Raw genomic sequence first — 55,611 nt, forward strand, 5'->3', positions numbered from 1 at the left:
CGCAAGGCGCGCTGCCGGGCCCAAAGCCGCTCAGGGGTGTCGGCGTCAGCCGATGGCCCGTGGCGGGTACGGGAGCATTTGGTCGAGATACCCATAGCAAGCTGGTCAGTCTTCTTCGAACGGGTCCCATTCGTCTTCAACCTCGGGCAGGGCTTCGGTTTCGACCTGAGCGGCGCGTTGTTCTGCGGTTTCGATGCTCTTGATCCGTGCTTTCGGGAAATGGGTCAGCACTGCTTGCACCAGAGGGTGCTGTTCCGCCTCGGCCTTCAGAGCCAGCTCAGCGGCATCTCGAATCTCCGCAATCGTCGGGGCGTCGCCTTCAGAGACAATAGAAACAGCCCATCGGTTGCCTGTCCAACGCCGAAGCGACGCGTCCAATCGTTGTGACAGGTCGGTCGGAGCGTTGTCGGTCGGAGCGAACTCGATCCTGCCCGGTTGATAGGAAACCAGACGCACGCCGTTTTCGACCTCTACCAACAGCTTCACATCCCGGTTGGCTCGGATCAGTTCGACCACATGTTCAAATGTTGGATAGCGTGCCAGCGCTGCCTGCACATCCTGGGCCAGCGCGGCTGTTGGTCCGCCTGCGCTGCCGCCAATCGCCGATGCGGCGTATGCCGGTCGGGCCACAGCCTGCGGCGCAGCAGGAGCACGCCCCGGCGCACCAATTCCCTTGCCGGGGCCACCATTCGGCGGCGGGGGTGAATCCTGCAGACGCTTGATCAGCTCCTCCGGGCTAGGCAAGTCGGCCACATGGGTCAGGCGGATCACGGCCATTTCAGCGGCCATCATGGCGTTGGGCGCGGCGGAAACCTCTTCGAGCGCCTTCAGCAGCATTTGCCACATGCGTGTCAGGACCCGCATAGGCAGAGCCTCGGCCATTTGTTGACCTCGGGCGCGTTCGTCGGGGGAAACTGTGGGATCTTCGGCGGCGTCCGGAGTGATCTTGACCACCGAAACCCAATGCGTGATTTCGGCCAGATCGCGTAAGACAGCAAGCGGATCAGCCCCTTCGGCATATTGCCCGCTCAGCTCGGTCAACGCGCCCGCAGCATCGCCGCGCAGGATCATATCCATCAGATCCAGCACCCGGCCCCGATCGGCCAGCCCCAGCATCGCGCGCACCTGATCCGCGCTGGTTTCACCGGCCCCGTGCGATATCGCCTGATCAAGCAGCGAGGTCGCATCCCGCGCCGATCCTTCGGCGGCCCGGGTGATCAACGATAACGCATCCTCGGCAATCTGCGCCCCTTCGGCATCTGCAATCTTGCGCAGCAGTCCGATCATATCCTCAGGCTCGATCCGACGCAGGTCGAAGCGCTGACAGCGGGACAGGACCGTGACCGGGACCTTACGAATCTCGGTGGTGGCAAAGATGAACTTCACGTGTTCGGGGGGTTCTTCCAGCGTCTTGAGCAGCGCGTTGAAAGCGCTGGTCGACAGCATGTGAACCTCGTCGATGATATAGATCTTGTAGCGCGCGGAGGCCGCGCGATAGCGGACGCTGTCGATGATCTCGCGGATGTCATTGACACCGGTGCGGCTGGCGGCGTCCATCTCCATCACGTCGACATGGCGGCCCTCCATGATAGCCACGCAATGTTCACATTGACCGCAGGGTTCGGTTGTAGGGCCGCCGCTGCCATCGGGACCGATGCAGTTCATACCCTTGGCTATGATCCGAGCGGTCGTCGTCTTGCCGGTACCGCGGATACCGGTCATGATGAAGGCCTGCGCGATCCGGTCCGCCTCGAAGGCGTTTTTCAGAGTGCGCACCATGGCGTCCTGACCGACCAGATCGGCAAAGGTTTCGGGGCGGTATTTGCGGGCAAGAACCTGGTAGGCGGGGCTGGGCGTCTCGGTCATGTCTGCTCTGTCGGATTCGCGTTACGCCGCAGCGTAGAGGCCCCCGCCGCCCGCGTCCACAGCCAGCCGGGACGATTTTCATTTTGGAATGCGTGGGTATGCGGCTAAAATCCACTCTATTCTATTTACTGGACCAGTATGTTGTTGGGTGAAGTTTGTTTGGGGGGAGATTATGTCGCAACTGGTGGTTTATGCGTTGCAGGTCGGCGGAGGCACCTTGGCCTTGTCCTCGATGCCTGGGCGTGGAGGAACGTATACAGAAGACCTTGATCTTATCGCAGACTGGAAGCCCGGGCTTGTGATCTCGATGACGACTGAGGTTGAGATGATTCAGGATGGTGCGCGGAATTTTGGCGCTGATATTCAGGGGCGTGCCAGCAGATGGGTGCATTTGCCGATCGAAGATTTTGGCACGCCACCCAAGGAGATTGTGGAGCGCTGGCCCCGCGTTGGCGCGACTGCCCGTCAGGCGTTGTCAGGTGGTGGCCGTGTGCTAGTGCATTGCCGTGGTGGCTGTGGCCGATCCGGGATGGTGGTTCTGCGTCTGATGGTTGAATGCGGTGAACGGCCTGAGGCGGCATTGAAGCGATTGCGTACGGTGCGTCCTTGCGCAGTCGAGACAAATGCCCAGATGCTTTGGGCCGTTGAACCGGCCCGTGTTCAAGCCGTTTGACGGCTTAGACACCAACATGTGGCGAGATTTCGCCACCGTTGTGCTGCACCAGAAGCGAAGCCTCAAGCATGGCGCAAGGAGGATTCCTTAGCAGGTCTGCGGGTAGGCTGCGGTACTCGGTTCCGAACATCATGTCTGCGTAGTCATCCAGCCGGCCGGTATCGATTTCAGGATCGGTTCCGCAGAATACACGTATCTGGTCGCATTGGGCGCGAAAGCGGGCGGTACATCCCTCTGGGCAGTGCGACAGGTCAATACTGCCTTCAATCTCAAACCCAGATTTTGTGACCGGTTTTGTGGTGGACATGGCCTGCGTCAGAGCCCGCGCCATTTGCGCCAGTGCGGGGCAGGTTGCCCCAGTACGTTGGCACACGGTCGCCGCGAATTCGTGCGTTTTAGTCTTCCAGATCATCAATGCGCCCTCCGCGCGCAGGGCGAGGGCGTGGCACAGGTTGGTCGGTGCAGAGCACGATCAAACCCGTCCCGGACACCCCGCCCGAGTTTCGGTTCTACATCTGATGGCAGGTCTCCTGACTTGCGGGTCATCGCTTTGCCGACCTTCCCAGCCTTCAAGGCCAGTGGTATCTCGGCATTGCTCTCCGCTTACAGTTGCGGGGGCAGTCTCGGACTAGGTTCTTTCCGGATTTATCCGGGCAGAACCGCACCGTGTTCCCTTTTCATCCCGGCCCGATTGGGCGCGAGAACCATCGCGACATGGCTAGCGGCTGCGCCGTGCCCGAGTCAAGAAGATTGCGTCAGGCAAGTGACGTACGGTCCAGCCACGTCAACCTTGACTTGAGGCGCTTCGGGTGAACTGATCAGTTCAGTCGGTATTGGAGGGCACCATGTTGGACACGCAGCAGGCGGTTGTGACCGAGGATTTTCAAATCCCGTCCGGCCCGGCAATGTTGTCGGCGCGGCTTTACCGTCCGGTTGCCGACCCCGAAAAGGTGGTCGTCATAAACGGTGCGACTGGGGTGCCGAGGGATTACTATCAGTACTTCGCCCGATGGCTCGCCGAAGAACAGGGCATGGCCTGCCTGACTTACGATTACCGGGATTTTGGTCACTCTTTGGTGGGTTCGCAAAAGCGGTCAAATGTCACCATGGCCGATTGGGCGTTGATCGACATTCCATCCGCCCGGGCCAAGATGCGCCGACGGTTTCCGCAGGCCAAGCTATGGAGCATCGGTCATTCCTTGGGCGGAATGTTTGGCCCGATCCAACCCGATATCGATCAGATCGACAGGATGATCTGTGTCTGTTCGGGTCTGGTAACGCTGGCGGATCACCCTTGGCCTTATCGCGCTTTGGCGGCGTTGTTCTGGTATGGTCACGCGCCGCTGGTGGTCAAGGCGCTTGGCTACCTGCCCGGGCGGTTGGTCGGGTTTGGATCGGACCTGCCTGCCCAAGTCTATTGGCAATGGCGCAAATGGTGCACCGCCCCCAAAAGCTATGTGCCAGAGATCGGCACGACACTGCCCGCCGCCCGCTGGAAAGACTTGGGCAAACGTGTCGATCTGTTTACCTTCGCAGATGATGAAATGGTGCCGCCGGATGCTGTCTGGCGTCTTGCCGATCTCTATGGACCCAAAGCCGGGCGCCATCTGCTTGCACCAAGCGAATTCGGAGTGTCCAAGATCGGCCATATCGGTGCATTCGCAAGACGGAATGCGGCAGTCTGGCCTAGACTGATCGCCTGATAGCGCTAGGCACCGGTAGGTCGGTGCCCAGCTTCGTTATAGCCCTTTACGGGATTTTTTCTCGTGCAACACGCTGCGCACCATCTTGCCGAAAGCCTTGTCACGGGCGCGGGCCTGCGCCACCGAAGCGGAATTGTGTTGGTCTTCGCGCCGCAGCTTGCGCCAGCGGTCCAGCCGCGCGGGATCAAGCGTACCAGCGTCGATTGCCGCCTGCACCGCACATCCGGGCTCAGTCTCGTGCTGACAATCCGAGAAGCGGCAATCCAGGCTGAGGTCTGAGATGTCCGAAAATACCTCATCCAACCCCTCCTGCGCATCCAGCAGACGCAACGCGCGCATGCCGGGCGTATCGATCAGCCAGCCGCCATTGCGCATGCGATGCAAGGCGCGTGCAGTTGTTGTGTGCCTGCCGCGCGCATCATCTTCACGGATACCTGCGGTGGCCTGATCCTGCCCCGTCATCCCGTTGGCGAGCGTCGTTTTCCCAACGCCGGATGATCCAAGCAAGGCGCTGGTTTGTCCTTTCGGACACCACGACAGAACTTGTTCGAGATCGCCGTGATCCAGCGCGTTGACCGCAAGTACCGCCAGAAACGGGGCGAGCGATTGGGCTTGATCTACATAAAGGCTCGGATCATCGCACATGTCCGATTTGGTCAGAACGACCACCGGATAGCAGCCTGCCTGATGCGCCAGCGCAAGATACCGCTCCAATCGTGGCAGATTAAAATCGGCGTTGCAGGAACTGACGATGAACAGCACGTCTACATTTGCAGCGATCAACTGCGCTGCAGCTCCGGTACCTGCCGCTCGGCGTTGAAGCAGGCTTCGCCGGTCCAGCATACGGCGTATTCGTTTGTTTTCATCCACCAGAACCCAATCTCCGACGGCATATGCACCGGTTGATTGATCCAGAGATAACAAAGGCGATTCACCTTCAGGGCTCAGCCCGATCAGTCGATCCCGGTGTACGGCCGAGATGCGATACGGAAGAAGTGACGGATCAGCCGTATGCTGAGCCGCGAAATGAGAGGACCATCCGAGGTCCGATAAGGAAAGTAACATTGGTCTGCCTGTGATCAGAAACAGCAATCCCGTCGAATGACAATCGCGCATCCGCCGGTGACGTGTTCAGGCAGTCAGTTGATCGGAAAGGATCAGAACCAGTCTGCCCGAAGGGTTTTTGCTACAATCATAAACGCCCTCCTGCGGCTGATAGGTTCTAAGTGAGAGGTTGGACATCGACCCAAGCGGGGCTCGTTGTGGCTGCTTCCTTCCGGACCTGACCAGGTTGGCGAGGCGCTCGCCCGCGCCAACCTCTCAAAGCCGATATAGGTGCATCCCCTGAAAATGGCAACCCGTCAGAAGGTCAGATGAATGCGCATGAAACCATCCGTATCGTCGGGCAGAATGCGTGGATGATACTCAGCAAGCTCTGTAACATGGTGTAGCGCGCGCGGCCCCGTTGTCAGGATCGCGCCCTGCCTTTGGTTTGGTACAAAAGAAAAGGGGCGCGGTGCATGCGCAAGTGGGTCGGCGGGCAATGTGCCCGCGACGTATTTGCATAGAATATCCTGTATGCTGATCTGAGGCAGGTCAATCATACGGGCTTGTCGCGCAATTGGAAAATGACCACCGCCATTGGCGCGGTAGTTATTGGTGGCGACAAGGAAACTCTGGTCAGGCGCAATCGGCTGCCCATCGAATTCCAGGTTGCGTATGCGGGAAAATGCCGGATCAATCACTCGACCGAGCGTATCGAACCGCGCCGGTTGCGAAAGATCGATCTGGTAGGTGACGCCATGCAGGACATCGAAGTTGAAGCCCGTGCGCTGAGGATCGGCAAGATCGATCGGGGCGACTGAGCCAAGTTGATGGAACAGCCCGGCTGACATCTCAAGCCAGTCCCGAATCTGAGAACCTGAGGCCAGCACCGCGCGCAATTCATTAGGAAAGACACTGAGATCGGCGATATGTCGAACTGAAATCTCGCCTGAGGGGATATCCGTGTAGTACTTGCTTCCTGCGCGCCCGCCGAACTTTGCCGGGGCGGCTGACGATATGATAGGCAAATCTGCCCAGTCGGTATCGACCAAATGCGGGCGTAGGGCAGCGGCCTGAGCCGCCGCAACCAAGGCCAGACCGCGATCCGGTACGCAATATGAGAAGTAGCTGTGCAGCGTGTGTGGGATTGTGCCCACTGGCCTGGTCACCCTTTTGCGCGTCGCAGCGTGGCCGGTCGCAAACAGCTCTGTGATCCTTTGGCATTCGGGTATTTCTGTGCCCGATTGAGCGATTGCCCGCGCTTCGACATGGCTGCCTGTAATGCGCCAATTGCCGGTGGTATCTTTTTGCAGTGTCAGATCAATGATCCCAAGATGAGACCCGGCCCAACCCTGCATGACAACCGGCGTTCCATGCACAAGCCCCCGCGTACTGTCGACGAATGGATAACCATCATGCGCCTTTCCAGGCAGTGTCAGATGGGTGTGGCCTGCGACGACGGCATCAATCAGCGGCATCTCGGCCAGCGGGATGATCGCGTTTTCCATATCCGGCTCGGCCATTGCCGATCCCAGTCCGGTATGCGCAAGGGCGACAATCAGGTCGCAACCTTGCACGCTGAGATCTTCAGCAGCGCGCCACGCAGCGGCCAGAATGTCTGTTACCACGACCCGGTCCGTTAGCAGATGTGCTTCCCACTGTGCGGTTTGAGTGGGCAAAACAGAAAGAACCCCGATGCGGATTGCGGTGCCCTGTCCATTTAGTCTGACAACTCGATGCAGAATCGTGTGTGCATCCCACCCTTGTTCGGTCTGAGTGGTTTGCATATTGCTGCAAATCATTGGGCAGGCGGTTTGGCGAGCGATGCGATTGACGAGTTCCAACCCAAATCCGAAATCGTGATTACCCAATCCGATCGCGTCATAGTTTAACGTGTTGAACGCGCGTGGCAGGGGATGGGCGTCTGGCACGTTTTCAGCTGCCCAGTTGCCAAATGGCGTTCCCTGCAGGCTATCACCATTGTCAAACAACAGCACAAGGGCTTCGTCGCGTTCAGCCTGTCTGCGCGCCTCGTGAATCAGGCTGGCGGTACGGGTCAAACCAATCGCAGGTTCGGGGCGATCCGAATAGTAATCATATGACGTCAGGTGCATGTGTAGATCGGATGTAGCAAGGATTCGAATCCGTGCGCCATCATCTGCATCTCTTCGTTGTCGCATTAAATACTTTGATTTCAATATCTTCAACTTTTAGCTGTCAGTGTGCCAACGTTTCCACCATGAGGCCGATTTAATGCAATTTCCGGGGCGATGCTGCGGTCATTCCGCGGCAGGGTCGAAAAATGTTTGGTCGATACCCGTTGCACGATCAGGTAAGACGTGGCAGCCCTTTGCGCGGCAGTCAGGAACGGCAGGCATGAAACGCGCAGAACAGGTGACATTTGGCGGCTCGGCACTGGATCGGGCGGGTTTGCTGCGCGGCGACGCGGACAAACTGGCACAGGTTTATCGTGACCCTTTGGCAACATGTGTGTTGCTGTGGCGTGGCAAACTGTTGGTTGAGGGTGAGGCACTGGACCGGCTCGCCCGGCTTCCGATGACGCACAAGATTCTCGAACAGGGCCCGGGCGGTGTGATCGAGCAACCGATTTTCCTTGGAAAATCCGAGGATGGATCGCCGCTTTTTGCCATGGACATCTCGGGCTGGGCGGCTGAAGGGCTGGATTTATCCGGTGTCGGAGATTTTGTCGACCGCAGCGAACAGCAGCACCCTGATCTGCCCGAGGGGTGTGTCTTTGCCGAGCTGCGCCGCATCATGACACGCCTCAACCCACGAGACGCAGAGATTGCGGCAACCGCCAAGGCGGTGATCGGCTGGCACGAAACGCATCAATTCTGTGCCCGATGTGGTGCCCGCAGCGAGATGTCTCAGGGTGGATGGCAGCGCAGTTGCCCGGCCTGCGGCGGCCAGCATTTCCCGCGCACCGATCCTGTGGTCATCATGTTGATTACCCATGGCAATTCGGTGCTGATGGGGCGCTCTCCGGGCTGGCCTGAAGGCATGTATTCGCTTTTGGCTGGTTTTGTTGAGCCCGGTGAAACGCTGGAAGCCGCTGTGCGGCGCGAAGTGATGGAAGAGGCCGGCGTGCCCGTGGGCGCGGTGAGCTATCTCGCAAGCCAACCCTGGCCATTTCCCGCATCCCTGATGTTTGGATGCGCAGGCGAGGCGTTATCGCGCGATATCCAGATCGATCCGGTCGAGATCGAGGATGCGATCTGGGTCACACGGACAGAGATGATGCAGGCTTTCGCTGGGGATCACCCTAAGCTGTTGCCTGCCCGAAAAGGTGCGATTGCGCACTTTTTGTTGCAACACTGGCTTGCAGACACGTTGGACTGACGAGAAACTGAACCCAATCTAGGGCAGAGAAAAGCAAACATGCAGTTTTCAGCGCAGGAAGATATCGATGTCCCAATCGAGACGGTCTTCACCATGGTCTCTGATTTTGAACGCTTCGAACGCAAAGCCTTGCGGCGCGGGGTTGATGTGCGTCGGGTCACGGGGTCGGTTGTGCCGCAGGCCGGAATAACCTGGGAGACCGAATTCAAGATACGTGGCAAGCCACGTCATATCATTATCGAGATGACTGAATGCGACCGCCCGTCCTTGATGCGGTTCCAGTCCAGCAGCAAGGGAATGAACGGCGACACGGTGATCGAGCTTTTGGCGCTTTCCCAACGTCGGACACGGCTGCGCGTTGAAACATCGCTGGGTGCGAAAACGCTGCCCGCCCGCCTATTGCTTCAATCCCTGAAGTTAGGGCAATCCCGATTCAGGCGGCAGTTCCAGACCCGTCTCAGCGAATTCGCGCGCGATATGGAGGAACGACACCTCCATGGTGTCTGACAACCGAGAAGTAGATGAGCACTTTAACGAGACCGATCATACGCGACGCTGTCGAAGCCGATGCGGATGGCTTGTCCGGTGTGCTAACAGCGCTTGTAGCGGCTGGAAAGCGGACCAAGCCCGCCGACAGCGCCTTTGCACTGACGCATTACATCTGCGACCCTGAGCGGATTCAGTGTAGCCTTGCCGTTGCGCCGGACGGACAGATACTGGGTTTCCAGTCGTTGAAGCTTGCCACCCGAAACAACCCGTATGGCGTTGCGGTCGGGTGGGGCATCATTGGGACGCATATCAAACCGTCCGCTGCGCGATGTGGTATCGGTCGGGCGTTGTTCAAACGTTCTCTTCAAGCCGCTCGGCAGCAGGGATTGCCCGCTATCGATGCTACGATCGGGGCCAATAATTCCGACGGCCTTGGCTATTATGAGGCGATGGGATTCAGAGAGTACCGGCAGATGGATGGCGCGATATGCAAGGTCTTTCGCATGGGGACCGGAGTGACCAACCCGTAGTCCGCCGCACTTTCAGGATGTCGCTCCGAAGGACTCTAGCTACCGTTCTAAGCTGCAAGCGTAGCTGCCCAGCCTATCCAGGCCGTTCCTTTGAAGGGGCGAGCCGATTGCCTGCACTAACCACGAGGTTGCGCCGCCGGATAAACGCCGAGGACCTCTACGTTGGTGGTAAAATGCTCAAGCTCATCCATCGCCAGTTGCACATTTCGATCGCCTGGATGACCCACGATATCGGCATAGAACTGGGTCGCGGTGAAGGACCCGTCGACCATATAGCTTTCCAGCTTGGTCATGTTGATTCCGTTGGTGGCAAATCCGCCCATCGCTTTGTACAGCGCTGCCGGGATGTTACGCACCTGAAAGACAAAACTTGTGATCATGCCGTGATCACCACGGCGCGATTCATCGGCCTCACGAGACATCACCAGAAAACGGGTCGTGTTGTCGCCCTGATCCTCAATGTGACGGGCCAAAACGTTGAGGCCGTAAATCTCACCTGCCAGCTCACTGGCTAACGCTGCGGAGTGTTGGTCGCCGATCTCGGCGACCTCGCGTGCGGCACGAGCATTATCGGGGCTGACCCTGCCACGAATTCCGTGCTGCTTCAGGAAACCTGCGCATTGTGGAAGTAAGACGAGGTGGGAATGCGCCTCAGTGATATCCTCCAGAGTCGCGCCCGGAACGCCCAACAGGTTGATGTGCACGCGCACAAATGCTTCGTCGATGATGTGCAGCCCGCTATGCGGAAGCAGGCGGTGAATATCGGCCACACGACCATAGGTGGTATTTTCCACCGGTAGCATGGCCAGATCAGCCTCACCTGAGCGCACTGATTCGATCACATCTTCGAAAGTGCGGCAGGGCAGGGCGTCCATATCCGGTCGCGCGTTCCGGCAGGCTTCGTGACTGTATGCGCCGGGTTCTCCCTGAAATGCTATGCGATTGGTCATTTGGTCGTTTCCGTGCAACAAGTTCTTGAATTGGGCGTTTAGTCGCGGTGTCTATACCTTGCGTCTTCTCAGGGGAAGCCTTAGACACCCCGCAGACAGCTGAAATGGACACGCGATCAAAATGTTCGACACGATGACAGTTACCAAAGCCGCAGCCGGCTTGTTTGGCACCTTCCTGGTGTTGCTTCTGGCAAAATGGGGGGCGGATGTCCTCTATAGCTCTGACAGCCATCTTGCCGAAGCTGCTTACATTATCGAAACCGAAAGCTCGGGCGAAAGCGCGGACGGCGAAGAAGTAGTCTTTGAAGATATGTTGGCTGCAGCCGATCCGGAAAAAGGCGCGCGCGTATTCCGCAAGTGCACCGCTTGCCACAAACTGGAAGACGGCGCCAATGGTACAGGTCCTTACCTTTACGGTGTCGTAGATCGCCCGGTTGCCTCAGCTAAAGGCTTTACCGGTTATTCGGCCTCGATGCAGGCGCATGGTGGCAACTGGACACCCGAAGCCCTGGACGCGTTCCTGGAACGCCCAAGCGCCTATATCTCGGGCACTTCGATGAGCTTTGCTGGCCTGAGAAAACCACAAGAACGCGCCGATCTGATTGCGTATCTGCAGACCATCGGCAACTGATCTGTTGATCAGATTTGCAGGATTTAAAGCCGCTGCCTTGCGCAGCGGCTTTATTTTTTGTCTGAGAAGAACTTCACAAAGCGTTCACGCATTCTAAACTTGCAACTGACAGTGCTGGACCTTTAGCTGGCGGGCACGACAATGAAGATGACAGAAATTCAGAGGACGAGCCTGATGAAACCCCTTCTGCCCCAGATGCGCTTTACCGGAATTCACGCTTGGGCTGCGGCTTTGGGGATTTCGGCGACACTGGTTCTGGGCAGCAGCGATCCTGCCCGTGCCAATGAAGAGGGCGTCACGCGCAGCCACGGGTATTCCTATTTCGGAAATCTGGATTATCCGGCCGACTATCCGTACTTGAACTACGTCAACCCAGACGCACCAAAGGGCGGAGAGCTGTCTTTATCGGGCTCAGGTACGTTTGATTCCCTGAACCCTTATTCGCGCAAGGGGCGGGCAGGCGCTTTGACCACGCTTCAATATGACCCGCTGATCGAAAGTACCGCGGACAGTGTCGGGCAGTATTATGGGGTTATTGCGGAAAGTATGGAATATGACGAAGGGCGCAATTATGTGATCTTCAATCTGCGCCCCGAAGCTATGTTCTGGGATGGCACCCCGGTGACTGCCGAAGACGTCGTCTATAGTCATCGTTTGTTCATTGAGCAGGGTTTGCCGTCTTATGCGCAAGCCGTCGGGCGCATGGTTACAGGGGCTGAAGCTCTGGACGACCACACTGTAAAATTTACTTTTAGTCCGGATGTCACCCGGCGCGGGTTGATCGAAACCGTCGGGTCTACTCCGGTATTTTCAAAAGCCTGGTTCGAGGCTGATGAAAGCCGTCGCCTCGACGAACCCCGGTTGGAGGTCGCGGTTGGCTCTGGCCCTTACAAACTGGACAGCTACGACATCAATCGTCGGATCGTCTACAAGCGTCGCGACGATTATTGGGGCAAGGATCTGCCGATCAACATAGGCCGCAACAATTACGACACTATCCGGATCGAGTATTTCGCGGATCAAACCGCAGCCTTCGAAGGGTTCAAGGCGGGCGAATACACGATGCGTATCGAAAGTGACCCCAAGCTCTGGGCCTCTAGTTACGATTTCCCGAAACTCAGCGAAGGGTTTGTCGTGCAGGACGAGATCGTGGATGGTAGCCCACCGACGCCGTCGGGTTTCGTTTTCAATCTGGGCAAGCCTCAATTTGCCGACAAGAATGTGCGTAAAGCGCTGGCGCTGGCGTTCAATTTCGAATGGGCAAATGAATCGCTGATGTTCGGTCTGAACGCACCGCGCAGTTCATTTGTGCAGGGGACACATCTTGAAGCGACAGGCGTGCCGGAGGGTGCCGAACTGGCGTTTCTGGAAACGCTGGGTGACGTGGTTCCGGCCGAGGTGTTCAGCGAGCCTGCGCTTGTCGTCCACGAATCCAATCCAGCTCGGTTGAACGACCGTCGCAATTTGCGGCAAGCCTCGAAACTGCTGGACGAGGCTGGTTGGCCCGTCGGCGACGGCAATCTGCGCCGCAATGCCGATGGGCAGACGCTGAAGGTCAATATTCCGTATGCGTCGAGCATTCCAACCTCGACCGCCACCATGATCGAGACCTATGTGCAGAACCTGCAGTCGATCGGTGTGGATGCTTCGGCCGAGAAGGTAGATCCTTCTCAATTCACCCTGCGGCGGCGTGAGCGTGATTATGATATGGTATATTCGAACCGCTACGGCTCGTTCCTGTCGACCGGCGGGGGTCTCAGTCAGATGTACGGATCGGAAGAAGCCGCGTTTAGCTTGTTCAACCCTGCCGGTCTTGCCAGCCCACTTGTTGACGCTGTGATCGAAGCGTCATTCGACACGACAAATCAGGCGGAACAGGATGCTGCGCTGATGGCGTTGGATCGTGTCTTGCGTTATGAGTTCTTCGTCATTCCCGATGGGTATGTGGCGGATTACTGGACGGCTTACTACGACATGTACGAATACCCTGAAAACCTGCCTCCATTCTCGCTTGGGTATCTCGATCTGTGGTGGATCAACCCCGAGAAAGAGGCTGACCTGAAAGCCAAAGGCGCGCTGCGATAACATGGGCGCCTATATCCTAAGACGCCTGTTGCTGGTCATTCCGACCCTTCTGGGCATCATGATCGTCAACTTCACGCTGGTGCAGTTCGTGCCCGGTGGTCCCATTGAACAGATCATCGCGCAGATCGAAGGGCAGGGCGACGTCTTTGCTGGGTTCGCTGGTGGTGGCGATGCCGGAGCCGGGGCCGAGCCCGCAGGTGGTGCCTTTGATGACAAATACGTCGGTGCACGTGGCCTTCCGCCCGAATTCATCGCTGAACTGGAAAAAGAGTTTGGCTTCGACAAACCGCCACTGGAACGCTTTCTAGGCATGATGGGCAACTACCTGACGCTGGATTTTGGCGAGAGCTATTTCCGCTCGATCAGTGTGATTGATCTGGTGCTGGAAAAGATGCCGGTGTCTATTTCGCTGGGTCTGTGGTCGACGCTGATCGCCTATCTGGTCTCGATCCCGCTAGGTATCCGCAAGGCGATCAAGGACGGGTCGAGCTTTGATACTTGGACCAGCGGTGCGATCATCGTGGCCTATGCTATCCCCGGTTTCCTGTTTGCCATTCTGCTGCTGGTGTTGTTCGCCGGTGGCTCTTACTGGCAGATTTTCCCGCTACGGGGTTTGACCTCGGACAATTGGGACAGCCTCAGCCTGTTTGGAAAGATTACTGACTATTTCTGGCACATCGCTTTGCCGATAATCGCGCTGACCATCTCGGCCTTTGCGACGCTGACGCTGCTGACCAAGAACTCGTTTCTGGATGAGATCAAGAAGCAGTACGTGATGACCGCTCGCGCCAAGGGTTTGAGTGAAAGCAAGGTGCTGTATGGTCATGTCTTCCGCAACGCGATGCTGATCGTGATTGCAGGTTTCCCTGCTGTATTCATTGGTGTGTTCTTCGGTGGATCGATCATCATCGAAACCATTTTCTCGCTCGATGGTCTTGGGCGTCTGGGCTTTGAGGCGGCAGTGGCGCGCGACTATCCGGTGATTTTTGGTACGCTTTTCATATTTGGCCTGATGGGGCTGGTCGTCGGCATTATCAGCGATCTGATGTATGTGCTCGTTGACCCGCGTATCGATTTCGAAAAGCGGGAGGGGTAAATGGCACTCTCCCCTCTCAATCAGCGCCGTTGGCGCAATTTCCGGCGCAATGGCAGGGCGTTCTGGTCGCTGATCATCTTCTCGGTGTTGTTCGGCCTATCGCTGTTTGCCGAGTTCATCGCCAACGACAAACCGATCCTGGTAAAGTACCGGGGTGAAATCTACACGCCTGTCTTCAACTTTTACGCTGAAACGGAATTCGGAGGCGATTTCCAGACCGAGGCGATCTATCGCGACCCCGAGGTCATGTGCCTGATCGATAGCGGCGGATTGGATCAGTGCTTCGACGACCCCGAAGGTATCATCGACGAAATCAAGGCGGGCACGTTCGAAGCGGATGGGTTTGAGCGAGGCTGGGCCATCTGGCCTCCAATCCCGTATTCCTTCAACACCAGCGTGGACCGCCCGGGCGCTGCACCGCTGCCGCCTAATGGTCAGAATCTGCTCGGCACTGACGACACCAAGCGAGATGTGCTAGCTCGTGTCATCTATGGCTTCCGCCTGTCGATCCTGTTCACTTTACTCGTCACCGGCGTGGCCAGTCTGATCGGCATTTTTGCTGGGGCCATTCAGGGGTTCTTTGGCGGTTGGCTGGATCTGATCTTCCAACGTATTATCGAGATCTGGTCGGCGACACCCTCGCTTTATGTCATTATCATCATGTTCGCGATTCTTGGGCGAAGTTTCTGGCTCTTGGTGATTCTGATGATCCTGTTCAGTTGGACCGGACTGGTGGGCGTCGTGCGCGCTGAATTCCTGCGGGCACGAAATTTGGAGTATGTCCGTGCCGCGCGGGCGCTGGGCGTGGGTAACATGACGATCATGTTTCGCCACATGCTGCCTAATGCGATGGTCGCCACGCTGACCTTCATGCCGTTCATCGTGACTGGAACCATCGGTGGGCTGGCTTCGCTGGACTTCCTTGGCTTCGGTTTGCCGTCTTCAGCCCCGTCGCTTGGAGAGTTGACTTTGCAGGCGAAACAGAACCTTCAGGCACCGTGGCTGGCCTTCACTGCCTTCTTCACCTTTGCCATCATGCTGTCGCTGTTGGTCTTCATTTTTGAAGGCGTCCGCGATGCGTTTGATCCCAGAAAGACCTTCTCATGAGCCTTTTGGATGTGAACAACCTCAAGGTCTCGTTCCGGCAGGACGGGCAGGTGAGTGCGGCAGTCAAAGGCGTGTCCTTTACCGTCGACCGGGGTGAAACGGTGGCTTTGGTGGGCGAATCCGGTTCGGGCAAATCCGTGACGGCGTTGAGCACTGTGTCGCTGCTGGGTGATAGCGCAATTGTCGAAGGCTCAGTCACCTATGGCGGTCAAGAGATGATTGGCGCGTCCGAAGACAGGTTGATGGACGTGCGCGGCAACGACATTAGTTTCATCTTTCAGGAGCCGATGACCTCGCTCAATCCATTGCACACGATCCAGAAACAGATGGCGGAATCGCTGGCTCTGCATCAGGGCGTTGCCGGCGATGAGGCACGGGAACGGATTGTAGAACTGCTGACCAAGGTCGGCATCCGAGATCCCGAGGAACGGCTGGACAGCTATCCGCACCAGTTGTCCGGCGGACAGCGGCAACGCGTGATGATCGCGATGGCGTTGGCGAACAAGCCGGACATTTTGATCGCGGATGAGCCGACAACGGCGCTGGACGTCACCATCCAGGCGCAGATTCTGGAGTTGCTGGCCGAACTGCAAAAGTCCGAGAACATGGGGATGTTGTTCATCACCCATGACCTTGGCATCGTCCGCCGCATCGCCGACCGGGTTTGCGTGATGAAGGATGGTGAAATTGTCGAAGCCGGAGTGACAACGGAGATTTTCGACAACCCGCAACACCCCTATACTCGCAAGCTTCTGGAGGCCGAGCCGTCCGGGCACCCCGACCCGGTGGCCCCGGATGCCGAAGAGGTAGCCCGCACCGATCACCTGAAAGTCTGGTTCCCGATCCAGCGCGGTTTCCTGAAACGGACCGTAGGCTATGTGAAGGCCGTCAACGACGCGACCCTCAGCGTCCGTGCCGGGGAAACGCTTGGGATCGTGGGGGAGAGCGGCTCGGGCAAGACGACGCTGGCGCTGGCGATCATGCGTCTGATCGCGTCCGAGGGCGGGATCACTTTCCGCGACCAGAATGTGCGCCGCTGGTCAACGCGCGAGTTGCGGCGATTGCGCAAGGACATGCAGATCGTATTTCAGGATCCGTTCGGCAGCCTCAGCCCGCGGATGACCTGCATGCAGATCATCGCCGAGGGGCTGGCCATCCATAAGGTCGATCCTCATCGCGCCCTGCGCGATCTGGTGGCCGAAGTGATGAACGAGGTCGGATTGGACCCCTCTGCGATGGACCGCTATCCGCATGAGTTTTCCGGCGGGCAACGCCAGCGGATCGCCATCGCCCGCGCCATGGTGTTGCGGCCCAAGCTGCTGGTTCTGGACGAGCCTACAAGTGCGCTGGACATGACCGTGCAGGTGCAGATCGTTGACCTGCTGCGTGACCTGCAAAGGAAATACGGGCTGGCCTATCTGTTCATCAGTCACGATCTGAAGGTCGTGCGCGCGATGTCCCACAACGTGATCGTCATGCGAAACGGCGATGTCGTCGAGATGGGCGCTGCCGAAGATTTGTTCGAACACGCTCAGACCGACTATACCCGCGAGCTGATTGCGGCGGCGGGCTGACACGCACCCCGCGCCTTTGATGTCAGGCTATTTCCTTGTTTTTGGCTGACGCGGGAACGGGGCCGCGCAGCTCTTCATAGTGATCGAATTGTAGTTTGACCCAACCGGTCCCGCGGGTAGCACTGGCAAGTGTGCGGTGCAGTTCATCCTCGGCCACGGCGGGGAGTGTCGCATTGAAGATTTCCCAGCCTGAGGCGTTGGGGTTGCCTTCAAACCCAAGAACCTGCCCCTGCAGCGAGCTGATCGTCGGGACAAGATCGCCGACGAAGGTTGAGGGCAGATGGATTTCGGCGTTCAGGATAGGTTGCAGGACGACGGGCTTCGCCTCTGGCAACGCTTCGCGCACGGCATTCTTGCCTGCAGTGCGGAAAGCATAATCCGAACTGTCCACGTTATGGTGTTTGCCGTCGCTGAGTGTCACCTTGACGTCCACAACTGGGAAGCCTTCAGGCCCTTCGATCAATGCGTCTTTGGCCCCGTGTTCAACCGAAGGAATGTAATTCCGGGGTACGGCCCCGCCTTTCACCACTTCCTCGAACTGGAACCCCGAGCCGCGCGGCAGCGGAGCGATGGATATGACCACATCGGCAAACTGCCCCGCACCGCCAGATTGCTTGCGGTGGCGATGGCGATGATCGACCTTTGTGCGAATGGTTTCGCGATAGGCGGTTCCGGCGGCCTCGGCCTCGATCTCGATGCTAAAATCCTCGGCGAGTTTGGCGGTCACGCGCCGCATATGCTGCGGACCTTGTGAGCCCAGAATGGAATGACCGCTCAGCTCGTCTTGCTCCAGATGCAGGCCGGGGTCGATCTCAACCAGCCGGGTCAACGCATTCGACAGGCGCACGTCGTCTCGCTCATGCGCAGGCGATACGACCTGACGATGCGCGGCAGGATGGGATGAGGCCCATTCCGGCAACGGCGTTGCCGCCGCGCTGTCATAGATGAAGCCAGGATTAAGGTGGTCGGATTTGACAGCAAGGCCAATATGTCCGGCTTCAAGCACGCTGATCTGGGTCTTGGCGTCCAAGGTTGTCAGGTTTCCAACAGTTTCGCCGCCAAGGGATTCATGTGCTTTCACGCCGTCGCCCAGACCGCGCAAAACGGTGATCTTGCCGATATGCTTCTTCACATCCGCAAAGCCGGCAATGGCACGGGCGTTTTCTTCGGCCTCATCCCGGTCAGCTGCAATGTTGAATTCCGGTGCTTCATGACGCAGCGCTTTCATCAAACGGGTCAGACCGTTGCCATGGCTCGCGGCACCGAGGCAGGCCGGGATAAGCTGATGGTTCTGCAAGACCTGTGCGGCCAGCTCGTAGACCTCGTCGCTTGGGGGCTGTTTGTCCTCAATCAGTTGCTCCAGCAGATTGTCATCGAAATCCGATAGGGTCTCCAACAACTCGGTGCGTGCTTCCTGTTCGCGGTCTTCCGCTGATTGCGGTAGCTCGATCAGGGCCGAGGGCTGCCCCTCCTGATACTTCCAGGCGCGCTCCGAGATCAGATCGACTGCGCCGATAATGGTGTCTCCGTCCCGGATCGGCACCTGCCGCAGAGCGATGTGGTGGGTGCAATAGGTCTGCAGCGCAGCAACGATGTCGCGGATGCGGCCATTGGGGCTGTCCATGCGGTTGATGAACAAGAAGCAGGGAATGCCCGCCTCTTCGACCAACCTTAGATACGGGGCACACAGAACGGCGGCATCCGGATCGGGTGGGACAACCACAACTGCTGCGTCCGAGATCGCCATGGCCGGGCCGACATAGGCTAGCGCATCGCCGCCTCCGTCCACGTCCACCGCGCACCACGGTTCGTTTAAATAAGAAAAACCGTGCAGATGCACGGTTCCGGCAACATCGAATGTGGTGGGCCGCCCGTCGAGGCGGCTGATCGCTTCGACCAAGGTGGATTTGCCCGATTGGCTGGGGCCGAGGACGGTGAAAACGCGCATGAGTGCTGTCCCTCTTTCAGGTTGCAGTATGGCTGCACGAAAAGGGCTGTCGAACGCATGCGCGTCGGCAAGAACTGTCTGCGTTTGCCTGCCTCAGGCTGTGAAGAGGTGGATCTCTCCACCCCTTGAGTGTGGAGAAAACCGAAGGCATGCGTCAAGCCCCCGTGCCGGTTTGTAAGGGAAGGTCGCGAAAAACGACCTGCCGAAGAGTGTTCAGATCGCGGAACTATGCCCAGCCTTACTCAGATCATACGTGTCAAAGCTGCGCGCGATCATGCGGGTCAGCGCACGTGCTTCGGGCGGTATGAACAATCCGTTTTCATCCACGCGTAGCAACCCGTCGAAGGCCGCGTTTGCTGTTGCGTACATTTGCTGCAGTTCCGCAGTTGAAATGTCATAATCGCGCAGAATCTCGGCCGAGTTGATTTGGAAATCGCACATCAATGCTTCGATCAGACGAGACCGTAGAACATCCTGATCTTTGAACAAATGCCCGCGCGACGTCGAGAACCGCCCTTCGCGTATGGCCTTCGTATGAGCCGAGGTTGCTGGTGCGTTTTGCGCATATCCTTGCGGGAAGCGTGAGATCGAGCTTGCACCCAAGCCAATCAGAATAGGAGCTTGATCGTCTGTATAGCCCTGGAAATTCCGTTTCAATCGACCAGCGCGCAGCGCATGGGTCAGCCCATCGTCCTGCGTCGCGAAATGGTCAATCCCGATCTCGGCATAATTGTCCCATAGGAACAGTCGCCGGGCGGTTTCAAAAAGTTCCAGTCGCTGTTCCGGTGTGGGCAGGGCATCCGATGGAATCAACTGCTGGCGCTTGGCCATCCACGGCACATGCGCGTAGCCATAGAGTGCGACCCGGTCAGGGTTCAGCGACAACAGCTTTTGCACACTTTCGGTCATGCGTGCCTTGGTCTGGTGGGGCAGGCCATAAAGGATGTCCGCATTCAGGCTGGATATACCACGCGCGCGGATCATCTCGGCAGCTTCGCGGGTGGTGTCATAGCTTTGAATGCGACCGATGGTTTTCTGGATTTCGTCGTCAAAATCCTGAACGCCGATCGATGCGCGATTCATCCCGGCTTCGGCCAGTGCATCCAGCCGGGCTTCGTCGATCTCATTCGGATCGATCTCGACGGAAAACTCGGCGTCTGGGCCTAAAGGCACAATCTCAAGGATTCGCGCGGCCAGATCCCGCATCAAGTCTGCATTCAACAGCGTCGGCGTACCGCCGCCCCAGTGTAGCCGCGACAATTTAACACCCTCTGGCAGGCGTGCCGCCAGCAGGTCCAGCTCGGCCTTTAGCACGTCGACATAGGCAATGACCGGGTTATCAGTCTGGGTGCCTTGTGTCCGGCAGGCGCAAAACCAGCACAGCCGACGGCAGAAGGGTACGTGGATGTAAAGCGAGATTGAACTGCCCGGAGCAATCCCGGAAATCCAGTCGCTAAACAGATCAGCCCCGACGTCATTGCTGAAGTGGGGTGCGGTGGGATAGCTTGTGTAACGCGGTACTTTCGCGTCAAAAAGTCCAAGCCGTGCCAGTTGAGGTTTCAGTGTCATAAAGATATGACTATAGCTGGAGGGCCCAGGGTACTTTGACCGAAATCAAATGGAAGCGCGAATGACACTCAAGGCCCAATTCGACCACACCAATTGCGCAGAATGCCCGATCCGGCATCGTGCGGTGTGCGCGCATTGCGAAAAGGACGAGCTGGAAGAGCTTGAGAACATCAAGTACTACCGCAGCTTTGAGGCGGGGCAGACGATCATCTGGTCCGGCGATCCGATGAATTTTGTCGGCTCGGTCGTGTCGGGAATCGCGTCTTTGACACAGACGATGGAGGATGGGCGCAGGCAAATGGTCGGCCTGCTGCTGCCTAGTGATTTCGTGGGTCGCCCTGGACGAGACAACGCGCCTTATGACGTGGTTGCAACCACCGATCTGATGATGTGCTGTTTCCGCAAAAAGCCGTTCGAAGACATGATGATCACAACGCCGCACATCTCGCAGCGTCTGCTGGAAATGACGCTGGACGAATTGGATGCGGCCCGTGAGTGGATGCTGGTGCTTGGGCGCAAGACGGCGCGGGAAAAGATTGCCAGCCTGCTTTCGATCATCGCGCGCCGGGACGCATCGATTCATCAAGCCGGAATGGTAGCTCCGATTGTCTTTGACCTGCCACTGACGCGCGAGGCGATGGCCGACTATCTTGGGCTGACCCTGGAAACTGTCAGCCGGCAGATTTCCGCCTTGAAGAAAGATCAGGTCATTACTCTGGAAGGTAAACGCCATGTAACAATCCCCGATATGGGGCGCCTAATGGAAGAGGCGGGCGACGATACCGATGGCGGATTTCTGGTCTGATGCCTCAGCCCGCCGCCCTCGAACAATTGGGAGTCCCTTATGGAATTTAGCGGTTTACTCGCCATGCTGTTCATCGGCGCGATTGCTGGCTGGCTTTCGGGAAAAATCATGGAAGGGCGTGGGTTCGGCCTGATCGGGAATGTTATAGTCGGGATTGTCGGTGCGTTTCTGGCGGGCACGATCTTTCCCGCCCTGGGCTTTGCGGTTGGCGGAGGGCTCATCTCTTCGATCTTCTTTGCCACTATCGGCGCGGTGATCCTGCTGTTCCTGATCGGCCTGATCCGCAAGACATAAAGCCGCACCAGAGACGGACGGCTTTTGCGTTTGTTGGCGTCGTTAGTGAGCCAGAAACACGGGGATTTCTGATTGCTCCAGCATATTACGGGTCGCACCGCCCAAAATGGCCTCGCGAAAGCGCGAATGGCCATAGGCCCCCATAACGATCATATCGGCCTCGGTATCGGCAGCGTGGCGATTGAGGATGTCCGAGACGCGCGTCATGGTCTTGCTGAGCACGTCGATTTCGCACTTCACCCCATGTCGCGCCAGCATCTGAGATAGCAGACCGCCCGGGTCCGATCGATCCGGCCCATGACGCGGTGGATCAATCACGACAATCCGTGTGAGTTCGGCCTGCTTCAAGAATGGCAACGCGCGACGGATGGCGCGCATCGCTTCGACGCTTTCGTTCCAGCCCACCATGACGGTTTTTGGGGCCGAAATCGGTTTGTTATCATCGGGCACTAACAGCACCGGCGAATGGCCTTCGAACATGGCGGCCTCGACGATGGGTTCAGCTTCTGCGTCGCGGTCTTTTCCATAAGGTCGCGGCAATACCACGAGATCCGAAAAGCGCGCGCGACGTGCGACATGTCGCCCGAGATCAGCGATCTGAGCTACCCCGTTTTCAGCGGACCAGCGCACGCCCGACTTACCCAGATAATCCTGAGCGTAGGCGAGTATCTCGTCCGCCTCGGCATTGGCACGGCTCAGGGTCTCCTGCAGGATCAAAGCGTTTGCACCGGCATAATAATAACCGGTCTGACTGCGATCGACGCCAAGACACAACGCTTCGACATGGGCGTCCTGCCCTTCTGCCAATGCCACCATTTGTGCCAGTGCGTTCTGAGAAAGCTTGGTTTCCGTCATGACCGTAAGAAGAGATTTAAATGCCATGTCGACCTCATGTTTCCGGCGCTGTCCGTTGCCAGCGCGTGTCTGTTTCTGCAAAATACCTCTCACAGAAAACAGGGGCTTGTCTTGATGCAGATCAAAGCGTCAAAGGCGACCTCGCTGCATTACAGCATGCAGTCAAAAAGGTTTCGCGTGACACGAAGAATCGCGCGAGGCATGGCAAAGGGACGCAATATGTCAAATTACATCAAGCTGATCGTGCTTGGGCTGGTGGTGCTGTTCGCAGCCATCGGTTCTAACTACGCACGGGATTTGGCGTATCAGGTGCACGCAATTCTGGTGATGTTGATCGCCGGCGGTCTGTTCATCTGGACGCTTAGAAACACGGAAGAGCCAGATATCCTCGTCGACCGCTCTGGTGAGTATATGGATGATGTGATCCGCTACGGCGTGATCGCAACCGCATTCTGGGGGGTAGTCGGGTTCCTGGCAGGGACTTTTATTGCGTTCCAGCTAGCCTTTCCGGCGCTGAACTTCGAATGGGCGCAGGGCTATCTTAATTTCGGGCGTCTGCGGCCTTTGCATACATCGGCGGTTATCTTTGCCTTTGGCGGTAACGCGTTGATCGCAACTTCGTTCTATGTCGTACAGCGCACCAGCGCTGCGCGACTTTGGGGTGGAAACCTGGCATGGTTCGTATTCTGGGGCTATCAGCTGTTCATCGTGCTTGCGGCAACCGGTTATATACTTGGTGGAACGCAGTCGAAAGAATATGCCGAACCTGAATGGTACGTTGACCTGTGGCTGACCGTTGTCTGGGTTGCCTATCTGGCTGTTTATCTGGGCACGATCATCAAGCGGAAAGAGCCGCACATCTACGTGGCAAACTGGTTCTATCTGGCCTTTATCGTGACTGTCGCCATGCTGCACCTGGTCAACAACATGACCATCCCGGTCAGCATCTGGGGATCGAAATCGGTCATCGTCTGGTCTGGTGTTCAGGATGCCATGATCCAGTGGTGGTATGGCCACAACGCCGTGGGCTTCTTCCTGACTGCCGGTTTCCTGGGTATGATGTACTACTTCATCCCGAAACAGGCTGAGCGTCCGGTGTTCAGCTACAAGCTGTCGATCATCCACTTCTGGGCGCTGATCTTCCTGTATATCTGGGCTGGCCCGCACCACCTGCACTATACCGCGCTGCCTGATTGGGCCTCGACCCTTGGCATGGTATTCTCGGTGATCCTATGGATGCCTTCGTGGGGTGGTATGATAAACGGTCTGATGACCCTGTCGGGTGCATGGGACAAACTACGCACTGACCCAGTGATCCGGATGATGGTGATTTCGGTCGGCTTTTACGGCATGTCCACGTTCGAGGGTCCGATGATGTCGATCCGCGCTGTGAACAGCCTCAGCCACTACACCGACTGGACTATCGGTCACGTACACTCGGGCGCGCTTGGCTGGAATGGAATGATCACCTTTGGTGCTCTTTACTTCCTAGTCCCTGTTCTGTGGAAGCGTGAGCGTCTGTACTCGCTGCAGCTGGTCAGCTGGCACTTCTGGCTCGCCACCATTGGCATCGTTCTCTACGCGGCGTCGATGTGGGTCACCGGTATCATGGAAGGCCTGATGTGGCGTGAAGTGGACGCCAATGGCTTCTTGGTGAATTCGTTCGCTGACACCGTTGCCGCGAAGTTCCCGATGTATGTGGTGCGTGCGCTGGGTGGCGTGATGTTCGTCGCTGGCTCGCTGATCATGTGCTACAACCTGTGGATGACTGTACGGAAAGCGCCGGCCAAAGAGGCCAGCCTGACCGTCGCGGTCCCGGCTGAATAGGGAGGGCCGGAGCAATGGCAATTCTCGACAAACACAAGATCCTCGAGACCAACGCGACCCTCCTGCTGATCTTCAGCTTTCTGGTCGTGACCATCGGTGGCATCGTACAGATCGCGCCCCTGTTCTATCTTGAGAACACCATCGAGAAGGTGGAGGGCATGCGCCCTTACACCCCTCTCGAACTGGCGGGGCGTGAGGTTTATCTGCGCGAAGGCTGCTATGTTTGCCACAGCCAGATGATCCGCCCGATGCGTGATGAGGTTGAACGCTATGGCCACTACTCGCTGGCGGCTGAATCCATGTATGATCATCCGTTCCAATGGGGATCCAAACGCACCGGGCCGGATATTGCCCGCGTCGGTGGCCGGTATTCGGATCAATGGCAGGTGGACCACCTGCGCGATCCACAATCGGTGGTGCCGGAATCGGTGATGCCGAAATACGGCTTCCTTGAAGATCGTAAGCTAGACGGCAAGTATATCGGTGACATCATGGCGGCAAATGCCGTGGTTGGCACCCCGTATACCGACGAGATGCTTGAACAGGCGCAGGCCGATTTTAGGGCGCAGGCCGATCCGGACAGCGATTATGATGGATTGTTGGAACGCTATGGCGACAAGGTCAATGTGCGTAACTTTGACGGTCAGCCCGAGCTGACTGAAATGGATGCGTTGGTTGCTTACCTCCAGATGCTGGGCACGCTGGTCGATTTCTCGACCTTCACCCCGGACGCAAGCCGTTAAAGGAGGGTGTGATGGAACTATACACAATTCTAAGGCAGTTCGCGGATAGCTGGATGTTGCTGCTCCTGTTCTCGTTTTTTATTGGCATCATCATCTGGGTTTTCCGCCCTGGTGCCAGCAAGGAATACAAGGACACCGCCAACATCCCGTTCCGGCACGCTGATGCCCCAGCGCCCCGTCGGGGCGACGACAAACCCGCCACATCCAAGGAGGCGCGGCAATGAGTAAGACACCTGAAAAACAGCCGGGCGATCCTAACACCACGGGTCACAGCTGGGACGGAATCGAGGAATTCGATAATCCGATGCCACGCTGGTGGCTTTGGACCTTTTACGCGACCATCATTTGGGGCGTGATCTACACGATCATGTACCCCGCATGGCCCTTGGTTCAATCGGCAACCGCCGGTGTGCTGGGTTGGTCCTCGCGCGAGCTGGTGCAGCAGGAAATGGTCGCGTTCGAAGAAGCGAATGCGCCGTGGAATGCCAAGTTGGTGGAAACGCCGCTGGAAGAAATCTCGGCCGACGCGGAGCTGCAACAATACGCAGTTAACTCTGGTGGCGCTGTGTTCCGAACCTGGTGTGCGCAGTGCCACGGATCGGGCGCGCAGGGTGCGCCGGGTTTCCCGAACCTGCTGGATGATGCCTGGCTGTGGGGCGGCTCGCTTGAGGATATCGAGTACACCATCGCCTATGGCATCCGGAACGAGGAAAGCGACGACGCGCGCTATTCCGAGATGCCGGCCTTTGGTGAGATCCTCGAAAAGGATGAGATCACTCAAGTGGTTCAATACGTCATGTCCCTGACCAACGCCCAGACCGATGACGCGGCGGCGCAGGCAGGCAAGGTTGTATTCGAAGACAACTGCGCGGCTTGCCACGGTGATGACGGCAAAGGCGACGTTTCCCAGGGTGCGCCGAATCTGACCGATGCGATCTGGCTTTACGGCGGCAGCCAAGAGGCCCTGACCGAGACGGTCACCTACAGCCGCTTTGGCGTGATGCCCCCATGGGAAAATCGCCTGACCGACGCGCAAATCCGCGCCGTGACGGCCTATGTCCACCAGTTGGGTGGCGGTCAGTAAGGGTTAAAAGAACGCCTCCGGGCGGTCTCCCGCCCGAAGGTCTAGGCACCGGCTGTTCCATCTGTTCGCGCGTTTCCAGAACAGCCGGTGCCGATTTTCAAACAATAGGGCTGCAATCTCTGCCGGTCCAGATACGGCATTCAAACCAGTATCAAAGATCGTTCAGATTTACATCGCGCGGGTTTTCTCTCCACCAATGATGTTCGGGCAGCCAGCGCCGCTTGCGACGGCCCGGCTTTGGCGCATCGTAGATGTGAGGCGTATTGATGCGTGTCGCGTTCAAAAAAGATCTGGCGAATACGGTCAGCATGGTTTCCCTCCTGTGCAGAGTTGTTTCTGAGCTTTAAGATTGACCTGTCGCACGCCGAATGCGACTCAATTACCATTTCAATGTGTAAGTAGGATTTACATATGGACTGGCTATTGCTGCCGCCGTTGGCCTCTCTCAGGGCCTTTGCAGCCTTCGCTGAGAAGCGAAGTGTTGTCGAGGCCGGTGCTGCGCTCAATGTTAGCCACGCTGCAATCAGTCAGCAGCTTCGCGCGCTCGAGAAACATCTGGGCGCGGCTCTGCTGGACCGAACGGGCAAAGCGCTGACACTTACCGCGGAAGGTGAGCATCTTGCCCGTGCCCTGCAGCTTGGATTTGGTGCGATCGAGGCTGCTGTGGGTGATCTGGCTCGCTCGGCTCAGGACCGCCCGGTTCATGTGTCGCTGACGTCTTCCTTCGCTGCATCTTGGCTGATGCCGCGACTGCCGAGTTTCCGCGCGACGCATCCCGACGTAAACCTGATCCTAGATCCAACCTTTGAGGTGGTCGAGCTGCAACCGGGTGGCGTGGATGTAGCGATCCGTTATGGCGCCGGCGGTTGGCCGGGGGTGGAGTGTGAGATGTTGTTGCAGACGCCGATGGTCATCGTCGCCTCACCCACACTATTGGGTAACAAGACCGATTGGTCCCCGGCAGAACTTGCGCAGTTGCCGTGGCTTGAGGAAATTGGCACGACTGAGGGGACAAAATGGCTGACTGAGCGAGGTGTCGGACCCGAACGCGGCGCGGGGCGTACGCAGCTTCCCGGTAACCTGCTGCTGGATGGTTTACGGTCTGGGCAAGGGGTCACCGTCACTGTGCGACAATTCGTCGAAGCGGACATCAATGCGGGCCGCGTCGTCGAACTCTTCACCGAGCCGGATACGCGCGGGTATCATATAGTTACGCAAAAACAAGCTCTTAGGCGATCCGTGAAAATCTTCATCAACTGGCTGAGGCGCGAAGCGCGAAGCCAGCAGTAATTCACGCGTCTAAAGGTGTCTGCACGATGCGCGTTTTGACCCATGTCAAAGTCCCTTGCCTCGTGATCTGGAAGAACACACACTCAGAATAGCCAGTTGCGGAGCCAGCCTGTGAGCGATTCCAATCCCACCCCCAGTCTCTATGCCGCCAGAGAGCCGATTTTCCCGAGACGTGTGTCCGGCCCGTTTCGCAATCTGAAATGGATCATCATGGCGGTGACGCTGGGCATTTACTATGTGACGCCTTGGATCAGGTGGGATCGCGGTCCAAGCCTTCCGGATCAGGCCGTTCTTCTGGATCTGGCGAACCGCCGCTTCTATTTCTTCTGGATCGAGATTTGGCCGCACGAGTTCTATTTTGTCGCTGGGCTGCTGATCATGGCAGGATTGGGTCTGTTCCTGTTCACCTCGGCGCTTGGGCGGGTCTGGTGCGGATATGCCTGCCCGCAGACGGTTTGGACGGACCTGTATATCCTTGTCGAGCGCTGGATCGAGGGCGACCGTAATGCGCGCCTGCGTCTGCACAGGCAGAAAAAGCTGGATTTCCGCAAGGCGCGGCTGCGCCTGACCAAGTGGGTCGCTTGGTTCTTCATCGGGCTCGCGACCGGTGGCGCCTGGGTTTTCTATTTTGCGGATGCACCAACTCTGGCGCGTGATCTGGTCACCGGAAACGCGCATCCAGTGGCCTATACGACGATGCTGATTCTGACCGGCACCACGTTTTTCTTCGGTGGCTTTGCACGCGAACAAATCTGCATCTATGCCTGCCCATGGCCGCGCATACAGGCCGCGATGATGGACGAGGATACCCTGGTCGTCGGATATCGCGAATGGCGGGGTGAACCACGCGGCAAAGGCAAACGTACGGCTGACAGCGAGCTGGGCGATTGCATCGATTGTATGGCTTGCGTCAATGTCTGCCCGGTAGGGATCGACATTCGAGACGGTCAGCAACTGGAATGCATTACCTGTGCGCTTTGCATCGACGCCTGCGATGACATGATGGCCAAGATAGGCAAGCCCCGTGGTCTGATCGATTACATGGCGCTGAGTGATGAGGCCCGCGAACGCGAAGGTCAGCCACCCAAAAACGTTTGGAAACACATCCTGCGTCCGCGCACGATCCTGTACACGGCGCTATGGTCACTGGTCGGATTTGCACTGCTCTTTGCGTTGTTCATTCGTTCGGATATCGATTTGACGGTTGCGCCGGTGCGGAATCCGACTTTCGTTACCCTTTCAGATGGCACGATCCGTAATACCTATGATGTACGCCTGCGCAACAAACATGGCGAGGATCGGCCATTCAAACTGACGATTGCAGGCGATCCATCGCTGCAGATTGAAATCGAAGGTGTTGAAGGCGAGACTGTTAATGTCACTGCAGATACGGCACAATTGACCCGCGTCTATATCACCGCTCCACAGGGTACTGCCCCTGCGGCGGCTGACAGCACCTCGGTTCGCATCTGGGTCGAAGATCTGGAAAGTGGTGAGCGGGCCTACAAGGATACCAGTTTCAACGGACGAGGAAGCTGAGAATGGCAGAACGTCAATTCACAGGCAAACACGCATTGGCGGTATTTGTCGCGGCCTTTGGCGTGATCATCACGGTGAACCTCGTCTTGGCTTATAGTGCAATCAAGACCTTTCCGGGGCTTGAGGTGAAGAACTCTTATGTAGCCAGCCAGGAGTTCAATGAACGTTTGAAGGAACAGCAGGCCTTGGGTTGGAACATCAAGGCCGAGCTGACCGGAGGGCTGCTGGTGCTATACATAACCGATCAGACCGGTTCCCCTGTTGAAGTGGCAGATCTGCAGGCCGTGGTGGGGCGCGCCACCCATGTGAAGGAAGACTTCTCGCCGGACTTTACTTTTGATGGCATCGCCTATGCCGCTCCGGCTGCCCTAGGCGAAGGGAACTGGAACATTCGCCTTGTGGCCAAAGCAAAAGATGGTGCCGAGTTCGCGCAACGTGTGCCCCTGTATGTGAAAGGTTAGAGATGGTTGCGCAAGCCACTCCATCTCGGGCAGCCTGTCCTGGCTGCATCGCAGCCCCGGCAGAAGCGGCGCGGCCAATCCCAGAGGATATGCAGATCGCGCTGTCGCTGCCGGGCATCCACTGCTCGGCCTGCATCTCTACGGTCGAGCGTGAGTTGAATGCCCATCCCGGCGTTGAAGACGCGCGGGTCAATCTCACGCTGAAACGCGCGATGATCAAGGCGGCACCGGATACGCGCGCCGCCGATCTGATCCCGGTGCTGGAGCGCGCTGGCTTTGAAGCCCACGAACTGGATCCGGGTGCGCTTTCGGCTACGCAAACCGATAAGGCCGGGCGCGATCTGCTGATGCGGCTGGCAGTGGCGGGTTTTGCTTCGATGAACGTGATGCTGTTATCGGTGTCGGTCTGGTCCGGCGCCACCGATGCGACGCGCGACATGTTCCACTGGATATCGGCAGCGATTGCGCTGCCTGCAATTGCGTTCTCGGCCCAGCCTTTCTTTTCCAACGCCTGGAGCGCGCTGCGCGTGCGCCGGTTGAATATGGATGTGCCGATTGTTCTGGCGATCCTGCTGGCTCTGGTCACGTCGCTTTGGGAAACTGCACTCAGCGGTGAACATGCTTATTTCGACGCGGCTTTGACCCTGACATTCTTCCTGCTAGCGGGCAGGTATTTGGACTATCGCACCCGTGCCGCGGCACGTTCGGCTGCCGAAGAACTAACCGCGCTGGAGGTCCCGCGCGCCATCCGGCTAGTGGATGGGACCGAAGCGGAAGTGGCGGTGGCGAGCCTTAACGTGGGTGATCTGATTCTGGTTCGCCCCGGAGGGCGTATGCCAGTGGATGGCGAAATCATCTCGGGCCAGTCCGAGTTGGACCGGTCGCTGCTGACCGGGGAAACCCTCCCGGTCTTTGCCGAGGCCGGGCTGAACGTCAGTGCAGGTGAGGTTAACCTGACCGGTCCCCTGACCATCCGTGCGACGGCAGTCGGGGAAGATACCTCGCTGCACCGTATGGCGGATCTGGTAGCCATCGCTGAATCGGGCCGATCACGGTATACCTCGCTGGCAGACAAGGCGGCCAAGCTTTATGCGCCGGGGGTGCATATACTCTCCGCGCTCAGCTTCTTAGGATGGTATATTTATTCGGGCGATATCCGGACGGCGCTGAATATCGCTGCGGCGGTTTTGATCATCACATGTCCCTGCGCGCTGGGCTTGGCAGTGCCGGCGGTAACCACTGCAGCATCAGGCCGATTGTTCCGCAGTGGCATGCTGATCAAACACGCGACCGCGTTAGAACGGTTGGCCGAAGTGGATACGGTGGTGTTCGACAAGACCGGAACCCTCACATCCGGTGCGCCTGAGTTGACCAACCTTGGTGATCATTCGCGTACCGATTTGCAAGTGGCTCTGGCATTGGCCGAAGCGTCTTCGCACCCATTGTCTCTTGCCCTTGCAAAGGCTGCGCGTGAGGCCGGGATCAAGCCTGCCAAGTTGCACGATGTTGTTGAGGTGCCGGGATATGGCACTGAGGGCGTTTACCGTGATCAGCAGGTCCGGCTGGGTCGAGCGGCCTGGGTCGGCGGCGAAGATGGTGAGCAGACCGCAGCCTGGCTCGCAATTGGATCGCAGACGCCATCGCGCTTTACTTTTACCGACAGTCTGCGCGCAGGCGCTGCCGAGGCGATTGCGGCTTTCCGCACTGCTGGCAAAGACGTCATCCTGATTTCCGGCGATACGGAAGGCGCGGTTCAGGCCTTGGCGGGCAAGCTTGGCATTGAGAACTGGATCGCCCAGGCCTTGCCTCAAGACAAAGCCGCCAAGGTGCAGCAGCTGAGTGATCAGGGTCGGCACGTTCTGATGGTCGGCGATGGGCTGAACGATACGGCGGCATTGGCGGCGGCGCATGTGTCGATTTCTCCGGCCAGCGCCTTGGATGCCGCGCGGGTGGCGTCGGATATCGTGCTACTGGGCAATGATCTGTCCCCAATCGCTGAGGCTTGCGATACAGCCGTCAGGGCGACCCGTCGGATTCGCGAGAATTTCCGGATCGCCACTGTCTATAACATCATCGCGGTCCCGCTGGCCGTTGCCGGGTTGGCGACACCCCTTATTGCGGCATTGGCGATGTCGACCTCGTCGATTACCGTGTCGTTGAACGCCTTGCGGCTGAGGTAACTCTGATGGAAGTGCTTGCCTATCTGATCCCGATTTCCCTGCTTTTGGGCGGGGTTGGCTTGGTTGCGTTTATCTACACGGTCCGCTCGAACCAGTATGAGGATCCGGAAGGCGATGCGCGCCGTATCCTAAGCGACGAATGGGATGACAAGCCCAAGCCCTGACAGAGGCGTCAACAGCCCTTGAAATTGCCGCAATGCCCGGCTATGTCCGGCCCATCCGCTAGAAGAGAGATTGTAGCCTCATGGCAACCTTAAACCCGATCCAGTTCATTCAGCAGGTCCGCGCCGAAGTCGCAAAGGTCGTCTGGCCGACCCGTCGTGAGGTTCTGTTGACCACGGTCATGGTGTTCATCATGGCTGCGCTGACGGCTGTGTTCTTTGCGCTGGTTGATCTGGGCATTCGCGGCGGTCTGCAACTGGTACTCGGCGCGTTCAGCTAAGCCGGTTTGGGCAAGCCGAAACGCGACTGCCCCCTTGCACAGCTTGCGATGTCAGAGTAGGTGACATGACTATTCGGAATGGGCGTGCGGCGAATCGGGCTGCGCGCCGCTTTTTATTCCGGGTGACGCAATAGGATTTCAACGAAGGGCGCGATGCGTCGCAGCCCAAAGGCAAACAAGGACGACAGGTTCATGGCGAAACGGTGGTATTCGGTCAGCGTTCTTTCGAATTTCGAAAAGAAGATCGCAGAGCAGATCCGCACGTCGGTGGCTGAGCAGGGCCTTGAAGACGATATCGACGAGGTACTGGTGCCCACCGAAGAGGTGATCGAAGTGCGCCGGGGCAAGAAGGTCACCACCGAACGTCGCTTTATGCCGGGTTACGTGCTGGTACACATGGAAATGTCGGATCAGGGCTATCACCTGATCAACTCGATCAATCGCGTTACCGGCTTCCTGGGTCCTCAGGGCCGCCCGATGCCGATGCGCGACGCCGAGGTGAACCAGATCCTCAACCGCGTTCAGGAAGGTGAAGAAGCGCCCAAGCTGATGATCAGCTTCGAGGTTGGCGAGAAGGTCAAGGTCAACGACGGCCCGTTCGAGGATTTCGACGGCATGGTCGAAGGTGTGGACGACGAGAACCAGAAACTGAAAGTTTCGGTTTCGATCTTTGGCCGCGAAACACCGGTCGAGCTGGACTTTACGCAGGTCACAAAGCAAAGCTGATTGGTTCCCATCGAACCATCGTTTGGGGTGCCTTATGGGCACCCTTTTTACGTTTGGGGCGTGCTTATCTGCCAGACAGTTTGATCCGCACCAAAACCTTTAAGTGATACAGTTCCGACCGGTTCGCAGAGTGTCGGGAGAAATGCTGCGGCTGTATCCGAAAGGACATGGTCGCAATCCAAGTCTGTGGCCGCCGCTACAAGTCTAGCCGCCAAATTGACGTCGGGACCGATGGCCGTGAAATCCAGCCGGTCCCCGCCACCTACATTGCCATAATGGAAGCGACCGTGATGAATTGCAGTGCGCACGCCTAGCTTTTGCTGAAAATCGGCCTCGGCCAGCGACGCCACACCCTCGCGCACCGCTGCGATGGCGGCCTGAATCTGCACCTTTGGCGGAAGATTCGTGCTGGTTGGGAAGATGGCAAAAAAGCCGTCGCCCATGAACTTCAGAATCTCTCCGCCGTGGTCCATGACCGACGGGACAAGGCAATCAAACGTGTCATTCAGCAGCCGGACCAGCGTATCGCCGGAAACCGAATTCGAAAGGCGGGTAAATCCCTTGAGATCCGCAAACAGGATAACGGCCTCGATTTTGCTGCCATCACCGCGATGTACTTTACCGTCCAGAATGTGGGCGCCACTGTTACGGCCGACATAGGTCGACAGAAGGTAGGTCGCGTCGAGCCGCAGCATATAGGTCTCGGTCAGGCGGGCGAGCGGACCGCGAACCCGGCTCAGGATCGCTAGATCACTCTCTGAAAACCCACCGGGCGTGGCACTTGACCAAGTGCAGACATGGGTATCGCCGTTGAGATAGATCAGCGGTTGCGCCAGATAATCGGTGAAGCCCTGCTCGCGCAATTCTCCGACAATGATGTAATCCTCGGGGCAGTTGGGGTCTTCCAGATGGCGGCGGATGGGTTGCTGACGCTCGATCACATGCGGCAGGGGGTTATCGGTGTAGATCGCCTCGGTGAACAATTGAGACGGCGCGTCGACCCGATCAACGCCAGCGCCCGCTTTCCACAGGAAACGTCGACCCATCAGATTGGGATGCAGCGTCCAGATGAACAAACCGAACCGGTCGATGGCGACACCGGCATCCAGCAGACGGGTACAGATACCTTCGATGATATCGACCGCATTTCCAGCTGGGCGGGCACCGTCAACCATCCACTCGATCAAAGCGTCGATCTTGTCATGTTTTGAGATCGGTTCCGGTGGGGTCGGCATAATGGCACCCTCAATATAGAACGCCGCGATGCAAACTGACACCGCGGCGTTATTTGTATCAGCTTCGCAGAGGCTGAAACGACTGAGTGCGCGACTTACTGCGCTTGAACCATAGCGGCTCGCAACAGTTGCGGGCGGTCGGTCTGGGATGGCAGGAAGACGGCCTGCGAACCGGCATCCAACGCCGAAAGGCTCGCATCGTACCACTGCATCGCAAGATCGCGACGCTGTTGCACACCAAAGCCTTCGCGCAGGTGGTGGCCGATCAACTCTCCATAGGCAGGCTCACCCATCGCGACTAGCATCAATGCAGAACCGACTGCCGTGTCCATGTTGTCCTGACGGTAGCCCATCGACAGACAAACCTTGCTTGTCGCTGCAAGATCAGCGGGGCTTAGGCCCGAGTCCAGCGCAAGCTTGCGTACCTGGGTTTCAGCTTCTGCCTTCGAGCTGATCGACAGCGCATCAACTTGCGGTGCCAACATTTCGCCGTACGAGTCGCATTGTGCGCTCACCTGATCCGGCGTCAGCCCCTGGATATCCGCCATCAGATCTTCGCCACGCGCCATTGCATAGCTGCGAGCAAGGCAGAACTGTTCGCTGAGGGCAAAATCGGCATCCGTCATATTTGACAGCGTCGTGTAGCCCCCGTTTGTCGAGGTCTGCAGCATCACCCCGCTACACCGATTGGCCAGCGATGGGCCGCCGGTCCCGCCGGAAAATAGGCTTGGCAGGCTGGCAGAGGCGGTTTCAGTTGTATTGGCCTCGGGCTCTGGTTCCCGAGCTTCAGGAACCACAACCGGAATCGTGGTTGCTGGGGCTTGTGCTGGTGCCTGAGGGGCAGCAGCCAGGGCAGAGCCGGTTTGTATCTGCCGACGGTATTCCATCAAAAGCGGTTGGCCTGCGAGTTGAGTTGTCGTCTGACCGCCGCTTGTCGCCCAGTAATAGGCCTGCATTAGGAAGTCGCGCTGATAGGGCTGGAAGTCATAGCCATTCACGGGGTAGCCCATGGAGACCTGATAGCGTTCGATCGCAGACCGTGTGCCACGACCGACTTGACCATCAACGCGACCCGCATTGTAGCCGAAATAGTTGAGCGCGGTCTGGGTTTGCGCCCCTTGTGTGGTCGACGGAATTCCGGGGCGATAGGTGCGTGTTGTTGTTGACCTCGTCCGGGCCTGCTGTTTTCTCTGCTGATCCCGGCCGATAGCGTAGCCGATGACGCCACCAACCACAGCACCGCCCAGTATCTCGCCAGCATCGGCCCGTGCGGTCTGAGGAGAAGACGCCGCAAATGACAGCGCGATGCCAACTGTTATTAGTAAACGAATGATCATAATTAACCTCCACCAAAAATACTAATTTCGTCGAGTATAGCACAGCTGCGAGTATTGAGGTGAGGGGGGTGGCGGAAACCCGACCATCCCGCAACCACCGCGCGGATTCTGCATTGATATTAATTTCTTAAGAGTTGTCAGTCGCACCTTGTTAGTAACGATCTGTACGCCGTGAGCGTATGAGACCCACTTGGGGGCTTGATTCGATGTGTGAGAGCAGGGCAGGCCACTTGCCAACCCCGCCGTTCCGCTGTAAGTGCCGCCCCTATCGTCTTCGGGCGAGATTCTCTCGTGGGAGGTTGCTGGGATCGCGATCCCGGATCGGACCACGCAACATAATCTGGTCGGGGCGCGCCCTGACTTAGTTGAAAGGAAAACCAAATGGCCAAGAAGCTTGCTGGTACAATGAAACTGCAGGTTCCTGCAGGTCAGGCGAACCCGTCGCCGCCAGTTGGTCCGGCGCTGGGTCAGCGCGGCATCAACATCATGGAATTCTGCAAGGCGTTCAACGCCAAGACCGCAGACATGGAGCCCGGCGCTCCGTGCCCGACCGTGATCACCTATTATCAGGACAAGTCCTTCACCATGGACATCAAGACGCCGCCCGCGTCTTACTACCTGAAAAAAGCAGCTGGTCTGAAGCCGGTCGGCAAGCGTAACCGCCCCCGCGGCGCGGAGAACCCCGGTCGTGAGACCGTGGCAACCGTGACCTCGAAGCAGGTTCGTGAAATCGCCGAAGCCAAAATGAAAGATCTGAACGCCAACGACGTTGAAGGCGCAATGCAGATCATCCTGGGCTCGGCCCGCTCCATGGGCATCGAGGTGAAGTAAGATGGCAAAACTCGGTAAACGTACCCGCGCTGCGCGCGAAGCTGTCGCTGGCAAGGAAAACCTGTCGGTTGACGAAGCAGTTGCCCTGGTCAAAGCCAACGCAACCTCGAAATTCGACGAGACCATCGAAATCGCAATGAACTTGGGCGTTGACACCCGTCACGCAGACCAGATGGTTCGCGGCGTTGTCGGCCTGCCGAACGGCACTGGTAAAGCGATGCGCGTTGCTGTTTTTGCTCGTGGCCCCAAGGCCGACGAAGCGAAAGAAGCGGGCGCAGATATCGTTGGCGCAGAAGACCTGATGGAAACCATTCAGGGCGGCACCATCGAATTCGATCGCTGCATTGCCACCCCGGACATGATGCCGATCGTCGGTCGTCTGGGTAAAGTTCTGGGCCCTCGCAACCTGATGCCGAACCCCAAAGTCGGCACCGTGACCATGGACGTGAAAGCGGCCGTGGAAGCAGCCAAGGGCGGTGAAGTTCAGTTCAAGGCGGAAAAAGGCGGCGTTGTGCACGCCGGTGTTGGCAAAGCGTCCTTCGACGAAGCCAAGCTGGTCGAAAACGTCCGTGCCTTCATCTCGGCTGTTGCGAAGGCCAAACCGTCGGGTGCCAAAGGCACCTATATGAAGAAAATCGCGCTGAGCTCGACCATGGGCCCGGGTGTGACTCTGGACGTGGCGGCTGCTGCGGGCGAATAAGCCTTAGCGTTTAGCTGTGAGAACTTGATCCCGGGTAGTGAGAACTGCCCGGGATTTTTATTGCGTGCCACATGAGAAACAGGCTGTAGCTGTGTGATAGCGTGGTTGCTTGCACATCAATTGAAATCTTGAAGTTTTGCCAATTTCAAACCCGGTTACAGCTACGCTGACTAAAAAGCAGCGATACGCACAAACATAGATTCAATGCCTCAGCAGCGGTGGCTAAAGAAGCGATTGAACTAGGGGGTGTGGTCTGACACAGTTCCCCCATTGTCGTGTAGTAGCTGTTAGAGAATACCCATCAATGAACCAAAATATTCGTCAGAAATCACTTCCAGAAGATCGACGCGCCTTTTGGGACCAGTTTTATGCGAAATCGGCAGGGTCATGGGAGCTTACCTTGCCGTCGCAATTCGCAGCGTTTGTGGCAAATGAGATTGATCGGCAGTCACATGTCATTGACGTAGGGTGTGGGAATGCCCGTGACAGTTTTTTCTTTTCACGACACGGGTTCAAAGTGACCGGCATGGATGCGTCTGAGGCAGCGATTGCGTCAGCGCAAAAGCATGCACAAAAGCAGGGCGGCGACGATCTTGAATTTGTTCAGACCAATCTCGAAGATGGATTGGTTGAGCGTGTGTTGTCCGAGCGACGATCTGAAATTGTTTGCGTTTATGCTCGGTTCTTTTTGCATGCGATCACAGATGATGAAGAAGATGCTCTGATCCGGGCGCTGCGGAGCGGGTGCAGGCCTGGCGATGTCGTAGCGTTCGAATATCGAACGTTGGCGGACCGAGCCACAACGAAAATTGCGGCGCCGCATTTCCGGCGATACGTAAGTGCGACGGATCTGGATTCAAAAATGGAAGCCTCAGAATTCCGAAAGTGTTATGGCGTCGAAGGCAGTGGTTTCGCAAAATATAAAACAGAAGATGCGATCGTCGCCCGCGCGATCTATGAAAAAACACCATGACCGAAGCAGAATTGATCAAGGAGCTCGCGTCGCTTCGCGAGCATGTTTTTACGCATGCTGCGGCCCAAACGGCACTACCACGACCTCGCAAAACGCGCCTTGCGGTTGAGGCGCTAAAGGATCCCATAATGCGCTTGGAGAACCAGTCGCTCTATGATGATTGGGAAGAGACATTTCTTCTTTTGTGCTGCCACAGAAGATTAAAGCCTGCCCGGACGCACGGTAGGCTGAAGCATATGGAAATTCGCTATGCAGAACAGGGTATGGAGGCGCGCTTTGCCTCGTTTTTTGAGCGCGTGAAGCAGACGCTACACCCAGATTACATTACCCCACATGGCTATAACAGAACATTCGGAGAAAAGGCTGGCGATGATATCTTTTCAAAACTTGACGCCGAGCTTGAACCCGTAATTCGTTTAGGGAAGCCGATCATTCTATACGCTGGCGCGTTGTTGGGTCTCGTTCGAGAGGGTGGATTGATTGGCCACGACGACGATGTCGATTTTGCAGTGCATCTGGGTGAGTCTACGCTTGAAGGCGTCGCTGAAAAATGGATTGATTATCAGCGAGAGTTGCTCGCCAATGAGTGCCTGGATACCAATTCGTTGAAGCGAAATATACCAATCTTCAAAGTAAAAAATAATTTGGGCATTGATATAGATCTATTTCCGGCGTGGACGGAAAACGGGCGCTTTAGCGTGTACCCGTACTCACTCAACGACTTGCCGGAAAGCGCGATTTTCCCGCTAAAATCACTTAATGGTGGAGAAATCATGCTGCCGCAGGACGCGCCAGCATTGCTGGCTCAGAGCTACGGTGAAAACTGGCGAATACCGGACCCGCTTTTTCATTTCCGTTGGCGGACTGCGCGCCGCAAGTTTGCACCTATGCTTCGGCACGACTTTACCGGCGGTTGAAAGCGCCCCGCCGCCGTGCCCTCAAGCAGCGACCGCATTTGCACGATAGCGGTTAGTTGGCAGAATGCTTGGCTAGCTCTGCGCACAGATATTGAGCGATGTCTTAGCAGGCGTGTAGCTATGGTGCGCGTAGCGAAATCCGCAAGCCTCAGTGTCGGTTCGTTTTCTGGAAACCGAGATGCCTCAGAACAGTTTCAACTATGTCGCAGCCCCTGCGCGGGCGGTGCAAGTCGCCTAAATTTACCTCTTGGAAACCCGGCCTATCTGTCCTAAGTAGACCTGCGGAATAAAGCGTGCGATTCGTCGTGCGCTTTATTTTGTTTCGTCCAAGACGGTGGGTGGGTCCATCTGGCCCCTTAATTCCCTGCCTGAGACGGGTAAGACCAAAGAATTCTGAGGGTCACGATCCTCGGGCGCATTTTGGCCAATCCCGTAACAACGGACCTGAACGCCGGAGCGAAAGCTGCGGCAAATATGAGCCGGGGTGAGATATCGCCCCTAACTTGGAGAGAACTGTGGATAGAGCCCAGAAAGAGAAAGTGGTCGAGGAACTCGGCCAAATCTTCGAAAGCTCTGGCGTCGTAGTGGTTTCGCACTACGCCGGTCTGACAGTTGCCGAAATGCAGGACCTTCGCGCACGTGCTCGTGACGCGGGTGGTGCCGTGCGTGTTGCCAAGAACAGGCTCGCCAAAATCGCCCTTGAGGGTAAGCCGTGTGAAAGCATGGCCGACCTGCTGACAGGGATGACCGTTCTGACCTATTCCGAGGACCCCGTGGCAGCTGCCAAGGTGGCCGAGGACTTCGCCAAGGATAACAAGAATTTTGAGATCCTCGGCGGTGCAATGGGCGAGAACGCTCTGGACCGCAAAGGCGTCGAAACAGTTTCGAAAATGCCGTCTCGTGAAGAGCTTATTGCTTCGATCGTTGGCTGCATTGGCGCACCTGCTTCGAACATCGCCGGCGCGATTGGCGCACCTGCAAGCAACATCGCAAGCATCCTTTCCACCATCGAAGAGAAGGCGGAAGCTGCGTAAGCGGTTGGCACTGAATGATCTGCGTAGGGGAACCACCCTGACGTTGGAACACACACTGTAAAACGGAAAGAGCTAATACAATGGCTGATCTGAAAGCACTCGCAGAAAGCATCGTGGGTCTGACCCTGCTGGAAGCACAAGAACTGAAAACCATCCTCAAAGACGAATACGGCATCGAGCCCGCAGCTGGCGGCGCCGTAATGGTTGCAGCTGGTGGCGACGCCGGTGGCGCAGCTGAGGAAGAAAAAACCGAATTCGACGTCGTTCTGAAGAACGCCGGCGCTTCGAAAATCAACGTGATCAAAGAAGTTCGCGGCATCACCGGTCTGGGCCTGAAAGAAGCCAAAGAGCTGGTCGAAGCTGGCGGCAAGATCAAAGAAGGCGTGTCGAAAGACGAAGCCGAGGAAGTCAAAGGCAAGCTGGAAGCAGCTGGCGCCGAAGTCGAGCTGGCCTAAGCCAACCGACAGGTGCATCGCTGATGCGCCGCAAAATTTGGCTGGGTCCGGAGAAATCCGGGTCCAGCCGAACCTGTCTTAGAAAGGGCCTCATTGTCTGGGGCGTTTTCTAAGACACGGTTTTCGGATCGGGAGGCCACCTTCGGGACGGTGGTCACGAATTGATCCGGACGTGTCGTCTCGATTGTGCAAGATGCCGGGGCCCGACGGTGTCTTTGCCCGCTGAGAACATCGAAAGGTGACATCTGACATGGCTCAAACGTTCCTTGGCCAGAAACGTCTTCGTAAATATTACGGCAAAATCCGCGAAGTGCTGGAGATGCCGAACCTCATTGAGGTGCAGAAATCTTCTTATGATCTTTTCCTGCGCTCCGGCGATGCAGAACAGCCCACAGACGGCGAAGGCATCAAAGGTGTGTTCCAGTCGGTTTTCCCGATCAAGGATTTCAACGAAACCTCCGTTCTGGAGTTCGTGAAATACGATCTGGAAAAACCCAAATACGACGTCGAAGAGTGCATGCAGCGCGACATGACCTACAGCGCGCCGCTGAAGGTCACACTGCGCCTGATCGTGTTTGATGTCGATGAGGACACCGGCGCCAAATCGGTCAAGGACATCAAAGAACAGGACGTGTTCATGGGCGACATGCCCCTGATGACACCGAACGGCACGTTCATCGTGAACGGCACCGAGCGCGTGATCGTCAGCCAGATGCACCGCTCGCCCGGTGTGTTCTTTGATCACGACAAGGGCAAGACCCATTCCTCGGGCAAGCTGCTGTTTGCCTGCCGCATCATCCCGTATCGCGGCAGCTGGCTGGACTTTGAGTTCGACGCCAAGGACATCGTGTTCGCCCGTATCGACCGTCGTCGCAAACTGCCTGTGACAACCCTGCTTTATGCGCTGGGTCTGGATCAGGAAGCGATCATGGACGCGTATTACAACACCGTGTCCTACAAGCTGGACAAGAAGAAAGGCTGGGTTACGCCCTTCTTCCCCGAGCGTGTGCGCGGCACCCGTCCGACATATGATCTGATCGACGCGAAATCGGGCGAAGTGATTGCCGAAGCGGGCAAGAAAGTCACCCCGCGCGCGGTCAAGAAGCTGATCGACGAAGGTGCTGTTACCGACCTGCTGGTGCCCTTCGACAACATCGTCGGCAAGTATGTCGCCAAGGACATCATCAACGAAGAAAACGGCGCGATCTATGTCGAAGCCGGTGATGAGCTGACCCTGGAGTATGACAAAGACGGCGACCTGATCGGCGGCACCGTCAAGGACCTGATGGATGCGGGCATCACCGACATCCCGGTTCTGGACATCGACAACGTCAACGTTGGCCCCTACATGCGCAACACCATGGCTCAGGATAAGAACCTGAACCGTGAAAGCGCGCTGATGGACATCTACCGCGTCATGCGTCCGGGCGAGCCTCCCACCGTCGAGGCTGCGTCGGCTCTGTTCGACACCCTGTTCTTCGACAGCGAGCGCTATGACCTGTCCGCCGTTGGCCGCGTGAAGATGAACATGCGTCTGGCTCTGGACGCGCCGGACACCCTGCGCACCCTGCGTCGCGAAGACATCGTGGCCTGCATCAAGGCGCTGGTTGAGCTGCGTGATGGCAAAGGCGACGTGGACGATATTGACCACCTCGGCAACCGTCGTGTGCGTTCGGTCGGTGAACTGATGGAAAACCAGTACCGCGTCGGTCTGCTGCGCATGGAGCGCGCGATCAAAGAGCGTATGTCGTCGGTTGAAATCGACACCGTCATGCCGCAGGACTTGATCAACGCGAAACCGGCTGCGGCTGCTGTTCGTGAATTCTTCGGCTCGTCGCAGCTGTCGCAGTTCATGGACCAGACCAACCCGCTGTCCGAAGTCACCCACAAACGCCGTCTCTCGGCGCTTGGCCCGGGTGGTCTGACGCGTGAGCGTGCGGGCTTTGAGGTGCGCGACGTACACCCGACCCACTATGGCCGGATGTGCCCGATTGAAACGCCAGAAGGTCCGAACATCGGTCTGATCAACTCGCTGGCCACCTTTGCCCGCGTGAACAAGTATGGCTTCATCGAAACACCCTACCGCGTCGTCAAAGACGCCGAGGTGACCGATGAGGTACACTACATGTCCGCGACCGAGGAAATGCGTCACACCGTGGCGCAGGCGAACGCGACGCTGGATGCCGATGGCAAATTCATCAACGATCTGGTTTCGACCCGTCAGGCCGGTGACTACACCCTCGCTCCGCGTGAGAATGTGGACCTGATCGACGTGTCGCCGAAACAGCTGGTCTCGGTCGCTGCATCGCTGATCCCGTTCCTTGAAAATGACGACGCCAACCGCGCTCTGATGGGCTCGAACATGCAACGTCAGGCGGTTCCGCTGCTGCGGGCCGAGGCGCCGCTGGTCGGTACCGGCATCGAGGAAAAGGTTGCGATCGACTCGGGTGCTGCGATTCAAGCGAAACGCGCCGGTATCATCGACCAGGTCGATGCCCAGCGTATCGTTATCCGCGCCACCGAAGACCTGGAATTGGGCGATGCTGGCGTTGACATCTACCGTCTGCGCAAATTCCAGCGTTCGAACCAGAACACGTGCATCAACCAGCGTCCGCTGATCAAGGTAGGTGACACCGTCCAGAAGGGCGAGGTTATTGCTGATGGTCCGTCGACCGATATGGGTGAACTGGCCCTTGGTAAGAACGTGGTCGTCGCGTTCATGCCGTGGAACGGTTACAACTACGAAGACTCGATCCTGATCTCGGAACGTATCGCGCGTGATGACGTCTTTACCTCGGTCCATATCGAGGAATTCGAAGTCGCCGCCCGTGACACCAAGCTGGGTCCGGAAGAAATCACCCGCGACATCCCCAACGTCGGTGAAGAAGCGCTGCGCAACCTCGACGAGGCGGGCATCGTTTACATCGGTGCGGATGTTGAGCCGGGCGATATTCTGGTCGGCAAGATCACTCCGAAGGGCGAAAGCCCGATGACCCCGGAAGAAAAGCTGCTGCGCGCCATCTTTGGTGAGAAAGCATCTGACGTGCGCGACACCTCGCTGCGCGTGAAGCCGGGCGATTACGGTACGGTTGTTGAGGTCCGCGTCTTCAACCGTCACGGCGTCGAGAAAGACGAGCGTGCGCTGCAGATCGAGCGTGAGGAAGTCGAACGTCTGGCCCGTGACCGGGACGACGAGCTGGCGATCCTCGACCGCAACATCTATGCGCGTCTGCAGGGCCTGATCCTGGGTAAAACCGCTGTCAAAGGCCCGAAAGGCGTCAAGGCAGGGTCGGTGATCACCGAGGATCTGCTGGAAACCCTGACCCGCGGTCAGTGGTGGCAGTTGGCGCTGGAAGGCGAGCAGGATGCACAGATCGTTGAAGCTCTGAACGAGCAATACGAAGTGCAAAAGCGTGCTCTGGACGCCCGTTTCGAGGACAAGGTCGAGAAAGTCCGTCGTGGCGACGACCTGCCGCCGGGTGTGATGAAGATGGTCAAAGTCTTCATCGCCGTGAAGCGTAAGCTGCAGCCGGGCGACAAGATGGCCGGTCGTCACGGGAACAAAGGTGTTATCTCCAAGGTTGTTCCGATGGAAGACATGCCGTTCCTGGCCGATGGTACTCCGGTTGACTTCTGTCTGAACCCGCTGGGTGTGCCTTCGCGTATGAACGTCGGTCAGATCCTTGAAACCCACATGGGTTGGGCCGCACGCGGTCTGGGTCTGAACATCGATGAGGCTCTGGGTGAGTACCGCCGTTCCGGCGATCTGACCCCGGTGCGCGAAGCGATGAAGCTGGCTTATGGCGAGGATGTCTACGAAGAAGGCATCACCGGTCTGGACGAGGATGGCCTGATCGAGGCTGCGGGCAACGTGACCCGTGGTGTTCCGATCGCTACTCCGGTCTTCGACGGTGCCAAAGAAGCAGACGTCAACGACGCGCTGGTGCGTGCGGGCTTCTCGGAAAGCGGTCAGTCGGTTCTGTTCGACGGTCGCACCGGTGAGCAATTCGCGCGCCCGGTCACCGTGGGCATCAAGTACCTGCTGAAATTGCACCACCTGGTGGACGACAAGATCCACGCGCGTTCGACCGGGCCGTACAGCCTGGTTACCCAGCAGCCGCTGGGTGGTAAGGCGCAGTTCGGTGGTCAGCGCTTTGGTGAGATGGAGGTCTGGGCTCTGGAAGCTTACGGCGCCGCCTACACCCTGCAGGAGATGCTCACCGTGAAATCGGATGACGTCGCCGGTCGGACCAAGGTCTATGAGTCGATCGTCAAGGGCGAGGATAACTTTGAAGCGGGCGTACCGGAATCGTTCAACGTTCTGGTTAAAGAAGTCCGTGGCCTCGGCCTGAATATGGAACTCCTGGATGCGGAGGTTGAGGAGTAAGGGCCTCGGCCCTTCCTCCCGTCCCCCCTTCCGCAAAATTTGAGGTATCAAAATGAACCAGGAAATCACCAACAACCCGTTCAACCCGCTGACACCGCCGAAAGTCTTTGACGAGATCAAGGTTTCGCTGGCCAGCCCTGAACGGATCCTGTCTTGGTCCTATGGTGAGATCAAGAAACCCGAAACCATCAACTACCGCACGTTCAAGCCCGAGCGTGACGGTCTGTTCTGTGCGCGTATCTTTGGCCCGATCAAAGACTACGAATGTCTGTGCGGCAAATATAAGCGGATGAAGTATCGCGGCGTAGTCTGCGAAAAATGCGGTGTGGAAGTCACCCTGCAGAAAGTCCGCCGCGAGCGTATGGGCCACATCGAACTGGCTGCGCCCGTCGCACATATCTGGTTCCTGAAATCGCTGCCGTCCCGCATCGGTCTGATGCTGGACATGACGCTGCGCGATCTGGAACGCGTTCTGTACTTTGAAAACTATGTCGTCATCGAGCCCGGTCTGACCGACCTGACCTACGGCCAGATGCTGACTGAAGAAGAGTACATGGACGCGCAGGATGCCTATGGCATGGACGCGTTCACCGCGAACATTGGTGCCGAAGCTATCCGTGAGATGCTGGCCCAGATCGATCTGGAAGCCGAAGCCGAGCAGCTGCGCGCTGATCTGGCCGAAGCAACCGGCGAGTTGAAGCCCAAAAAGATCATCAAGCGTCTGAAGGTTGTCGAATCCTTCCTCGAGTCGGGCAACCGGCCTGAGTGGATGGTCATGACCGTGATCCCGGTCATTCCGCCGGAACTGCGTCCGCTGGTTCCGCTGGATGGTGGCCGGTTCGCGACCTCGGATCTGAACGATCTGTATCGCCGCGTCATCAACCGGAACAACCGTCTGAAGCGTCTGATCGAACTGCGCGCGCCTGACATCATCGTCCGCAACGAAAAGCGGATGCTGCAGGAATCCGTTGACGCTCTGTTCGACAACGGCCGTCGTGGTCGCGTAATCACCGGCGCCAACAAGCGCCCGCTGAAATCGCTGTCGGACATGCTGAAAGGTAAGCAGGGTCGCTTCCGTCAGAACCTTCTGGGTAAGCGCGTCGACTTCTCGGGCCGTTCGGTCATCGTGACCGGTCCGGAACTCAAACTGCACCAGTGTGGTCTGCCAAAGAAGATGGCGCTGGAGCTGTTCAAGCCGTTCATCTACTCGCGCCTTGAAGCCAAGGGTCTGTCTTCGACTGTCAAACAGGCGAAGAAACTGGTCGAGAAAGAGCGTCCCGAAGTGTGGGATATCCTCGACGAGGTGATCCGCGAACACCCTGTCATGCTGAACCGTGCGCCGACGCTGCACCGTCTTGGCATTCAGGCGTTCGAGCCGGTTCTCATCGAAGGTAAAGCCATCCAGCTGCACCCGCTGGTCTGCTCGGCCTTTAACGCCGACTTCGACGGGGACCAGATGGCCGTTCACGTCCCGCTAAGCCTTGAGGCGCAGCTGGAAGCGCGTGTTCTGATGATGTCGACGAACAACGTTCTGTCGCCTGCAAACGGTGCACCGATCATCGTTCCGTCGCAGGATATGATCCTGGGTCTGTACTACGTGACCCTGGAACGCGAAGGCATGCCGGGCGAAGGCAAGGTCTTTGGCTCGATCGAAGAAGTTCAGCACGCGCTGGACGCGGGTGAGGTGCATCTGCACTCGAAAATCACCGCGCGGATCACGCAGATCGACGACGAAGGCAACGAAGTTCAGAAGCGCTATGAAACCACTCCGGGCCGTCTGCGTCTGGGTGCATTGCTGCCGATGAACAACAAAGCCCCGTTCGAGCTGGTCAACCGCCTGCTGCGGAAGAAAGAAGTGCAGCAGGTGATCGACACCGTCTACCGTTACTGCGGTCAGAAAGAGTCGGTTATCTTCTGTGACCAGATCATGTCGATGGGCTTCAAAGAAGCGTTCAAGGCGGGCATCTCGTTCGGCAAGGACGACATGGTCATCCCGGATGACAAGTGGGGCATCGTTGATGACACCCGCGGTCAGGTGAAGGACTTTGAACAGCAGTACATGGACGGCCTGATCACTCAGGGCGAAAAGTACAACAAAGTTGTTGATGCCTGGTCGAAGTGTAACGACCGCGTCACCGAAGCGATGATGAGCACCATCTCTGACGTTGCCAAGGCCGAAGACGGGTCGGATCAGGAGCCGAACTCGGTCTACATGATGGCCCACTCGGGTGCGCGTGGCTCGGTCACTCAGATGAAACAGCTGGGCGGTATGCGCGGCCTGATGGCCAAGCCGAACGGTGACATCATCGAGACGCCGATTATCTCGAACTTTAAAGAAGGTCTGACCGTTCTCGAGTACTTCAACTCGACCCACGGTGCCCGTAAGGGTCTGTCGGATACCGCTCTGAAGACGGCGAACTCGGGTTACCTGACCCGTCGTCTGGTAGACGTCGCACAGGACTGCATCGTTCGCGAGATCGACTGTGGTACTGAGCGTGCGATCACAGCCGAAGCCGCCGTGAATGACGGTGAGGTTGTTGCCTCGCTGGCCGAACGTGTGCTGGGTCGTGTGGCGGCTGACGATGTTCTGCGTCCGGGCACGGATGAGGTGATCGTGGCCGCTGGTCAGTTGATCGACGAACGCATGGCGGACACCATTGACGAAGCTGGTGTTGCGTCGATGCGCATCCGCTCGCCTCTGACCTGTGAGTCCGAGGAAGGCGTCTGCGCCACCTGCTACGGTCGTGACCTTGCACGCGGCACCATGGTGAACACAGGTGAGGCTGTCGGCATCATCGCCGCGCAGTCCATTGGTGAACCCGGTACGCAGCTGACGATGCGTACTTTCCACATCGGTGGTGTTGCGCAAGGTGGTCAGCAGTCGTTCCAGGAAGCCAGCCAGGAAGGCGTCGTTTCCTTCGAGAACCCGCAGATTCTGGTCAATGCCGCAGGCGAAAGCCTCGTTATGGGCCGGAACATGAAGCTGGTGATCAGCGACGAACACGGCGAAGAGCGTGCCAGCCACAAGCTGGGCTATGGCTCCAAGCTGTTCGTCAAGGACGGCACCAAGGTTGCTCGTGGCGACAAGCTGTTCGAATGGGATCCCTACACCCTGCCGATCATCGCCGAGAAAGCCGGTACCGCGAAATATGTCGACCTTGTTTCGGGCCTTGCGGTCCGGGATGAGACCGACGATGCAACCGGCATGACCCAGAAGATCGTGATCGACTGGCGCGCGGCCCCCAAAGGCAGCGACCTCAAGCCCGAGATCATTCTGGTCGGTGAAGATGGCGAGCCGGTCCGCAACGATGCGGGCAACCCGGTTCACTATCCGATGTCGGTGGATGCGATCCTGTCCGTCGAAGATGGTCAGACCATCGAAGCCGGTGACGTTGTTGCGCGTATCCCGCGTGAAGGCGCCAAGACCAAGGACATCACCGGTGGTCTGCCACGTGTGGCCGAACTGTTCGAAGCCCGTCGTCCGAAAGATCACGCGATCATCGCAGAAGCCGATGGTTACGTGCGCTTTGGCCGCGACTACAAGAACAAGCGCCGCATCAGCATCGAACCGGCTGACGAGTCCATGGAGACCATCGAATACATGGTACCCAAGGGCAAGCACATCCCGGTCGCCGAAGGGGACTTCATCCAGAAGGGTGAATACCTGATGGACGGTAACCCGGCTCCGCATGACATCCTGTCGATTATGGGTGTCGAAGCGCTGGCGGATTACATGATCGACGAGGTGCAGGACGTCTACCGCTTGCAGGGCGTTAAGATCAACGACAAGCACATCGAGGTCATCGTGCGCCAGATGCTGCAGAAGTGGGAGATCCTGGATTCAGGTGACACCACCCTGCTGAAAGGCGAACATGTCGACAAGCAAGAGTTCGACGCAGCCAACGAGAAGACTATCTCGCGTGGCGGTCGTCCGGCTCAGGGTGAGCCGATCCTTCTGGGGATCACCAAAGCTTCGCTGCAGACGCGTTCGTTCATCTCCGCGGCGTCGTTCCAGGAAACCACCCGCGTGCTGACCGAAGCCTCGGTTCAGGGCAAGAAAGACAAGCTGGTTGGCCTGAAAGAGAACGTAATCGTTGGTCGTCTGATCCCCGCCGGGACCGGTGGGGCCACTCAGGCCGTCCGCCACATCGCGCAGTCGCGCGACAACGTGGTTATCGAAGCCCGCCGGGAAGAGGCCGAAGCGGCCGCTGCTCTGGCCGCTCCGACCTTCGACGACGACATGGTCGGTGATGAGCTGGACGTTCTGGTGGAAACACCGGAAAGCCGCGAATAGGCACCCTCAATAACTAAGAAAGGCCCCGCGATCTCGCGGGGCCTTTCTTGTTGTGAGCGCTCCGAGGCGAACTCTCACAAAGATAGTTACTAATGTGACCCGGTTTGTGGCATGCTTTCGTCAACAAGGGAGGGGGCCGCAATGACAACTCGTCAAACGCATGGGCGAAAGCGCCTGTATGACAGTATTTTGGACACCGTCGGAGACACGCCAAGCATACGAATAAACAGGATCGCGCCCTCAAACGTGACGGTCTATGTAAAGTTCGAAGCATTTAACCCGGCCAGTTCTGTCAAAGATCGCCTTGCCCTCAACATCATCGAAGCGGCAGAACGCGACGGTAGTTTAAAACCCGGTCAGACAGTAGTTGAGGCGACCTCGGGGAATACCGGTATCGGGCTGGCGATGGTCTGTGCGGCCAAAGGCTATCCCTTGGTTGTAACGATGGCCGACAGTTTCTCGGTCGAGCGGCGCAAGCTGATGCGGTTTTTGGGGGCAAAAGTTGTCCTGACACCGCGCGCGCAAAAGGGGTTCGGCATGTATACAAAAGCTAAGGAACTGGCCGAGCAGAACGGTTGGTTCCTGGCCAGCCAGTTTGAAACCGCAGCCAACGCCGATATTCACGAAAATACCACCGCGCAGGAAATCTTGGGTGACTTTGATGGGCAGAATCTCGACTATTGGGTTACGGGCTATGGCACTGGCGGGACGGTCTCGGGCGTGGCCCGGGTGCTGAGGAAAGCGCGCCCTGAGACCAAGATCATCCTGACCGAGCCTGCCAATGCAGCCATTGTGTCGTCAGGATATGTGAACACGCGCAATGAAATACACCAGCCGACCGAGAGCCACCCGAACTTCGAACCGCATCCGATACAGGGTTGGACGCCTGATTTCATTCCGTGGGTTCTGCAGGAGGCCATTGATAACTCGTACTATGATGAGTTGATTCCCGTTCCCGGTAGCGACGGTATTGCATGGTCGCGCCGTTTGGCCGCGGAAGAGGGGATTTTTACCGGTATTTCTGGTGGCTCGACCTTTGCGGTCGCGATGAAACTGGCCGAGACTGCGCCGGAAGGTTCCGTCATGTTGGTAATGTTGCCAGATACGGGCGAGCGTTACCTTTCGACCCCATTGTTTGATGGCGTAGAAGAGGAGATGACGGATGATGAGATCGAGATCTCGAAATCTACGCCTTCCGCCCAGATGACAGAATGAAACGACTGAAAAGTCGACAGTTTGTGTAGCTCGTCGGAACTATTACTGCAGGATTGTCCGGCGCATATTGACTTCGTGATCGATTGAACAATGAGTACGGCGATATATTGAAGACCGGGTGTTGATTAAATGAGTCCTAACGTTAAAGGCGCGCTGCTGATGATGGGCAGCATGGCGGCCTTTACCGTCAATGATGCGTTGGTGAAAGTGGTGGGGCAAGATCTGCCTCTGTTCCAACTTGTGACCATGCGCGGAGTTTTGGCGACAGTTCTTGTGTTGATAATGGCCCGTTATCTTGGGGCGCTTCACCTGAATTTTCCCCTCCATGACAAATGGCTTATCGCATTACGTTGCCTGGCAGAGTTGGCGGCGACCATCTTCTTTTTAACGGCTCTGATGCACATGCCGCTTGCCAACGTTACGGCAGTTCTACAGGCGTTGCCGCTGACCGTGACTTTGGGTGCTGCCTTATTCTTCGGTGAAGTAATTGGATGGAGACGTATTGCTGCAATTGCGCTTGGGTTCGTCGGTATGTTGTTGATCGTTCGGCCCGGTCCTGAAGGATTCAGCATCTATGCGATTTACGCATTGATTGCGGTTGCTTCCGTTACAGTTCGCGATTTGATCACTCGCCGAATGTCAGCCGAAGTACCTTCTATGGTGGTAACACTGGCGACATCCCTCACTATCACATTGGCAGCGATCATCGTCTCCACGTTTGAAGGATGGGTGCCGATCTCGACCGCATCTGGAGCGATGATCGCCAGCGCTGCGGTCTTTGTTCTGATAGGCTATCTGTTCAGTGTCATGGTGATGCGCGTGGGCGAAGTCGGTTTTGTTGCGCCATTTCGCTATTCCAGCCTGCTTTGGGCACTGGGACTGGGGTGGGCTGTGTTTGGTGACTGGCCGGACGCGATCACAATGCTGGGTGGTGCATTGGTAGTTGGGGCAGGGATGTTCACTCTGTTTCGCGAACGGTCGCGTCAGGCGGAGAAGTGAGGCAAACGTACGAAACCGGGGTTTAGCGCGAAACGCGTGGCAAAATCGGTCTCGATTTCGGGCGTGATCGGCGCAAGCTGTGCCTTCTGCTTTTCAGCGCGCGGCGAGTCGTTGGAGTTGTTCAATGTCCTGATCCACATCGGGCGATCAGGATAACTGACCACTGGCATGAAACGCCCGATCCGGTTGTGGGTAAAACTTATGATCGTGTGGGCGCACCCGCCCGCGATAAGCATGCCCAAGCCCACCCCAAGCAAAGATTTGTAGACTTGTGCCGCCCGAACCCCATTCGGCCCAAAGCTGGCCTGGTATCCGTTGTTGAAATCGAGGCCTATGGCCTGATTTTTTCCAATCAGCCCGGCAACATCATCGGCGGACTCGCGCAGTCTTTCGATGAAATCAATCGAAATGCTGTCGTCGTCATCATGGCGAAATTGAAGACAGGGCCGGTCCGGGTTTGAACGCGCTTCCTGAAGGATTCGTTTCATGACCTGCCGGTGTTTATGGCTTGGTTCGACGGGTCTTTGGACAATTCGTACCTGCTTGATGTCAGCGGTAAGGTCCTTAAGCCGGTCGAGCGCCTTTCGCGGCAGACAGTCCCCAACAACGACCAGAAGCTGATAGTCCCCATCTGTCTGCGTGCGAAAGCTGGGCAACGTCACAGATTCGAACAAGCGGAACCGCTCTTCCAGACGAGCAGGGTTGTAGAGATGGGCGCGCCGATCTGCGACCGTGTCATGTTCGATCTGGAAATCGCCCAGAGCAGGGAATGAAAATCGGCACAGGCCAAAGACTTGCATGGGGCATCCAATGGTTTGCAGGGCATGTTCACTATGCATCCGGTGCCGAAGTGCTGCAATGTGTCGGCGCAGTGGGAATCTCCATTAGTTCCTGATAGACGGCCGGAGCTCTTATGTACAATACGCCTTTCCCGCTGGGCTGTTGACACTTGGGCCGACTCCCCTTAATACGCGCGACATCTCGGTACCGGGGGCCGCCCCATAACCGATTTCAGTAATGAACTGGTCAAGGCCCGGACACTTTTATCGTTCGCGCCCTCTGATAACAAACCGCGACGTTCACCTCGGAATGGGAACGCTCGCGGGTTTTGCGCTTGTGGACGCATGAGTGCAGCGAATTTAACCGCACGCAACGCGCGTGCATGTCATGTGTGTTGCAAAACGGGGAAGAAACCGGAATGCCAACTATTCAACAGCTGATCCGCAAACCGCGGCAGCCCAAAGTAAAACGCTCGAAGTCCATGCACCTGGAGCAGTGCCCGCAGAAGCGCGGCGTTTGCACCCGCGTGTACACCACCACACCTAAGAAGCCGAACTCGGCTATGCGTAAGGTTGCCAAGGTGCGCTTGACCAACGGGTTCGAGGTCATCTCGTACATCCCGGGTGAAAGCCACAACCTGCAGGAACACTCGGTTGTTCTGATCCGTGGCGGCCGTGTAAAAGACCTTCCCGGTGTGCGTTACCACATCCTGCGCGGTGTTCTGGATACTCAGGGCGTCAAAGATCGTAAGCAACGTCGTTCGAAATACGGCGCTAAGCGTCCCAAGTAAGAAGGAGAGGCTGATATGTCACGTCGTCACGCCGCCGAAAAACGCGAAGTCCTGCCTGACGCCAAATTTGGCGACAAGGTACTGACCAAATTCATGAACAACCTGATGATCGACGGCAAGAAGTCGGTCGCAGAGCGCATCGTTTACAACGCGTTTGACCGCGTTGAGAACAAGGTAAAGCGCGCTCCTGTCGAAGTGTTCCACGAAGCGCTCGACAACATCAAACCGTCGGTCGAGGTTCGCTCGCGCCGGGTTGGTGGTGCAACCTATCAGGTTCCGGTCGAAGTGCGCCCTGAGCGCCGCGAAGCACTGGCCATCCGCTGGCTGATCACTGCTGCGCGCGGCCGCAACGAAAACACCATGGAAGAGCGCCTTGCAGGCGAGCTGCTGGACGCCGTTCAGTCCCGCGGTACTGCCGTCAAGAAACGCGAAGACACCCACAAGATGGCCGAGGCGAACAAAGCCTTCAGCCATTATCGTTGGTAATCCGAGAGGCTTAGACCAATGGCACGCGAATATCCGCTCGAACTGTACCGTAACTTCGGTATCATGGCGCACATCGACGCAGGTAAGACCACCTGCTCGGAGCGTATCCTGTATTACACTGGTAAATCCCACAACATCGGTGAGGTGCACGATGGTGCAGCCACCATGGACTGGATGGAGCAGGAGCAGGAACGCGGCATCACCATCACTTCGGCTGCGACCACCACTTTCTGGGAACGCACCGAGGACGGTCAGACCGCAGAAACTCCTAAGCACCGCCTGAACATCATCGACACCCCCGGCCACGTTGACTTCACCATCGAAGTTGAGCGTTCGCTGGCGGTTCTCGACGGTGCTGTCTGCGTTCTGGACGCAAACGCCGGTGTTGAGCCCCAGACCGAAACCGTGTGGCGTCAGGCTGACCGCTACAAGGTTCCGCGTATGGTTTTCGTCAACAAAATGGACAAGATCGGCGCTGACTTCTTCAACTGCGTCAACATGATCGAAGACCGCACCGGCGCACGCGCTGTTCCGGTTGGTATTCCGATCGGTGCCGAGTCCGAGCTGGAAGGTCTGATCGACCTGGTCACCATGGAAGAGTGGCTGTGGCAGGGCGAAGATCTGGGCGCAAGCTGGATCAAAGCTCCTATCCGCGACAGCCTGAAAGACATGGCTGACGAATGGCGCGGCAAGATGATCGAAGCGGCCGTCGAAATGGACGACGACGCGATGATGGAATACTTGGAAGGCAATGAGCCCGACGTTCCGACCCTGCGCGCTCTGCTGCGCAAAGGTACTCTGGAAATCGCGTTCGTTCCGGTTCTGGGTGGTTCGGCGTTCAAGAACAAAGGCGTTCAGCCGCTGCTCAACGCTGTGATCGACTATCTGCCCAGCCCGCTGGACGTTGTCGATTACATGGGCTTCAAACCCGGCGACGAGGAAGAAGTTCGTGACATCGCCCGTCGTGCAGACGACGACATGGCCTTCTCGGGTCTGGCGTTCAAAATCATGAACGACCCCTTCGTTGGCTCTCTGACCTTCACCCGGATCTACTCGGGCACCATGAACAAGGGTGACTCGATCCTGAACTCGACCAAAGGTAAGAAAGAGCGCATCGGTCGTATGATGATGATGCACTCGAACAACCGGGAAGAGATCGAAGAAGCGTTTGCAGGCGACATCATCGCGCTGGCGGGTCTGAAAGACACCACCACCGGCGACACTCTGTGTGACGCGAAGGATCCGGTGGTTCTGGAAACCATGACCTTCCCCGACCCGGTGATCGAAATCGCGGTCGAGCCCAAAACCAAGGGCGACCAAGAGAAGATGTCCCAGGGTCTGGCCCGTCTGGCCGCCGAAGACCCGTCCTTCCGCGTGGAAACCGACCTGGAGTCGGGTCAGACCATCATGAAGGGCATGGGCGAACTTCACCTGGACATCCTGGTTGACCGTCTGAAGCGCGAGTTCAAGGTTGAAGCGAACATCGGTGCACCTCAGGTGGCCTATCGCGAAACCATCTCGATGCCGGTCGAGCACACCTACACCCACAAGAAACAGTCGGGTGGTTCGGGTCAGTTCGCGGAAGTCAAGCTGGAGATCCAGCCGACCGAAGCAGGCGAAGGTTACTCGTTCGAAAGCCGCATCGTTGGTGGTGCCGTTCCGAAGGAATACATCCCGGGTGTTGAAAAAGGCATCAACTCGGTCATGGATAGCGGCCCGCTGGCTGGCTTCCCCGTGATCGACTTCAAGGTTGCCCTGCTGGACGGTAAGTTCCACGACGTTGACTCGAGCGTTCTGGCGTTCGAAATCGCATCGCGGATGTGTATGCGTGAAGGCATGCGCAAAGCTGGCGCGAAGCTGCTGGAACCGATCATGAAGGTCGAAGTGATCACCCCGGAAGAATACACCGGCGGTATCATCGGCGACCTGACCTCGCGTCGTGGCCAGGTCTCTGGTCAGGAACCGCGCGGCAACGCAATCGCGATCGATGCGTTCGTTCCGCTGGCCAACATGTTCGGCTACATCAACACTCTGCGTTCGATGTCGTCGGGCCGTGCCCAGTTCACCATGCAGTTCGACCACTACGATCCGGTTCCGCAGAACATCTCGGACGAGATTCAGGCGAAATACGCATAAGCGAAGATTTGAGGGAGCTCCGGCCAGGGGCTCCCTTCATTACCGAAAAAGGAGGCCATCATGGCAAAGGAAAAGTTTGAGCGTAATAAGCCGCACGTCAACATCGGCACGATTGGCCACGTTGACCACGGCAAGACCACGCTGACCGCAGCAATCACCAAGTATTTCGGT

49 protein-coding genes, 1 other RNA gene and 1 riboswitch are annotated in these 55,611 nt (G+C 57.5%); of the genes, 37 read left to right on the top strand and 13 right to left on the bottom strand.

What is annotated here, in order from left to right:
- Nucleotides 1-105 precede the first annotated feature (105 nt).
- Nucleotides 106-1,866, bottom strand: a complete 1,761-nt coding sequence (locus tag ACR0NM_RS19920; RefSeq protein WP_480616329.1) for a DNA polymerase III subunit gamma/tau — start codon at nucleotides 1,864-1,866, stop codon at nucleotides 106-108.
- A gap of 172 nt (nucleotides 1,867-2,038) precedes the next feature.
- Between ACR0NM_RS19920 and ACR0NM_RS19925 the strand changes: the two genes are divergently transcribed.
- Nucleotides 2,039-2,539, top strand: a complete 501-nt coding sequence (locus ACR0NM_RS19925; RefSeq protein WP_170625808.1) for a phosphatase domain-containing protein — start codon at nucleotides 2,039-2,041, stop codon at nucleotides 2,537-2,539.
- A 4-nt stretch (nucleotides 2,540-2,543) separates the two neighbouring features.
- Here the strand turns inward: ACR0NM_RS19925 and ACR0NM_RS19930 are convergent, their stop codons facing one another.
- Nucleotides 2,544-2,951 carry a hypothetical protein gene (locus tag ACR0NM_RS19930; RefSeq protein ID WP_170625809.1) on the bottom strand — a complete coding sequence of 136 codons (408 nt, stop codon included), beginning with the start codon at nucleotides 2,949-2,951 and terminating at the stop codon, nucleotides 2,544-2,546.
- Nucleotides 2,952-3,042: 91 nt separating this feature from the next.
- A riboswitch (cobalamin riboswitch) is annotated at nucleotides 3,043-3,262 on the bottom strand.
- Nucleotides 3,263-3,384: 122 nt separating this feature from the next.
- Between ACR0NM_RS19930 and ACR0NM_RS19935 the strand changes: the two genes are divergently transcribed.
- Nucleotides 3,385-4,242, top strand: coding sequence for an alpha/beta hydrolase family protein (locus tag ACR0NM_RS19935; protein ID WP_480616332.1), 858 nt, complete (start codon nucleotides 3,385-3,387; stop codon nucleotides 4,240-4,242).
- 36 nt (nucleotides 4,243-4,278) lie between these two features.
- Here ACR0NM_RS19935 and rsgA read toward each other — a convergent pair whose 3' ends face one another.
- The 3 genes from rsgA to ACR0NM_RS19950 all read right to left on the bottom strand — a co-directional run bounded on the left by rsgA (nucleotide 4,279) and on the right by ACR0NM_RS19950 (nucleotide 7,466).
- A complete protein-coding gene (gene rsgA / locus ACR0NM_RS19940) occupies nucleotides 4,279-5,307 on the bottom strand; it encodes a ribosome small subunit-dependent GTPase A (RefSeq protein WP_480616334.1) in 1,029 nt (342 codons plus the stop codon).
- Nucleotides 5,308-5,466: 159 nt separating this feature from the next.
- Nucleotides 5,467-5,565, bottom strand: an RNA gene (gene ffs, locus ACR0NM_RS19945) — signal recognition particle sRNA small type.
- Between the two features lie 38 nt (nucleotides 5,566-5,603).
- Nucleotides 5,604-7,466, bottom strand: coding sequence for a bifunctional 2',3'-cyclic-nucleotide 2'-phosphodiesterase/3'-nucleotidase (locus ACR0NM_RS19950; protein ID WP_480616336.1), 1,863 nt, complete (start codon nucleotides 7,464-7,466; stop codon nucleotides 5,604-5,606).
- Nucleotides 7,467-7,662: 196 nt separating this feature from the next.
- On the opposite strand from ACR0NM_RS19950, the gene nudC reads away from it, so the two are divergent.
- The 3 genes from nudC to ACR0NM_RS19965 are packed head-to-tail and all read left to right on the top strand — an operon-like array spanning nucleotide 7,663 to nucleotide 9,665.
- The gene (nudC, locus tag ACR0NM_RS19955; protein ID WP_480616338.1) at nucleotides 7,663-8,646 is read left to right on the top strand and encodes an NAD(+) diphosphatase; all 984 of its coding nucleotides are present in this window, start codon (nucleotides 7,663-7,665) and stop codon (nucleotides 8,644-8,646) included.
- A 39-nt stretch (nucleotides 8,647-8,685) separates the two neighbouring features.
- Nucleotides 8,686-9,153, top strand: a complete 468-nt coding sequence (locus tag ACR0NM_RS19960) for an SRPBCC family protein (RefSeq protein ID WP_170508814.1) — start codon at nucleotides 8,686-8,688, stop codon at nucleotides 9,151-9,153.
- A gap of 14 nt (nucleotides 9,154-9,167) precedes the next feature.
- Nucleotides 9,168-9,665 (top strand): GNAT family N-acetyltransferase, encoded by a 498-nt coding sequence (locus tag ACR0NM_RS19965; RefSeq protein WP_170406540.1) that lies wholly within the window; start codon nucleotides 9,168-9,170, stop codon nucleotides 9,663-9,665.
- Between the two features lie 116 nt (nucleotides 9,666-9,781).
- On the opposite strand, the gene ACR0NM_RS19970 is transcribed toward ACR0NM_RS19965, so the two are convergent.
- Complete coding sequence (locus ACR0NM_RS19970; protein WP_480616339.1) at nucleotides 9,782-10,615, bottom strand: prephenate dehydratase; 834 nt, start codon at nucleotides 10,613-10,615, stop codon at nucleotides 9,782-9,784.
- 121 nt (nucleotides 10,616-10,736) lie between these two features.
- On the opposite strand from ACR0NM_RS19970, the gene ACR0NM_RS19975 reads away from it, so the two are divergent.
- The 5 genes from ACR0NM_RS19975 to ACR0NM_RS19995 all read left to right on the top strand — a co-directional run bounded on the left by ACR0NM_RS19975 (nucleotide 10,737) and on the right by ACR0NM_RS19995 (nucleotide 17,108).
- Nucleotides 10,737-11,246, top strand: a complete 510-nt coding sequence (locus ACR0NM_RS19975; protein ID WP_170611224.1) for a c-type cytochrome — start codon at nucleotides 10,737-10,739, stop codon at nucleotides 11,244-11,246.
- Between the two features lie 174 nt (nucleotides 11,247-11,420).
- Complete coding sequence (locus ACR0NM_RS19980) at nucleotides 11,421-13,331, top strand: extracellular solute-binding protein (protein WP_170625814.1); 1,911 nt, start codon at nucleotides 11,421-11,423, stop codon at nucleotides 13,329-13,331.
- A gap of 1 nt (nucleotide 13,332) precedes the next feature.
- Complete coding sequence (locus tag ACR0NM_RS19985) at nucleotides 13,333-14,427, top strand: microcin C ABC transporter permease YejB (RefSeq protein WP_170398655.1); 1,095 nt, start codon at nucleotides 13,333-13,335, stop codon at nucleotides 14,425-14,427.
- Nucleotides 14,428-15,534 (top strand): ABC transporter permease, encoded by a 1,107-nt coding sequence (locus tag ACR0NM_RS19990; protein WP_170398652.1) that lies wholly within the window; start codon nucleotides 14,428-14,430, stop codon nucleotides 15,532-15,534.
- Nucleotides 15,531-17,108, top strand: coding sequence for an ABC transporter ATP-binding protein (locus ACR0NM_RS19995; RefSeq protein ID WP_480563106.1), 1,578 nt, complete (start codon nucleotides 15,531-15,533; stop codon nucleotides 17,106-17,108). The genes ACR0NM_RS19990 and ACR0NM_RS19995 overlap by 4 nt, the downstream gene beginning before the upstream one ends.
- Nucleotides 17,109-17,130: 22 nt before the next feature.
- On the opposite strand, the gene ACR0NM_RS20000 is transcribed toward ACR0NM_RS19995, so the two are convergent.
- On the bottom strand, nucleotides 17,131-19,056 hold the full coding sequence (locus tag ACR0NM_RS20000; RefSeq protein ID WP_480616342.1) for an elongation factor G: 1,926 nt from the start codon (nucleotides 19,054-19,056) through the stop codon (nucleotides 17,131-17,133).
- A gap of 213 nt (nucleotides 19,057-19,269) precedes the next feature.
- A complete protein-coding gene (gene hemN, locus ACR0NM_RS20005; RefSeq protein WP_170406528.1) occupies nucleotides 19,270-20,625 on the bottom strand; it encodes an oxygen-independent coproporphyrinogen III oxidase in 1,356 nt (451 codons plus the stop codon).
- A 61-nt stretch (nucleotides 20,626-20,686) separates the two neighbouring features.
- Here hemN and fnrL point away from each other — a divergent pair, with 61 nt between their 5' ends.
- Complete coding sequence (gene fnrL, locus ACR0NM_RS20010; protein WP_170406526.1) at nucleotides 20,687-21,430, top strand: transcriptional regulator FnrL; 744 nt, start codon at nucleotides 20,687-20,689, stop codon at nucleotides 21,428-21,430.
- A 39-nt stretch (nucleotides 21,431-21,469) separates the two neighbouring features.
- On the top strand, nucleotides 21,470-21,724 hold the full coding sequence (locus ACR0NM_RS20015) for a GlsB/YeaQ/YmgE family stress response membrane protein (protein ID WP_170514712.1): 255 nt from the start codon (nucleotides 21,470-21,472) through the stop codon (nucleotides 21,722-21,724).
- A 42-nt stretch (nucleotides 21,725-21,766) separates the two neighbouring features.
- On the opposite strand, the gene ACR0NM_RS20020 is transcribed toward ACR0NM_RS20015, so the two are convergent.
- The gene (locus ACR0NM_RS20020) at nucleotides 21,767-22,606 is read right to left on the bottom strand and encodes a universal stress protein (RefSeq protein ID WP_170398633.1); all 840 of its coding nucleotides are present in this window, start codon (nucleotides 22,604-22,606) and stop codon (nucleotides 21,767-21,769) included.
- 192 nt (nucleotides 22,607-22,798) lie between these two features.
- Here ACR0NM_RS20020 and ccoN point away from each other — a divergent pair, with 192 nt between their 5' ends.
- The 4 genes from ccoN to ccoP are packed head-to-tail and all read left to right on the top strand — an operon-like array spanning nucleotide 22,799 to nucleotide 26,233.
- A complete protein-coding gene (gene ccoN / locus ACR0NM_RS20025) occupies nucleotides 22,799-24,406 on the top strand; it encodes a cytochrome-c oxidase, cbb3-type subunit I (protein ID WP_170398630.1) in 1,608 nt (535 codons plus the stop codon).
- Nucleotides 24,407-24,420: 14 nt separating this feature from the next.
- Nucleotides 24,421-25,149, top strand: a complete 729-nt coding sequence (ccoO, locus tag ACR0NM_RS20030) for a cytochrome-c oxidase, cbb3-type subunit II (protein WP_170398627.1) — start codon at nucleotides 24,421-24,423, stop codon at nucleotides 25,147-25,149.
- 11 nt (nucleotides 25,150-25,160) lie between these two features.
- Entirely contained in the window at nucleotides 25,161-25,373 is a 213-nt protein-coding gene (locus tag ACR0NM_RS20035; RefSeq protein WP_170398624.1) for a cbb3-type cytochrome c oxidase subunit 3, read from the top strand.
- A complete protein-coding gene (gene ccoP / locus ACR0NM_RS20040; protein WP_170398621.1) occupies nucleotides 25,370-26,233 on the top strand; it encodes a cytochrome-c oxidase, cbb3-type subunit III in 864 nt (287 codons plus the stop codon). Before ACR0NM_RS20035 ends, ccoP begins: the two co-directional genes overlap by 4 nt.
- 151 nt (nucleotides 26,234-26,384) lie before the next feature.
- Here the strand turns inward: ccoP and ACR0NM_RS20045 are convergent, their stop codons facing one another.
- The gene (locus tag ACR0NM_RS20045; protein ID WP_170398617.1) at nucleotides 26,385-26,543 is read right to left on the bottom strand and encodes a hypothetical protein; all 159 of its coding nucleotides are present in this window, start codon (nucleotides 26,541-26,543) and stop codon (nucleotides 26,385-26,387) included.
- A 101-nt stretch (nucleotides 26,544-26,644) separates the two neighbouring features.
- On the opposite strand from ACR0NM_RS20045, the gene ACR0NM_RS20050 reads away from it, so the two are divergent.
- The 7 genes from ACR0NM_RS20050 to nusG all read left to right on the top strand — a co-directional run bounded on the left by ACR0NM_RS20050 (nucleotide 26,645) and on the right by nusG (nucleotide 32,871).
- Nucleotides 26,645-27,523 (top strand): LysR family transcriptional regulator, encoded by an 879-nt coding sequence (locus tag ACR0NM_RS20050; RefSeq protein ID WP_480616344.1) that lies wholly within the window; start codon nucleotides 26,645-26,647, stop codon nucleotides 27,521-27,523.
- Between the two features lie 111 nt (nucleotides 27,524-27,634).
- Complete coding sequence (ccoG, locus tag ACR0NM_RS20055) at nucleotides 27,635-29,062, top strand: cytochrome c oxidase accessory protein CcoG (protein ID WP_170398610.1); 1,428 nt, start codon at nucleotides 27,635-27,637, stop codon at nucleotides 29,060-29,062.
- A 2-nt stretch (nucleotides 29,063-29,064) separates the two neighbouring features.
- Nucleotides 29,065-29,523 carry a FixH family protein gene (locus ACR0NM_RS20060; protein ID WP_170406514.1) on the top strand — a complete coding sequence of 153 codons (459 nt, stop codon included), beginning with the start codon at nucleotides 29,065-29,067 and terminating at the stop codon, nucleotides 29,521-29,523.
- A 2-nt stretch (nucleotides 29,524-29,525) separates the two neighbouring features.
- Nucleotides 29,526-31,703, top strand: coding sequence for a heavy metal translocating P-type ATPase (locus ACR0NM_RS20065; protein ID WP_480616346.1), 2,178 nt, complete (start codon nucleotides 29,526-29,528; stop codon nucleotides 31,701-31,703).
- Nucleotides 31,704-31,708: 5 nt separating this feature from the next.
- Entirely contained in the window at nucleotides 31,709-31,867 is a 159-nt protein-coding gene (gene ccoS / locus ACR0NM_RS20070) for a cbb3-type cytochrome oxidase assembly protein CcoS (protein WP_074737762.1), read from the top strand.
- Nucleotides 31,868-31,947: 80 nt separating this feature from the next.
- Nucleotides 31,948-32,145 carry a preprotein translocase subunit SecE gene (secE, locus tag ACR0NM_RS20075; protein ID WP_170398600.1) on the top strand — a complete coding sequence of 66 codons (198 nt, stop codon included), beginning with the start codon at nucleotides 31,948-31,950 and terminating at the stop codon, nucleotides 32,143-32,145.
- Nucleotides 32,146-32,337: 192 nt separating this feature from the next.
- Nucleotides 32,338-32,871 (top strand): transcription termination/antitermination protein NusG, encoded by a 534-nt coding sequence (gene nusG, locus ACR0NM_RS20080; protein WP_152459924.1) that lies wholly within the window; start codon nucleotides 32,338-32,340, stop codon nucleotides 32,869-32,871.
- Between the two features lie 47 nt (nucleotides 32,872-32,918).
- Here nusG and ACR0NM_RS20085 read toward each other — a convergent pair whose 3' ends face one another.
- Together ACR0NM_RS20085 and ACR0NM_RS20090 are read right to left on the bottom strand one after the other, a co-directional pair.
- Nucleotides 32,919-34,106 carry an adenylate/guanylate cyclase domain-containing protein gene (locus tag ACR0NM_RS20085; protein ID WP_480616348.1) on the bottom strand — a complete coding sequence of 396 codons (1,188 nt, stop codon included), beginning with the start codon at nucleotides 34,104-34,106 and terminating at the stop codon, nucleotides 32,919-32,921.
- A 95-nt stretch (nucleotides 34,107-34,201) separates the two neighbouring features.
- The gene (locus tag ACR0NM_RS20090; RefSeq protein ID WP_480616350.1) at nucleotides 34,202-35,443 is read right to left on the bottom strand and encodes a peptidoglycan-binding domain-containing protein; all 1,242 of its coding nucleotides are present in this window, start codon (nucleotides 35,441-35,443) and stop codon (nucleotides 34,202-34,204) included.
- 381 nt (nucleotides 35,444-35,824) lie between these two features.
- On the opposite strand from ACR0NM_RS20090, the gene rplK reads away from it, so the two are divergent.
- The 10 genes from rplK to ACR0NM_RS20140 all read left to right on the top strand — a co-directional run bounded on the left by rplK (nucleotide 35,825) and on the right by ACR0NM_RS20140 (nucleotide 51,248).
- Nucleotides 35,825-36,274 carry a 50S ribosomal protein L11 gene (rplK, locus tag ACR0NM_RS20095; protein ID WP_010440985.1) on the top strand — a complete coding sequence of 150 codons (450 nt, stop codon included), beginning with the start codon at nucleotides 35,825-35,827 and terminating at the stop codon, nucleotides 36,272-36,274.
- Between the two features lies 1 nt (nucleotide 36,275).
- Nucleotides 36,276-36,974 (top strand): 50S ribosomal protein L1, encoded by a 699-nt coding sequence (rplA, locus tag ACR0NM_RS20100; protein ID WP_480616352.1) that lies wholly within the window; start codon nucleotides 36,276-36,278, stop codon nucleotides 36,972-36,974.
- A 304-nt stretch (nucleotides 36,975-37,278) separates the two neighbouring features.
- On the top strand, nucleotides 37,279-37,947 hold the full coding sequence (locus ACR0NM_RS20105) for a class I SAM-dependent methyltransferase (protein WP_480616354.1): 669 nt from the start codon (nucleotides 37,279-37,281) through the stop codon (nucleotides 37,945-37,947).
- Entirely contained in the window at nucleotides 37,944-38,864 is a 921-nt protein-coding gene (locus ACR0NM_RS20110) for a hypothetical protein (RefSeq protein WP_170596849.1), read from the top strand. Before ACR0NM_RS20105 ends, ACR0NM_RS20110 begins: the two co-directional genes overlap by 4 nt.
- A gap of 515 nt (nucleotides 38,865-39,379) precedes the next feature.
- Complete coding sequence (rplJ, locus tag ACR0NM_RS20115) at nucleotides 39,380-39,898, top strand: 50S ribosomal protein L10 (RefSeq protein WP_010441181.1); 519 nt, start codon at nucleotides 39,380-39,382, stop codon at nucleotides 39,896-39,898.
- Between the two features lie 80 nt (nucleotides 39,899-39,978).
- A complete protein-coding gene (gene rplL, locus ACR0NM_RS20120) occupies nucleotides 39,979-40,353 on the top strand; it encodes a 50S ribosomal protein L7/L12 (protein ID WP_010441182.1) in 375 nt (124 codons plus the stop codon).
- Nucleotides 40,354-40,603: 250 nt separating this feature from the next.
- The gene (rpoB, locus tag ACR0NM_RS20125) at nucleotides 40,604-44,740 is read left to right on the top strand and encodes a DNA-directed RNA polymerase subunit beta (RefSeq protein WP_170398571.1); all 4,137 of its coding nucleotides are present in this window, start codon (nucleotides 40,604-40,606) and stop codon (nucleotides 44,738-44,740) included.
- A gap of 52 nt (nucleotides 44,741-44,792) precedes the next feature.
- Complete coding sequence (gene rpoC, locus ACR0NM_RS20130; protein ID WP_170406489.1) at nucleotides 44,793-49,034, top strand: DNA-directed RNA polymerase subunit beta'; 4,242 nt, start codon at nucleotides 44,793-44,795, stop codon at nucleotides 49,032-49,034.
- Nucleotides 49,035-49,175: 141 nt separating this feature from the next.
- Nucleotides 49,176-50,249, top strand: coding sequence for a PLP-dependent cysteine synthase family protein (locus ACR0NM_RS20135; protein WP_480616356.1), 1,074 nt, complete (start codon nucleotides 49,176-49,178; stop codon nucleotides 50,247-50,249).
- Between the two features lie 129 nt (nucleotides 50,250-50,378).
- Complete coding sequence (locus ACR0NM_RS20140) at nucleotides 50,379-51,248, top strand: DMT family transporter (protein WP_480616358.1); 870 nt, start codon at nucleotides 50,379-50,381, stop codon at nucleotides 51,246-51,248.
- Here the strand turns inward: ACR0NM_RS20140 and ACR0NM_RS20145 are convergent.
- On the bottom strand, nucleotides 51,233-52,048 hold the full coding sequence (locus tag ACR0NM_RS20145) for a glycosyltransferase (protein WP_170611177.1): 816 nt from the start codon (nucleotides 52,046-52,048) through the stop codon (nucleotides 51,233-51,235). The genes ACR0NM_RS20140 and ACR0NM_RS20145 overlap by 16 nt on opposite strands.
- 398 nt (nucleotides 52,049-52,446) lie before the next feature.
- Between ACR0NM_RS20145 and rpsL the strand changes: the two genes are divergently transcribed.
- From rpsL to ACR0NM_RS20165, 4 genes are all read left to right on the top strand, one after another.
- Nucleotides 52,447-52,818: a 30S ribosomal protein S12 gene (gene rpsL, locus ACR0NM_RS20150; protein ID WP_005621086.1), complete on the top strand. Its 372-nt coding sequence runs from the start codon at nucleotides 52,447-52,449 to the stop codon at nucleotides 52,816-52,818.
- A gap of 15 nt (nucleotides 52,819-52,833) precedes the next feature.
- Nucleotides 52,834-53,304, top strand: a complete 471-nt coding sequence (gene rpsG / locus ACR0NM_RS20155; protein WP_010441203.1) for a 30S ribosomal protein S7 — start codon at nucleotides 52,834-52,836, stop codon at nucleotides 53,302-53,304.
- 18 nt (nucleotides 53,305-53,322) lie between these two features.
- A complete protein-coding gene (gene fusA / locus ACR0NM_RS20160) occupies nucleotides 53,323-55,440 on the top strand; it encodes an elongation factor G (RefSeq protein ID WP_170328783.1) in 2,118 nt (705 codons plus the stop codon).
- Between the two features lie 60 nt (nucleotides 55,441-55,500).
- On the top strand, nucleotides 55,501-55,611 hold a 111-nt coding region (locus ACR0NM_RS20165; RefSeq protein WP_170611170.1), incomplete at its 3' end, for a GTP-binding protein.

It is taken from the genome of Ruegeria sp. AF2 (assembly GCF_056542025.1).

Bases quoted from the DNA above. Each gene is read 5' to 3' on its own strand.
- ACR0NM_RS19920 (WP_480616329.1), bottom strand. From the start codon at position 1,866: ATGACCGAGACGCCCAGCCCCGCCTACCAGGTTCTTGCCCGCAAATAC.
- ACR0NM_RS19925 (WP_170625808.1), top strand. From the start codon at position 2,039: ATGTCGCAACTGGTGGTTTATGCGTTGCAGGTCGGCGGAGGCACCTTG.
- ACR0NM_RS19930 (WP_170625809.1), bottom strand. From the start codon at position 2,951: ATGATCTGGAAGACTAAAACGCACGAATTCGCGGCGACCGTGTGCCAA.
- ACR0NM_RS19935 (WP_480616332.1), top strand. From the start codon at position 3,385: ATGTTGGACACGCAGCAGGCGGTTGTGACCGAGGATTTTCAAATCCCG.
- rsgA (WP_480616334.1), bottom strand. From the start codon at position 5,307: ATGTTACTTTCCTTATCGGACCTCGGATGGTCCTCTCATTTCGCGGCT.
- ACR0NM_RS19950 (WP_480616336.1), bottom strand. From the start codon at position 7,466: ATGCGACAACGAAGAGATGCAGATGATGGCGCACGGATTCGAATCCTT.
- nudC (WP_480616338.1), top strand. From the start codon at position 7,663: ATGAAACGCGCAGAACAGGTGACATTTGGCGGCTCGGCACTGGATCGG.
- ACR0NM_RS19960 (WP_170508814.1), top strand. From the start codon at position 8,686: ATGCAGTTTTCAGCGCAGGAAGATATCGATGTCCCAATCGAGACGGTC.
- ACR0NM_RS19965 (WP_170406540.1), top strand. From the start codon at position 9,168: ATGAGCACTTTAACGAGACCGATCATACGCGACGCTGTCGAAGCCGAT.
- ACR0NM_RS19970 (WP_480616339.1), bottom strand. From the start codon at position 10,615: ATGACCAATCGCATAGCATTTCAGGGAGAACCCGGCGCATACAGTCAC.
- ACR0NM_RS19975 (WP_170611224.1), top strand. From the start codon at position 10,737: ATGTTCGACACGATGACAGTTACCAAAGCCGCAGCCGGCTTGTTTGGC.
- ACR0NM_RS19980 (WP_170625814.1), top strand. From the start codon at position 11,421: ATGAAACCCCTTCTGCCCCAGATGCGCTTTACCGGAATTCACGCTTGG.
- ACR0NM_RS19985 (WP_170398655.1), top strand. From the start codon at position 13,333: ATGGGCGCCTATATCCTAAGACGCCTGTTGCTGGTCATTCCGACCCTT.
- ACR0NM_RS19990 (WP_170398652.1), top strand. From the start codon at position 14,428: ATGGCACTCTCCCCTCTCAATCAGCGCCGTTGGCGCAATTTCCGGCGC.
- ACR0NM_RS19995 (WP_480563106.1), top strand. From the start codon at position 15,531: ATGAGCCTTTTGGATGTGAACAACCTCAAGGTCTCGTTCCGGCAGGAC.
- ACR0NM_RS20000 (WP_480616342.1), bottom strand. From the start codon at position 19,056: ATGCGCGTTTTCACCGTCCTCGGCCCCAGCCAATCGGGCAAATCCACC.
- hemN (WP_170406528.1), bottom strand. From the start codon at position 20,625: ATGACACTGAAACCTCAACTGGCACGGCTTGGACTTTTTGACGCGAAA.
- fnrL (WP_170406526.1), top strand. From the start codon at position 20,687: ATGACACTCAAGGCCCAATTCGACCACACCAATTGCGCAGAATGCCCG.
- ACR0NM_RS20015 (WP_170514712.1), top strand. From the start codon at position 21,470: ATGGAATTTAGCGGTTTACTCGCCATGCTGTTCATCGGCGCGATTGCT.
- ACR0NM_RS20020 (WP_170398633.1), bottom strand. From the start codon at position 22,606: ATGGCATTTAAATCTCTTCTTACGGTCATGACGGAAACCAAGCTTTCT.
- ccoN (WP_170398630.1), top strand. From the start codon at position 22,799: ATGTCAAATTACATCAAGCTGATCGTGCTTGGGCTGGTGGTGCTGTTC.
- ccoO (WP_170398627.1), top strand. From the start codon at position 24,421: ATGGCAATTCTCGACAAACACAAGATCCTCGAGACCAACGCGACCCTC.
- ACR0NM_RS20035 (WP_170398624.1), top strand. From the start codon at position 25,161: ATGGAACTATACACAATTCTAAGGCAGTTCGCGGATAGCTGGATGTTG.
- ccoP (WP_170398621.1), top strand. From the start codon at position 25,370: ATGAGTAAGACACCTGAAAAACAGCCGGGCGATCCTAACACCACGGGT.
- ACR0NM_RS20045 (WP_170398617.1), bottom strand. From the start codon at position 26,543: ATGCTGACCGTATTCGCCAGATCTTTTTTGAACGCGACACGCATCAAT.
- ACR0NM_RS20050 (WP_480616344.1), top strand. From the start codon at position 26,645: ATGGACTGGCTATTGCTGCCGCCGTTGGCCTCTCTCAGGGCCTTTGCA.
- ACR0NM_RS20060 (WP_170406514.1), top strand. From the start codon at position 29,065: ATGGCAGAACGTCAATTCACAGGCAAACACGCATTGGCGGTATTTGTC.
- ACR0NM_RS20065 (WP_480616346.1), top strand. From the start codon at position 29,526: ATGGTTGCGCAAGCCACTCCATCTCGGGCAGCCTGTCCTGGCTGCATC.
- ccoS (WP_074737762.1), top strand. From the start codon at position 31,709: ATGGAAGTGCTTGCCTATCTGATCCCGATTTCCCTGCTTTTGGGCGGG.
- secE (WP_170398600.1), top strand. From the start codon at position 31,948: ATGGCAACCTTAAACCCGATCCAGTTCATTCAGCAGGTCCGCGCCGAA.
- nusG (WP_152459924.1), top strand. From the start codon at position 32,338: ATGGCGAAACGGTGGTATTCGGTCAGCGTTCTTTCGAATTTCGAAAAG.
- ACR0NM_RS20085 (WP_480616348.1), bottom strand. From the start codon at position 34,106: ATGCCGACCCCACCGGAACCGATCTCAAAACATGACAAGATCGACGCT.
- ACR0NM_RS20090 (WP_480616350.1), bottom strand. From the start codon at position 35,443: ATGATCATTCGTTTACTAATAACAGTTGGCATCGCGCTGTCATTTGCG.
- rplK (WP_010440985.1), top strand. From the start codon at position 35,825: ATGGCCAAGAAGCTTGCTGGTACAATGAAACTGCAGGTTCCTGCAGGT.
- rplA (WP_480616352.1), top strand. From the start codon at position 36,276: ATGGCAAAACTCGGTAAACGTACCCGCGCTGCGCGCGAAGCTGTCGCT.
- ACR0NM_RS20105 (WP_480616354.1), top strand. From the start codon at position 37,279: ATGAACCAAAATATTCGTCAGAAATCACTTCCAGAAGATCGACGCGCC.
- ACR0NM_RS20110 (WP_170596849.1), top strand. From the start codon at position 37,944: ATGACCGAAGCAGAATTGATCAAGGAGCTCGCGTCGCTTCGCGAGCAT.
- rplL (WP_010441182.1), top strand. From the start codon at position 39,979: ATGGCTGATCTGAAAGCACTCGCAGAAAGCATCGTGGGTCTGACCCTG.
- rpoB (WP_170398571.1), top strand. From the start codon at position 40,604: ATGGCTCAAACGTTCCTTGGCCAGAAACGTCTTCGTAAATATTACGGC.
- rpoC (WP_170406489.1), top strand. From the start codon at position 44,793: ATGAACCAGGAAATCACCAACAACCCGTTCAACCCGCTGACACCGCCG.
- ACR0NM_RS20135 (WP_480616356.1), top strand. From the start codon at position 49,176: ATGACAACTCGTCAAACGCATGGGCGAAAGCGCCTGTATGACAGTATT.
- ACR0NM_RS20140 (WP_480616358.1), top strand. From the start codon at position 50,379: ATGAGTCCTAACGTTAAAGGCGCGCTGCTGATGATGGGCAGCATGGCG.
- ACR0NM_RS20145 (WP_170611177.1), bottom strand. From the start codon at position 52,048: ATGCAAGTCTTTGGCCTGTGCCGATTTTCATTCCCTGCTCTGGGCGAT.
- rpsL (WP_005621086.1), top strand. From the start codon at position 52,447: ATGCCAACTATTCAACAGCTGATCCGCAAACCGCGGCAGCCCAAAGTA.
- rpsG (WP_010441203.1), top strand. From the start codon at position 52,834: ATGTCACGTCGTCACGCCGCCGAAAAACGCGAAGTCCTGCCTGACGCC.
- fusA (WP_170328783.1), top strand. From the start codon at position 53,323: ATGGCACGCGAATATCCGCTCGAACTGTACCGTAACTTCGGTATCATG.